General features: G+C 45.2%; 43 protein-coding genes and 1 riboswitch (1 of these 44 running past the window's edge). Of the genes, 30 read left to right on the top strand and 13 right to left on the bottom strand.

Annotated elements, in window-relative coordinates; genetic code table 11:
• Positions 1 to 257 precede the first annotated feature (257 nt).
• The 5 genes from AB4Z45_RS29240 (at position 258) to AB4Z45_RS29260 (ending at position 4,081) form a co-directional block, all read left to right on the top strand.
• Positions 258 to 1,010, top strand: a complete 753-nt coding sequence (locus AB4Z45_RS29240) for an ABC transporter ATP-binding protein (RefSeq protein ID WP_441912845.1) — start codon at positions 258 to 260, stop codon at positions 1,008 to 1,010.
• On the top strand, positions 998 to 1,759 hold the full coding sequence (locus AB4Z45_RS29245) for an ABC transporter permease (RefSeq protein WP_076267194.1): 762 nt from the start codon (positions 998 to 1,000) through the stop codon (positions 1,757 to 1,759). Before AB4Z45_RS29240 ends, AB4Z45_RS29245 begins: the two co-directional genes overlap by 13 nt.
• On the top strand, positions 1,759 to 2,610 hold the full coding sequence (locus AB4Z45_RS29250) for an MBL fold metallo-hydrolase (RefSeq protein ID WP_441912876.1): 852 nt from the start codon (positions 1,759 to 1,761) through the stop codon (positions 2,608 to 2,610). The genes AB4Z45_RS29245 and AB4Z45_RS29250 overlap by 1 nt, the downstream gene beginning before the upstream one ends.
• A 54-nt stretch (positions 2,611 to 2,664) precedes the next feature.
• Positions 2,665 to 3,129: a divergent PAP2 family protein gene (locus tag AB4Z45_RS29255; RefSeq protein ID WP_441912846.1), complete on the top strand. Its 465-nt coding sequence runs from the start codon at positions 2,665 to 2,667 to the stop codon at positions 3,127 to 3,129.
• 178 nt (positions 3,130 to 3,307) lie between these two features.
• Positions 3,308 to 4,081 carry an alpha/beta hydrolase gene (locus AB4Z45_RS29260; RefSeq protein ID WP_441912877.1) on the top strand — a complete coding sequence of 258 codons (774 nt, stop codon included), beginning with the start codon at positions 3,308 to 3,310 and terminating at the stop codon, positions 4,079 to 4,081.
• Between the two features lie 13 nt (positions 4,082 to 4,094).
• Here the strand turns inward: AB4Z45_RS29260 and AB4Z45_RS29265 are convergent, their stop codons facing one another.
• A complete protein-coding gene (locus tag AB4Z45_RS29265) occupies positions 4,095 to 5,042 on the bottom strand; it encodes a TRM11 family SAM-dependent methyltransferase (protein ID WP_441912847.1) in 948 nt (315 codons plus the stop codon).
• A gap of 86 nt (positions 5,043 to 5,128) precedes the next feature.
• Positions 5,129 to 6,217, bottom strand: a complete 1,089-nt coding sequence (locus AB4Z45_RS29270; protein ID WP_441912848.1) for a glycosyltransferase family 2 protein — start codon at positions 6,215 to 6,217, stop codon at positions 5,129 to 5,131.
• 154 nt (positions 6,218 to 6,371) lie between these two features.
• On the opposite strand from AB4Z45_RS29270, the gene AB4Z45_RS29275 reads away from it, so the two are divergent.
• The 4 genes from AB4Z45_RS29275 to AB4Z45_RS29290 are packed head-to-tail and all read left to right on the top strand — an operon-like array spanning position 6,372 to position 11,317.
• A complete protein-coding gene (locus AB4Z45_RS29275; protein ID WP_441912849.1) occupies positions 6,372 to 7,193 on the top strand; it encodes a hypothetical protein in 822 nt (273 codons plus the stop codon).
• Entirely contained in the window at positions 7,190 to 7,765 is a 576-nt protein-coding gene (locus AB4Z45_RS29280) for a hypothetical protein (protein WP_441912850.1), read from the top strand. The genes AB4Z45_RS29275 and AB4Z45_RS29280 overlap by 4 nt, the downstream gene beginning before the upstream one ends.
• 17 nt (positions 7,766 to 7,782) lie before the next feature.
• Positions 7,783 to 9,525: an ABC transporter ATP-binding protein gene (locus AB4Z45_RS29285; RefSeq protein ID WP_441912851.1), complete on the top strand. Its 1,743-nt coding sequence runs from the start codon at positions 7,783 to 7,785 to the stop codon at positions 9,523 to 9,525.
• Positions 9,526 to 9,535: 10 nt separating this feature from the next.
• The gene (locus tag AB4Z45_RS29290) at positions 9,536 to 11,317 is read left to right on the top strand and encodes an ABC transporter ATP-binding protein (protein WP_441912852.1); all 1,782 of its coding nucleotides are present in this window, start codon (positions 9,536 to 9,538) and stop codon (positions 11,315 to 11,317) included.
• Between the two features lie 156 nt (positions 11,318 to 11,473).
• Here AB4Z45_RS29290 and AB4Z45_RS29295 read toward each other — a convergent pair whose 3' ends face one another.
• Positions 11,474 to 11,977 carry a DinB family protein gene (locus AB4Z45_RS29295; protein ID WP_441912853.1) on the bottom strand — a complete coding sequence of 168 codons (504 nt, stop codon included), beginning with the start codon at positions 11,975 to 11,977 and terminating at the stop codon, positions 11,474 to 11,476.
• Between the two features lie 81 nt (positions 11,978 to 12,058).
• On the bottom strand, positions 12,059 to 12,994 hold the full coding sequence (locus AB4Z45_RS29300) for a helix-turn-helix transcriptional regulator (protein WP_441912854.1): 936 nt from the start codon (positions 12,992 to 12,994) through the stop codon (positions 12,059 to 12,061).
• A 952-nt stretch (positions 12,995 to 13,946) separates the two neighbouring features.
• Between AB4Z45_RS29300 and AB4Z45_RS29305 the strand changes: the two genes are divergently transcribed.
• Together AB4Z45_RS29305 and AB4Z45_RS29310 are read left to right on the top strand one after the other, a co-directional pair.
• The gene (locus tag AB4Z45_RS29305; RefSeq protein WP_441912855.1) at positions 13,947 to 21,230 is read left to right on the top strand and encodes a 5'-nucleotidase C-terminal domain-containing protein; all 7,284 of its coding nucleotides are present in this window, start codon (positions 13,947 to 13,949) and stop codon (positions 21,228 to 21,230) included.
• A gap of 171 nt (positions 21,231 to 21,401) precedes the next feature.
• Positions 21,402 to 22,358 carry a sugar-binding transcriptional regulator gene (locus AB4Z45_RS29310; RefSeq protein WP_076267183.1) on the top strand — a complete coding sequence of 319 codons (957 nt, stop codon included), beginning with the start codon at positions 21,402 to 21,404 and terminating at the stop codon, positions 22,356 to 22,358.
• 77 nt (positions 22,359 to 22,435) lie between these two features.
• Here the strand turns inward: AB4Z45_RS29310 and AB4Z45_RS29315 are convergent, their stop codons facing one another.
• Entirely contained in the window at positions 22,436 to 23,281 is an 846-nt protein-coding gene (locus AB4Z45_RS29315; RefSeq protein WP_441912856.1) for a bifunctional 5,10-methylenetetrahydrofolate dehydrogenase/5,10-methenyltetrahydrofolate cyclohydrolase, read from the bottom strand.
• 65 nt (positions 23,282 to 23,346) lie between these two features.
• Positions 23,347 to 23,425, bottom strand: a riboswitch (ZMP/ZTP riboswitch).
• A 182-nt stretch (positions 23,426 to 23,607) separates the two neighbouring features.
• On the opposite strand from AB4Z45_RS29315, the gene AB4Z45_RS29320 reads away from it, so the two are divergent.
• From AB4Z45_RS29320 to AB4Z45_RS29335, 4 genes are all read left to right on the top strand, one after another.
• Positions 23,608 to 25,332 (top strand): ABC transporter ATP-binding protein, encoded by a 1,725-nt coding sequence (locus tag AB4Z45_RS29320; RefSeq protein ID WP_441912857.1) that lies wholly within the window; start codon positions 23,608 to 23,610, stop codon positions 25,330 to 25,332.
• 3 nt (positions 25,333 to 25,335) lie between these two features.
• The gene (locus tag AB4Z45_RS29325; RefSeq protein WP_441912858.1) at positions 25,336 to 27,075 is read left to right on the top strand and encodes an ABC transporter ATP-binding protein; all 1,740 of its coding nucleotides are present in this window, start codon (positions 25,336 to 25,338) and stop codon (positions 27,073 to 27,075) included.
• A gap of 72 nt (positions 27,076 to 27,147) precedes the next feature.
• On the top strand, positions 27,148 to 27,426 hold the full coding sequence (locus AB4Z45_RS29330; RefSeq protein ID WP_076267180.1) for a hypothetical protein: 279 nt from the start codon (positions 27,148 to 27,150) through the stop codon (positions 27,424 to 27,426).
• Positions 27,427 to 27,680: 254 nt separating this feature from the next.
• The gene (locus tag AB4Z45_RS29335; RefSeq protein WP_441912859.1) at positions 27,681 to 28,547 is read left to right on the top strand and encodes a YitT family protein; all 867 of its coding nucleotides are present in this window, start codon (positions 27,681 to 27,683) and stop codon (positions 28,545 to 28,547) included.
• A gap of 57 nt (positions 28,548 to 28,604) precedes the next feature.
• Here the strand turns inward: AB4Z45_RS29335 and AB4Z45_RS29340 are convergent, their stop codons facing one another.
• The 3 genes from AB4Z45_RS29340 to AB4Z45_RS29350 all read right to left on the bottom strand — a co-directional run bounded on the left by AB4Z45_RS29340 (position 28,605) and on the right by AB4Z45_RS29350 (position 31,606).
• The gene (locus AB4Z45_RS29340) at positions 28,605 to 29,807 is read right to left on the bottom strand and encodes an SLC45 family MFS transporter (protein WP_441912860.1); all 1,203 of its coding nucleotides are present in this window, start codon (positions 29,805 to 29,807) and stop codon (positions 28,605 to 28,607) included.
• Between the two features lie 5 nt (positions 29,808 to 29,812).
• Entirely contained in the window at positions 29,813 to 30,550 is a 738-nt protein-coding gene (locus tag AB4Z45_RS29345) for a glycerophosphodiester phosphodiesterase (protein WP_441912878.1), read from the bottom strand.
• A gap of 111 nt (positions 30,551 to 30,661) precedes the next feature.
• Entirely contained in the window at positions 30,662 to 31,606 is a 945-nt protein-coding gene (locus AB4Z45_RS29350) for a hypothetical protein (protein ID WP_441912861.1), read from the bottom strand.
• A 184-nt stretch (positions 31,607 to 31,790) separates the two neighbouring features.
• Between AB4Z45_RS29350 and AB4Z45_RS29355 the strand changes: the two genes are divergently transcribed.
• Both AB4Z45_RS29355 and AB4Z45_RS29360 read left to right on the top strand, forming a co-directional pair.
• On the top strand, positions 31,791 to 32,144 hold the full coding sequence (locus AB4Z45_RS29355) for a metal-sensitive transcriptional regulator (protein WP_441912862.1): 354 nt from the start codon (positions 31,791 to 31,793) through the stop codon (positions 32,142 to 32,144).
• A 23-nt stretch (positions 32,145 to 32,167) separates the two neighbouring features.
• Positions 32,168 to 32,368, top strand: coding sequence for a copper ion binding protein (locus AB4Z45_RS29360; protein ID WP_441912879.1), 201 nt, complete (start codon positions 32,168 to 32,170; stop codon positions 32,366 to 32,368).
• A gap of 88 nt (positions 32,369 to 32,456) precedes the next feature.
• Here AB4Z45_RS29360 and AB4Z45_RS29365 read toward each other — a convergent pair whose 3' ends face one another.
• Positions 32,457 to 32,954, bottom strand: coding sequence for a DinB family protein (locus tag AB4Z45_RS29365; protein ID WP_441912863.1), 498 nt, complete (start codon positions 32,952 to 32,954; stop codon positions 32,457 to 32,459).
• Positions 32,955 to 33,143: 189 nt separating this feature from the next.
• Here AB4Z45_RS29365 and AB4Z45_RS29370 point away from each other — a divergent pair, with 189 nt between their 5' ends.
• The 11 genes from AB4Z45_RS29370 to AB4Z45_RS29420 all read left to right on the top strand — a co-directional run bounded on the left by AB4Z45_RS29370 (position 33,144) and on the right by AB4Z45_RS29420 (position 50,519).
• Complete coding sequence (locus AB4Z45_RS29370) at positions 33,144 to 34,082, top strand: hypothetical protein (protein ID WP_441912864.1); 939 nt, start codon at positions 33,144 to 33,146, stop codon at positions 34,080 to 34,082.
• Positions 34,083 to 34,734: 652 nt separating this feature from the next.
• Positions 34,735 to 36,156, top strand: coding sequence for an ABC transporter substrate-binding protein (locus tag AB4Z45_RS29375; RefSeq protein ID WP_441912865.1), 1,422 nt, complete (start codon positions 34,735 to 34,737; stop codon positions 36,154 to 36,156).
• A 159-nt stretch (positions 36,157 to 36,315) separates the two neighbouring features.
• A complete protein-coding gene (locus AB4Z45_RS29380) occupies positions 36,316 to 39,321 on the top strand; it encodes an extracellular solute-binding protein (RefSeq protein ID WP_441912866.1) in 3,006 nt (1,001 codons plus the stop codon).
• Positions 39,322 to 39,323: 2 nt separating this feature from the next.
• Positions 39,324 to 40,283, top strand: coding sequence for a carbohydrate ABC transporter permease (locus AB4Z45_RS29385; protein WP_076267399.1), 960 nt, complete (start codon positions 39,324 to 39,326; stop codon positions 40,281 to 40,283).
• Between the two features lie 6 nt (positions 40,284 to 40,289).
• Positions 40,290 to 41,150: a carbohydrate ABC transporter permease gene (locus AB4Z45_RS29390; protein ID WP_256710834.1), complete on the top strand. Its 861-nt coding sequence runs from the start codon at positions 40,290 to 40,292 to the stop codon at positions 41,148 to 41,150.
• A gap of 13 nt (positions 41,151 to 41,163) precedes the next feature.
• Positions 41,164 to 42,663 carry a hypothetical protein gene (locus AB4Z45_RS29395; RefSeq protein WP_441912867.1) on the top strand — a complete coding sequence of 500 codons (1,500 nt, stop codon included), beginning with the start codon at positions 41,164 to 41,166 and terminating at the stop codon, positions 42,661 to 42,663.
• On the top strand, positions 42,647 to 43,264 hold the full coding sequence (locus tag AB4Z45_RS29400) for a YIP1 family protein (protein WP_076267169.1): 618 nt from the start codon (positions 42,647 to 42,649) through the stop codon (positions 43,262 to 43,264). Before AB4Z45_RS29395 ends, AB4Z45_RS29400 begins: the two co-directional genes overlap by 17 nt.
• Positions 43,265 to 43,273: 9 nt before the next feature.
• Positions 43,274 to 45,652, top strand: a complete 2,379-nt coding sequence (locus tag AB4Z45_RS29405) for a DUF5696 domain-containing protein (protein ID WP_441912868.1) — start codon at positions 43,274 to 43,276, stop codon at positions 45,650 to 45,652.
• A gap of 2 nt (positions 45,653 to 45,654) precedes the next feature.
• Positions 45,655 to 46,533, top strand: coding sequence for a carbohydrate ABC transporter permease (locus tag AB4Z45_RS29410; RefSeq protein ID WP_076267167.1), 879 nt, complete (start codon positions 45,655 to 45,657; stop codon positions 46,531 to 46,533).
• A 5-nt stretch (positions 46,534 to 46,538) separates the two neighbouring features.
• Positions 46,539 to 47,519, top strand: a complete 981-nt coding sequence (locus AB4Z45_RS29415; protein ID WP_441912869.1) for a carbohydrate ABC transporter permease — start codon at positions 46,539 to 46,541, stop codon at positions 47,517 to 47,519.
• Between the two features lie 15 nt (positions 47,520 to 47,534).
• Positions 47,535 to 50,519 carry a LamG-like jellyroll fold domain-containing protein gene (locus tag AB4Z45_RS29420; protein WP_441912870.1) on the top strand — a complete coding sequence of 995 codons (2,985 nt, stop codon included), beginning with the start codon at positions 47,535 to 47,537 and terminating at the stop codon, positions 50,517 to 50,519.
• A gap of 38 nt (positions 50,520 to 50,557) precedes the next feature.
• On the opposite strand, the gene AB4Z45_RS29425 is transcribed toward AB4Z45_RS29420, so the two are convergent.
• Positions 50,558 to 51,472, bottom strand: coding sequence for an ArsR/SmtB family transcription factor (locus tag AB4Z45_RS29425; protein WP_441882668.1), 915 nt, complete (start codon positions 51,470 to 51,472; stop codon positions 50,558 to 50,560).
• Positions 51,473 to 51,706: 234 nt separating this feature from the next.
• On the opposite strand from AB4Z45_RS29425, the gene AB4Z45_RS29430 reads away from it, so the two are divergent.
• Positions 51,707 to 52,675, top strand: coding sequence for a glycoside hydrolase family 43 protein (locus AB4Z45_RS29430; protein ID WP_441912871.1), 969 nt, complete (start codon positions 51,707 to 51,709; stop codon positions 52,673 to 52,675).
• Positions 52,676 to 52,772: 97 nt separating this feature from the next.
• Here AB4Z45_RS29430 and AB4Z45_RS29435 read toward each other — a convergent pair whose 3' ends face one another.
• Together AB4Z45_RS29435 and AB4Z45_RS29440 are read right to left on the bottom strand one after the other, a co-directional pair.
• Positions 52,773 to 54,101, bottom strand: a complete 1,329-nt coding sequence (locus AB4Z45_RS29435; protein ID WP_441912880.1) for an FAD-dependent oxidoreductase — start codon at positions 54,099 to 54,101, stop codon at positions 52,773 to 52,775.
• Between the two features lie 315 nt (positions 54,102 to 54,416).
• Complete coding sequence (locus AB4Z45_RS29440; RefSeq protein WP_441912872.1) at positions 54,417 to 55,100, bottom strand: HAD family hydrolase; 684 nt, start codon at positions 55,098 to 55,100, stop codon at positions 54,417 to 54,419.
• A 162-nt stretch (positions 55,101 to 55,262) separates the two neighbouring features.
• Here AB4Z45_RS29440 and AB4Z45_RS29445 point away from each other — a divergent pair, with 162 nt between their 5' ends.
• Positions 55,263 to 56,015, top strand: a complete 753-nt coding sequence (locus AB4Z45_RS29445) for an SDR family NAD(P)-dependent oxidoreductase (RefSeq protein WP_441912873.1) — start codon at positions 55,263 to 55,265, stop codon at positions 56,013 to 56,015.
• Between the two features lie 1,019 nt (positions 56,016 to 57,034).
• Here the strand turns inward: AB4Z45_RS29445 and AB4Z45_RS29450 are convergent.
• Positions 57,035 to 57,671, bottom strand: partial view of an RICIN domain-containing protein gene (locus AB4Z45_RS29450; protein ID WP_441912874.1) — the 3' portion only. 1,409 nt of this gene lie beyond the right edge of the window; only the last 637 of its 2,046 coding nucleotides appear in the window; the start codon falls outside the window, past its right edge; the stop codon is at positions 57,035 to 57,037.

Below are 57,671 nucleotides of genomic sequence, written 5' to 3' on the forward strand. Positions count from 1 at the left end.
GCCATAAAGCCAAGCTCGCCACTTTTGATCTCTTCGATAATGGTACGTTTCTCTGATGCGGAATATTTAATTTTAGACATGAAAATGCTCCCCTCATAGCAACAGGTTTTTTATTATTTCACCTGTCTACTATTTGGGGAGCATATCAAGTCATCAGCCTTTTTTTGCATACGAGCTGGTCTATGGCTTATTAAATTTACTTTTTCGAGCCAAGCATTACAGCTATAATGTAAGGGAAGCCGAAGGGAGGAACGTTTGTGGCTAGTGTTTTGGAACTTCAGAGTATTAGGAAAAACCGCAGTGGTGATGGGGATGTTCAGCTGTTCGCAAATGTTACTGCAACGATTGCTGATCCGGCTATTATTTCTATATTAGGTGTATCTGGACAAGGCAAAAGCACGCTGCTTCGTTTGCTTGCAGGTCTGGATAACGCCGATGAGGGTGATATCCGTTTACATAATGTTTCACAGCGAGAACTAGATCCAAGGGTTTGGAGAATGAAGGTATGTTACGTTGCTCAGCAGTCCGTTATGCTGAATGGGAGCATTGAGCAAAATTTGAGAACTGTGAGTATGCTGCATCGCATGCCATATGACGAGAAGCTCGTACGCCACATGCTGCCAAGGCTAGGGCTGGATCATCTTGATATGGGCAAAAGCGCCGAACAGCTGTCAGGAGGAGAGAAACAGCGAATATCGCTGCTCCGTTCTTTGCTTCTTCATCCTACCGTGCTTCTTCTTGATGAGATTACCGCGTCGCTTGACCGAGGCAGCAAGGAAATGGTGGAGGAAGTGCTGCGAGAGTGGCATCATCAAGAAGGGGCAACGATGCTTTGGGTTACACATGATTTGGAGCAGGCCCAGCAGATGAGCAGCTCGATATGGTTCATGGGGGAAGGAACGCTGCTGGAGAATAGCGACACGGCTGCTTTTTTTGAACATCCAACATCTGAGCTCGCACAAAATTATATAAAAGCGCCGATACAAAAGGAGCAGCCATGTCTATCGTAGCACTTAGCTTTACCTTGTTGTTTGTGATGATTACGATGCTTATCTCCGTATGGCAGAAGCTTGGGCTTGAGCGAGACATCGCGATTGGCACCATTCGTTCTGCGGTACAGCTGCTGCTTGTCGGCTATGTGCTGCAATTTATTTTTAATACGAGCAACCCGCTGTTTATTACAATGATCCTTGTACTTATGATTAGTGTAGCGTCTTATCATGCTGGTAAAAGAGGAGCTGGACTAAAGGGCATCATTTGGAAAATCGCGATTGCAATCACATCGACAGAGCTGCTTATGATGGGACTGCTGCTCGGCTTTCGAATTATAGAAGCGACACCGCAATACATTATTCCGATTAGCGGCATGACAATCGGCAATGCGATGGTCGTTTCGGGTTTACTGCTCAATCAAATGAGAAGAGAGGTCGAATCCTCAAAAGGCGAGATGGAGACGCTGCTGTCACTTGGAGCGACAGCAAGGCAAGCGATTCAAGACGTAATGAAGCGATCGGTTAAATCGAGCATGATTCCGACAATAGACGGAATGAAGACAGTAGGTCTAGTTCAGCTTCCCGGTATGATGACAGGGATGATTATCGCTGGCGCGAATCCGATCGAAGCGGTTCGGTACCAAATATTAATTGTGTTTGCGTTCGCAAGCTCAGCTGCGGTTACGAGCATTATTTTAAGTTTATTAAGCTATAAGCTATGGTTTACGAAAGACCTTCGCATTCAAAATATGGAGCAAAAAGGGTGATGACCGTCGTGAACGTTTATAACAGTGGGAAAAATTTAGTAAAGCAAATAGCTGGAACTGAACTTCCAGATCAAGCTTTGGCGCTTTGGGCGCTTGGACAAGAGGGCTTTCTCGTCAAATGGAACAAAAAAACAATTTTATTTGATCCGTATCTGACGAACTGGGTGTATGAGATGGCAGGACCGCCGTGGTCAAGAGCCTTCGAATCGCCGCTGTCGCCTTCAGATTGCCTCGATGTCGATTATGTCGTTTGCTCCCACCACCATGAGGATCATATGGACAAGCAGACGCTGCAAGTTATTCAGCAATCACCCAAAACACGATTTATCGTGCCGAGAGCTCATCTTCCGCTATTGAAGGAATGGGGTTTCCGTGATGAGCAGCTGATTGGCATCTCTCATGGACAATCGATTGAGCTTGCAGACGGCATAAGGCTCGATGCATTCGCTGCCAAGCATGAACAGTTCGAACAGGATGAAGCAGGTGAACATAAGTTTCTAGGTTATGTTGCGAATTTTAATGGCATTCATCTTTATCACTCTGGCGATACCGTTGGTTTCCCAGAGCTTGTCACTTGGCTGCAAAGCAGGCAAATCGATATTGCATTATTGCCGATCAATGGAAGAGATTTTGTTCGCAATGAACAGGGGATCGTCGGCAATTGCAATTATCGTGAGGCTGTTGAGATTGCGGTACAAATTCATGCTGATTTATTGATTCCAATGCATTATGGCTTATTTCCACACAATGATGAGAACCCGGCTTATTTCGTCGATTATATCCAGCGTCATTATCCAGCCCAGAAGTTCCATATGTTCGCCCCCGGTGAGCGATTTATTTATATGAAATAATTTACGCTAAGCAGGGCAAAATGAGATGGGAATAAGGACTGGAGGTTGACGGATATGTCAAACAGAGGACTTGTGACAGCGTTGACGGCTGTTGGGGCAGCCCAATTGCTTAAGCTGCCTGTACATTTTGCGAGAAGCGGCAAATGGGATGTGCGGAAAATTATTGGTTCAGGTGGAATGCCGAGCTCACATTCAAGCGGCGTCTCCGCGCTAGCTGCATACACGGCGACCAAATATGGCGTAAAGACGCCGGAATTTGCCATATCCGCGATGCTTGGCATTATTGTGATGTACGATGCGATGAATATTCGCAGGCATACAGGTGAAATTGCTGTGCAGGTAAATGATTTGGACGAGGATGTGGAAAAGCTGGCTGGCGAGCATCCAGGATTGTATCATGCGCGCAGGCGTGAACGGCTTAAGGAAAGTCTCGGTCATCAGCCTATTGAAGTTTTAGCCGGCTCACTGCTCGGAGCATTTATCGGTTTCGTTGGAGCTTTGACGATTAACAAGAAATAAGGCAAGCAGCAATTGTAAAATGAATAGACAGGCTTAGGCGCTTTTTTGGCTTAAGCCTGCTTTTATTTGAATACATACTTTTGCAGATGACTGGCCGAACCGTTAGTTATATAATGGTAAAGATTTCAATTCTTATGCAGCATAAGGGGGAAGTAAGGTGGCAGATCAATTATTGTGGATGCACGGAGCGCCGTATGCACTGGGAAATGCAGACGAGGATTGTCCAGCCATAACGCCATATCTTGTAGATGGCGAGGACAGACCAGCTGTTATCGTATGTCCAGGCGGAGGATATGGCGGGCGAGCGCACCATGAGGGAGAACCAATTGCACAGTGGCTGAACAGTTTAGGCATTTCTGCGTTCGTTTTGCGATATCGGGTGGCGCCTTATCAATATCCTTGCGCACTGCTGGATGTTCAACGGGCGATACGTACCGTCCGTTTCAAATCGGAAATGTATCGAATTAATCCGAATAAAATAGGCATTCTTGGATTTTCAGCAGGCGGGCATTTAGTTTCGAACGCGGGGACAAGCTATGACCAAGGGAATGAAAATGCAGAGGATGTTGTTGAACGACAGTCCTGCCGTCCGGATTTACTCGTTTTATGTTATCCTGTCATCACACTCAAAGACCCTTTCACGCATGAGGGCTCAAGAGAAAATTTGCTTGGCAAAGAAGCGAAGCTGGATCAAATCGAACAGCTCAGCAATGAAACGCAGGTAACGCCTGATACACCGCCAACTTTTTTATGGCATACAGCAGATGATGGCGCCGTTCCTGTCGAGAACAGCCTTTTATTCGCATCCGCGCTGAGCAAGCACCAGGTTCCTTTTGATCTTCACGTGTATACGAAAGGACGTCATGGGCTTGGCTTAGCCGAGGATGAGGAGCATACAAAAGAATGGACGGCTGCTTGCGCATCGTGGCTAGCATTTAATGGGTACAAATAATAGCTGTAATCTACTATTCACAGACGATTATTTGTCTGACGAAGCTGCCTTTTCGAGTTGTACAGCGATCTAAGATAGTAAGGCCTGCGTTTGCAATTAGCTCGTCCATTGGATCAGCAGTCACAATGACTGCTTTGTTAGCGATTCGGCGAGTATGCTGCAGCAAGGAGAATTGTGCCTCGGGTGTCGTATTAGAGAAATGATTGTAAGGCATATCTACAATGGCTACATCATAATGGTCAGAGATATCAGCAATATCACCGCAAACGGCATCTGTTTCATATTCGAAATGAGCCAGGTTTTCACGTGTCCCGCGAATGATAAAATGGTTGATATCTCGGCCGACGATGTTCATGCCCATAGACAGCGCCTCTACCAGTACCGTCCCAATGCCGCAGCAAGGGTCGATCGCTTTAATCCCGACTGGATTCGGGATAGCGATATTGGCTATAGCGCGCGCAACTCGCGTGCTGAGTGCAATGGAATAGCTGCGCGGTTTTTGCATGTGTGCAAGCCAGACAGCTTTGCTTTTTATATAATTGCCAAAGTACCAGCGACCGCCCCAAGTTAAAATGCCAAAAACGCAATCAGGTTTGCGTACATCAGCCTCGCCTTCGATATAAACGCCAAGTTCACGTTCAATTGCGCGTTGTCCTTCAAAATCGATTTTGTTTTCCGCCGTCAGGTCATTCATTTTTAGGAAAATCACCTTAAATGTAGCCTCTTCTAATTGAATTTGCTTCACCTGCTCCAAAATATCCTCAAGCCGTTCGCCTTGATATAAAACTTCAAGCCGCTCTCTCATAAAAGGACTGCGGTCGGGATGTACGTCTATTTCGCTAAACAAAAGATCAGTTTCTGATTGTTTTCCAAATAAAGAACGCATCTCCAAGCGGCATAAATCAGCCTCTTCAATGCGATAGCCATAGGTATATACGAATAGATTGTTTCTATTTTCCAAGTTGTTGTCGCATCCTTTGTATAATTGAATTGAAGCCTCTAGTATACATGAAAAGGAGGGGCGGACAAAGGAATGGCGATGTGCGATTAACGCTTAGTATAGCGAATCAGTCGGTTATGAACGGTTTTTTTTCTACCAAAAAGCTTGAGAAACAGCAATGGCGATTGGCGCGGCAAGCGGAATTCAAAGTGATATAGCCATGCAGCAAGCTTGAATTTAAGCGTTAAATAATAAAGAAAAGACTTGATGTTGCTGTAATTGTGAAGCCAGCCAAGCTCCTTCGTACTGTCTGTCATCATTTTAAGGTTGACGATTCTAGCCATATCTTTTTTTGCAGGAGCGACAGGATTGTTTTTGAAATTGTTGATCAGCATCGAAAGGATCGTTTGGATGTGGTAGGACGCCATATCCTTTCTATAATGGGCATGCGCTAATAAACCGAATCTCTCGGATAAGCTCTTCCGCAGCTGGTACTGCAGAACAAGGCTTTCTTCAAGATAATGTTTATAGGGAGAACGAATAAGGCTGTTCAGATTGTTAACCGTGTTGTGATAATACAAAGGGTCCGGAATCGCGCAGACACGATCAGAGGCCAGCAAGGCTTCCAAATGGAAAATGGTATCTTCTCCTACCGTTAATCCCTCGTTGTACAGAATCCCGTTTTTTTCAAGCGATGCGCGAAGAAATAGACTGCGCCAAGTAAAACACAGGTCATTATTCGAATGAACAGCTGCGGCGCTTAGTATTAAATCTTTGCCGTTCATAACGGTATGCAGCCGAAAGCAGGGCGATACGTTCTGTTTGGTTGGAATTGTTGCGTAACCTCCAATCAACACTTCGCAAGCATGCTCTTCTGCCATGGCGTATAGCTTTACGAAAAAAAGCGGATCGATTTCATCGTCAGCATCAAGAAAGGCGACGTATTTGCCGCTTGCCGCTTGTAAACCGGCATTTTTGGCGCTGCTTGCACCGCCATTAGGCTTGTGAATCACTTTAACTCTATTGTCTGTTATAGTGAATTCTTCGCATATCGCGCCGCTGAGATCAGTGGAACCGTCATTGACGAGCAGCACCTCAATATTTCGAAAAGGCTGATTAAGAATGCTTTTCAAACAGGGACGCAGCCAATTTTCGGCATTAAATATAGGTACAATCGCACTTATCGCGTAATTCATAGGCTACACCTCTGACGTGTTCGATCGTTTAAATTTCATAAAGCGATGTTCAAAATAATCATATCATATTCGTTATAAAGAACAACCACTTATTTTAAAACCAATTATTATCTCTAGCACAAATAAGTGGTAATATGAACAGATGAGGAGAGGGGTGACAGGACTGAAAATTAAAATAAGATGGTATGTCGTCGTGTTTCTCATAACGGGAAGCTGGCTAGGAAACCTTTGGTATTTTCAGAGCATGCAGCTGAAGGAGGCGCTGTTTCTAAAGCATGACAGCACCATAAATGGGAGCACTGGTGAAATACTTGATTTTACATTTTTTGAAAATAAACAAGCAACTAATAAAGTAAGCAGCATTCAAATAGAAGAACTGCCGGAATTCCGATTTCAAATTTATAAAAGCAACATACATACTCATCAATCTGAGATGCGAGCTTCTGGACAATTGATGCCAGATGTTATCAATGAGGATAGGAAAATACCGTTCACAATAAGAGAGATTACGGTGTATTACGAGAAAGGGCAGTCTAGAAAAGTTCCGATTGGTGAGATTAATGTCGAGTGGAATAAACGAGAAGGCATACTAGACTTTGCTTCGGGTGGCTCGTCCTCAAATGGCTCTGGAAGCTATAAGGTTTATGTAAGGAAAGCGGCTGTTTTGGAGAAGATTGAATATACGTTCAGCGATAAAGTGAAGCCATGGTTCAAGCTTGATCTATTAGGGAAGCCGCTTGAGTCGGTTGAATTCCCAATGAAGCTGTCGCAAAATGACTCGTTAGCATTTACATATCAATGGTCTATTCCGGAAAATGAGCCCGAAGCCTTCACGATGTTTAAGTCCAAAATCATTCTTCACTTCAAGCTGGAAGATGGACAGGAAATGATTGAGGATATTCCGATTAATCATAACCTTAATTTTAGTGAGCGGCAGCTGAAGCGTTTAGTCCGTTCGGGAGGTGAAATGCATTGAGCACCCCTTTCAGACGCGAGCTAAGGAGACTTGGCTGGGGCCTTGTTATTGCAATGATAGATATAAGGATTGGATACTTTGATTTGCTGCCTGACATTATAGGTTACTTGATGGTTTTGTCAGCCCTGCAGCATCTGGGCTCCATACACCCGGCATATAAAAAAGCGAAGTACATTTCTATTGTTCTGATCATTCTTACTATTCCAGTTCTGTTTATCCAAACAAATGTAACGATTACGGAATTTTCGTCTATACCGCTGGCCGTCCATCTCTATTCGCAACTGCTGTTTATTCTTCACATTTTGATGGCGTATTGGATTTTTAATGGGCTTATTGAAATGCTGAAACAGGATGGGGCTTTTCAGTTGTTGGATACTGCGATTAGCCGCAGAAATACTTATTTGGTGTTCAACCTTTTAATGGTTATAATATATCCGTTCTTGTTGAATGTAGAAGATAGCTGGGTCATGCTGTTAATCGCTTTTGGAATATTGTTATTCATTATGGAGCTGCTATTTCTTCGATTGCCATTTCGAGTCTCAAATGTTAGAGAGAAAAGGTCGTTGAATTAGCGGAAAAGGGGGATCTCATGTCTTTTGTAAAACGGTTGCGATGGTTTTTTAAGGATAGATGGGGCAGCTATGCGCTTGCCATAGGCATTATGGCGTTAGTCAGCCTGCTCTCCACAATACCGCCTAATCTAATTGGACGAACGGTTGACAACATCCGCGATGGACAGTTGACTTCAGCTGGTTTAACGCAGACGGTGTTGACACTAGTTCTGCTTGCGTTATTTCTTTACGTCATGGTCTATATATGGATTACGACGCTGTTTGGCAATTCGGCGCTTATCGAGAAGGTGCTGAGAGGGAAGCTGCTCGCAAATTTAACAAGGATGACGCCTGCTTTCTTTCAGCGCAACAGCACGGGACAGCTGATGGCGCTCGCGACAAATGATGTACTCGCAATTGGCCAGACAGCGGGATACGGTGTAATGACGCTCGTCAATACGCTGGTAGGGGCATCGGTAGTCATCATTATGATGATTTCATTAGTCAGCTTTAAATTAATGATCGCAGCACTTATTCCGCTTCCGTTGCTGGCAGTCGTGATTAGCAAGCTGGGCAAAAAAGTAAGAACCCGCTTTCTGGACGCGCAGGCTTCCTTTGGGAAAATGAATGAACATGCGCTGGAATCGATTTCGGGCATACGCGTTATTCGCTCGTACGTGCAGGAAAACAATGATCTTGTTGCATTTGATCATGTGACCTCAGAGGTTATGAACAAAAATAAACGGGTTTCGATTCTGAATGCGATGTTCCAGCCGATTATCTCGTTAATTGTAGGTGTCAGTTATTCCATTGGAATAGGTTATGGCTCATATCTCGTATTCCAAGATGAGATTTCACTTGGTCAGCTCATTTCATTTAATATCTATTTGGGCATGCTCATTTGGCCAATGATTTCGTTTGGCGAGTTTATTAATGTGCTGCAGCGCGGCAGTGCTTCTGCTGATCGATTGGATTCGGCGTTAACGCAAAAGCCGGATCTTCAAGATTCAGATAAGCCTGTTACTATTAAGGTACCTACGCGCATTGAGATGAAGCAGCTCACCTTTACTTATCCTACGGCTAGCCAGCCTAGCTTGAACAATGTATCCTTTCAGCTTGAACGAGGCCAGACACTTGGAATCGTAGGGAAGACGGGGAGTGGAAAGAGTACGCTGCTTAAGCAGCTGCTGCGTCAATATCCGCTTGAAGCGGATCGTTTAATGATAGCGGGAGTTCCAGTTGAGCAAATTGAGATAGACCGGATGAGACGCTGGATTGCCTATGTGCCTCAGGAGCATCTGCTTCTCTCCAAGACCATTCGAGAAAATATTGCGCTAGGCAAGCCGAACGCAACGCTAGATGAAATCGCTCGAGCGGTTCAAATGGCTTCTTTTACAGAAGATATTGCACAAATGCCAGAAGGACTTGAAACGGTCGTTGGGGAAAATGGCGTTATGCTCTCCGGCGGGCAAAAGCAGCGTTTGGCGATTGCGCGGGCATTGCTCGTTGATTCCGAAATATTGCTGCTCGATGATTCACTTTCGGCTGTTGATGCACGGACGGAAAGTCGAATTCTTCACCATATCCGTTTGGAGCGTGAAGGAAAGACGACATTTATTACGACTCATCGCCTATCAGCGGTTAGCCACGCGGACTGGATACTTGTGCTGAATGAGGGCCGAATCATCGAAGAAGGCACTCATGAAGAGCTGATGCTGTTTGGCGGCTGGTACAAGGAACAATGGGAACGGCAGCAAATGGAAGCTAGCTTGGAAGAATAGGAGGCTTAGAATGCCAAAACAATCAACGGCGAGAAGACTATTCGCATATGCTCTCGTCTATAAGTTTAGAATTATCGGAGCCCTGCTTATTCTGTGCTGCGCAGTAGGTGCTGAGCTCGGCGGACCTTTTATTATAAAAACGATAATCGACAAGCATTTATCCGTCGGCGGTAATGATATCATGCCAGTTCTCGGGCTGCTGGGCGTCTATATGGGGCTGCTGCTTGTTGCAAGCATTAGCAATTTCTCGCAATCCTATATTTTGCAGACGACGGCGCTTCGCATTATCAAAAATATGCGTATGGATTTAATGAGTCATATTCAGCGAATTCCGCTGCGCTACTTCGATAATACGCCGATCGGGCAAATTGTATCGAGAATTGCGAACGACACAGAGGCGGTCAGGGATTTATTCATGAGCTTCATGGCGACCTTTGTTGTCAGCTTCGTACAGCTGCTCGGTATTTTTACTGCTTTGTTTATTTTGGATGTGCGGCTAGCGATGTTTTGCTTGTTATTGCCGCCGCTCTTCGCGATCATTATGGTCATTCATTTAAAATACTCAAAGAAATACATTACAATTATGCGCGCACGTCTCAGCGACATGAATGCGATGATCAACGAATCGATTGTCGTTATGCCGATTATTCAAGCCTTTCGCCGCGAGAAGGTGACGCTCGAAGAGTTTGAGGTGCTGAACGAGGATCGTTACATTAACCAGATCAAACAGTTTAGAGTTTTCTCTTTGTCTTCAAGAAACATTGTGGGCACCATTGGGAGCTTGGTAACAGCGATGGTTATTTGGTACTTTGGGCGTGCTTCACTGGAAACAGCAATTCTTTACGGCGTGTTTTATGCTTTTATTGATTATTTGGGTCGTATTTTTCAGCCGATTATCGGTATCTTCGATCAATTGACGAATGCACAGCGTGCATTTGTTTCTGCGGAGAAGGTATTTGCGATATTGGACATGGAAGGCATGGAGGTCGAAGAGGTAGCTCAGGTGAAACGTCCGGATGGTGTCGTGAAATTCGATAACATTACGTTTGCATATAAAGAGGGCGAAAACGTTCTGAAGCAAATTTCATTCGAAGCGCGCAGAGGAGAGACGGTTGCATTAGTCGGTCATACCGGTTCGGGCAAAAGCTCGATCATGAATCTGCTGCTTGGCTTTTATGAGCCTGATCAAGGGAACATTACGATTGATGGACGTAATATAGCGACGTATTCGAAGCAGGAGCTGCGCAAGCATATGGGCATTGTGCTGCAAGATCCGTACTTGTTCGCAGGCGACATTAAATTCAACGTCAGCCTGTACAACAAGGACATCACAATAGATCGCGTGAAAAGCGTGCTAAAGGATGTTGGGGCGGCAACTTTTGTAGAGCAGCTGCCTGGCGGTTATGATGAGCCAGTGGTTGAGCGCGGCAGTACGTTGTCTTCGGGACAGCGGCAGCTTATCTCTTTCGCTAGAGCTTTAGCCTTCGATCCTTCTATTCTAATATTGGATGAGGCGACAGCCAGCATCGACAGTGAGACGGAGGGGCTGATTCAGCAAGCCTTGAAGGTGGTCAGTGAAGGCAGGACAACACTAATTATCGCACATCGCTTGTCCACCATTCGAGAGGCGAATCAGATTCTCGTCTTGCATCGCGGTGAAATCGTGGAGCGCGGCAATCATGATGCTTTAATGGCGCTGCGAGGCAGATATTATAAAATGTATCAACTGCAGAAAGGCGAGAAGGTATCGACTGAGCCGTCCGCTGTTACGATGGAAACACAAGGACGATAGAAGTTTACTTTTAACGCTTAGAATAGGAATGAGAATAGCGGCAGCCATGGAATTATTCCGAGGCTGCCGCTGCTATGTTATGACCTTATAGAGTCATACAATTTAAAGCGTGTGCTGATTTAGTTGAACTCGGCTTCATTTATGCGAACTCTTGTATCACTTCTTAGACTGCGGCTGAAGTAGAAACTCTTCTACTTGTTTGCGATGATGCTCGTCATGCTGGATAAAATCAAAAATTAAATATCCGATTGAATAGGGAGCTTTCGTTTGTGGACAATGTGTATTTCCGTGTACAGTGATAGGATGAAAAAATTGCTGCTCAGTCATTTCGGTTAATTTTTGCACGAGCTTTTGTCTTGTCTCAATCGCTTGATTTAAAATTTCAGATGGCAATAAGCCGGATAATGCGTAAGCCGAGGAGGCAGCATTATATTCATTGTAGTTCGGGAATTCAACATTGCTGTTTTTTTCAGCTTCGAGCAGTACGCTTGTTATGAAATATTGATCCCATCTGTCTAAATGGGCAATGATTTCTGCGGCGGACCATTTGCCCTCCTTGATCGGATTAAGCCATGCCGGTTCAGGTGTGATATGGGATAAGGATGAATACCACGGCGCCAAGCTGCCAAACTGTTGAATAAGTTCATTTTGTTTAATCATATAATCCTCCTACAATCAGATATAACTGAATTGTAGAACATAAACCACGACAACTGCCTGTCATCGTTTCGTCCCTTTTTTTTAGCTGTAAAGCCGCCATATATTTTTCGCTCTATCTCGGATGATATCCCTCACATATATCGGCTCAATTACTTCCACGGTATCCCCGTAGCTCAAAATCATGCCATATACCCATTCATCCTCAGGATAAACGATTTCAACAAACATTGTACCGTCGTTCTCGCAGCGAATGATTCCTTCTTGAAAAGAATCTTCGACTCTCACCTTAACGCTAGGTTGAAAACGCATCACCAAATGCACCGTCTTCGTATTCATTTTCCATTCGGCTTCAATGGCTGCAGCGTCATAAGCGGCGATTTCTCGGTCAAAGATTTTAGATATGGCAGCTAGTTTTCGCATTCTCGATAGTCGATAAAGCTTTGTTATATTTTTGTCTCTGCAATAGCCATACAAATACCAATGGAACCCTTTATGAACGACGGAAGCCGGCTCCACGACAGCTTTAGCTGAGCAGCCTTGTGAGTTGGTGTAGTCAAAGGTTACGACCATTTTCTTCTGAATGGCCTGTCGAAGGAGAGTTGTTTTTTTCTTCTCCTCCTCATTGCAGCCCCATGAGGACAAATCAATAATCCATTGTTCCAGTGCTTTATCCGTATAATGAATATCGCTTTTTTTCAATAGGGCTCGCATCTTCTCCAGCGTGCGGGCAACATCAAGATCATCCGAATGGCTTTGCAGCCCTTTTAGTCCCGTCATTACGGAAACGAGCTCATCTCTAGTGAGAACCTGATGGCTTAGGCGGTAGCCCTCCATAATTTCAAAACCTCCGAGCAGCCCCGGAAATGAAAGGATGGGGATGCCTGCCATATTAATGGCTTCCATATCTCTCTGAATCGTTCGGTTTGAGACTTCAAACTTTTGGGACAAAACCGATGCGCTTGTTCTGCCGTGGTTCAATAAATATATGATAACAGCGAGCAATCGTTCTATTTTCAAAGTAATCACCTGTGTTTGTGGATTTATTGTAGAGAGTGGTGCTTGTTGGGGTTTGGGGCGGCTGGCTTTGATGAATATAGGAGCAACGAGCAGTTTCTGAATGCTATTGGATCCAGAAGCAACGAGCGTAAACTGAATTCTAACGAACCTATATGCTGCTATTTGCAATATCAGGTCCAAAATAAATTCTAACGAACTCAGAAAACCTTATATGCGTAAAAAAGAGCTCATTTACATCAATTGAGGTCTAATAAGGCTCCCTAGGTTCGTTAGAACTAAAAAGGTAGCATTTTAAAGCAAATAAGGTGTTTGGTGTTCGTTAGTTTTCAGTTGCAATGATCAATTGCTCATCCTTGCATTTCCCGCTTGTTTGATAAGTCCTGACTTTTCTTTTGAGTCCTATGAATATCGTATCTTTCGACACATTAATGGGAGTTTCGTAGAGAAATTAGAAGGGCAACACATCTCTAGGCACGCTTAAGTATTTGAAAATATTGTAACATTAAGCATGAATATACGGAAAGAACCACTTAGGCATTTATAAAATAGACAAAACGAACCATTAAAGTTACATATCAAGTTATGTATATGGTACTTAAAACACAATTTCACTCTATTTAAAACAAATCCTTCTACCAATTGACAGAAAAAATGTTCCGTTGTATACTCTCCATAAAGTATTGTGTTAGTTTACATCACATTAATAAGTAGATGGTTTATAAACTTTGGGCCCGAAGTTAAATTCCCCTTCCTTCATCAATGCAAATAGTCTGTTCACGGATGTTATGCATGTTTTTGGAGTAAGGGGATTTTTTATTGCCAGCTATGAACAAATGTGCATGTTTACGAGAACTTAATTTCATTTTGATGTTGTGATTACACTTTGTAGCTAATCTAATTGTTGGGTAAACTATTTTATTCATTAATGGTTGTGGAGAGGGGAAAATGTAGGATGCACAAATTGGTCATACGAATACAAAGAAAAGCTTGCATGCTGTTAGCGGCTCTTCTTTTGGTTGGAGGTACGCTCGGCAGCTTAGGTGCGCCGGTTCAGGCGTCGCCTGCAGGAGATAATATCGTTATTTCACAAGTGTATGGCGGTGGGGGAAACGGAACTGGCTCGACGTTTAAGCAGGATTTTATTGAGCTTTACAATCCAACGAATCATGACATTTCATTGGATGGAATGAAATTGTTTTACGGATCGGCATCTTCGAAAGTGGGGGTATGGCCGGATAGTTTCATGCAATTAAAAGATATTAAGGTTGGAGCTGGAAAATATTATCTAGTTCAACAGTCTGCGGGTACAGATGTTAATGCCCCTAACCTGCCTAGTCCGGATGATACTGGCACCCTTGCCTTGGGAGCAGCGGGAGGAAAGGTAAAGCTAGTAGATAGTAAAAATAATATCATCGATTTGGTTGGTTATGGTACCAGCGTTGAATTTGAAGGCGCAGGTCCTGCTGGTACTTCACTTACTAATGTTACAGCAGTGATTCGTAAAGGTAATCGCGCTCAGGACACTGATAACAATAAAGCGGATTTCGAAGTGGGCACTCCTGACCCGCGCAACTCCACATACGGTGTTGTCGCTGTTGATGTTGAAGCAGTAACGCCAGACGTGAACGAAGGAGCTGTACTTCCGGGTACAATCATTAAGCTCTCGACGCCAACAGTTGGCGCCAGCGTTTACTACAGTGTATATGGAGCAGGTGATGCACAAGTCGCTCCAGAGGACTTTACATGGTATCAACCGAATGTAACAGAAATCAAAATTAATGCGCCTACAACGGTTCATACTTATGCCAAAAAAGAAGGTTTTCCAAATAGTGCTTTGCGTGAATATTCTTATACGATCTCTACACTAGTGACTATCGCACAAGCACGTGCGGCTGCACTTGGTACAAGCGTAACTCTTAGTGGTGTTGTAACACACCGAGCGGATTCAGGCGCTTTTGTAAATCTTTTCGTACAGGATCAAAACGGAGGCATTATTGTTAGAGTTCCAAGCAGCGTCTCGGCACAGCCGGGGGACGTCATTGAGGCTTTCGGCAAGCTGACTGAATTTTCGGGATTGCTTCAATTGGAGGCATCTGCTGAAAATGCAAAAGTAACGGGTTCTGCTCCTATTCCAGATCAGATCGTTGTTGATTCTTCGAGCTTTGGCAAAACCACTGAAAATCGCAACAAATTCGAAGGTCGTTTGGTTCAAGTCAAAAATATTAAAGTTGAAAGTGTTGCCAGCGGCGTTGTTACAGCTACCGATGCTGTGAATGGCGGCAAAGTTATTATTTATTCTTCCGATGCTTCGTTCGTGGCAGGTAAAACTTTCGAGCAGGTTACTGGCGTTATGACGTTCCATTCCAGTGTAGGATTGGAATTATTGCCGCGTTATACACTAGACATTGTTGAGAAACGGTTGGCTGTTCAAGCGAGCATTCCGTCAGGCGGCATTAACGCTGGAGGAGCTGTATCGCTAAGCTCACTAGTTCCGGGTGGTGTGATTCGTTACACGACAGACGGAACAGTTCCTACAGCTACAACAGGAACGCTTTATACAAAAGCCATTGTCGTAAATGCGGATATGGTCATTAAAGCAGTCGTAACAGCTGGTGGAGTGACAAGTGATGTATCGACGTTTACGTATAAAGTATTAGAAAATACGAATGGTATTGCCATTCATACAATTCAAGGTGAGACGCATAAATCGATCTATACCAATGTAAAGGTTTCGAATGTTACTGGTATTATTACTTCGGTCAGTGCGAATTCCTTCTACATGCAGGCACCTGATGGGGAGCAGGATGAGAATCCGAATACGTCTGAGGCTATTCAGGTGTACAAGCCAGCACATGGTCTAGCTGTTAAGGATGGAGTATCAGTCACAGGTACTGTAGAGGAATTTGGAAACAGTCCATCTTTGACTGTAACGCAAATCAATGCAGCAACAATCACTAAGGTATCGAGCAATAACCAGCTTCCTACAGCTACATTGGTAGGAACAGGCGGCAGAATCATTCCTAACCTGATCGATACCGACAGCTTTAGCAAGTTCAACCCAGAGAACGATGCAATTGATTTCTTCGAGAGTTTGGAGAGCATGCTCGTTGAAGTGAAAAATCCAACGATTACTGGACCTTACGCGAATGCGGTAACTCCAATTACGTTTGATAATGGTGCCAACAATCCAGTGAAAACCGCTGTAGGCGGAATTGTATTGCAAGGAAATGGTTTGTCTGCTATTGATAGCAGCTTGAACCCGCAGAAGCTGTATGTTGGCGGATCAAAGCCAGCTGGTGCAGAAATTAAAACTGGAGATGCTTTTAATGGCAATATCGTTGGCGTAATTCAATACGCTGGTGATCTGTATAAGCTGATGCCTACACAAGCTTTGCCAACTATCGTACGCAGCGCAAACGTCCAGAAGGTAACGAATATTGTACCTAACCCGGACAAGCTGACGATTGCTACATTTAATGTGGAAAACTTCAGCGCAGATCAAACCGCTAAAGCTGCAAAAATTGCTTCAATTATTGTAACGAATATGAAGCAGCCAGACATTATCGGTTTAATGGAAGTACAAGACAACGACGGTGAAAAGGATACCGAAAATACGGATGCTGACCAAAGCTTCAAAACGCTGATTGATGCGATTAAAGCAAAAGGCGGACCTACGTATTCTTATACAGACATCGCTCCTGAGAGAAATAAAGATGGCGGCGCTCCTGGCGGTAATATCCGAGTAGGCTTCTTATATCAAGCCGAACGTGTAACACTTGCTCAAGGAACGAAAGGCGATTACAAATCAACAATTAAAGTAAACGGAATTGGCGGCTTAACGCAAAATCCTGGTCGTATTGGCTCTGATGACGCTTCAACATTTGCTTCATCTCGTAAACCGCTTGTAGCAGAATTTATGTTCCAAGGAAAACGAGTTGTTGCGATTGCGAACCATCTGAATTCAAAAGGTGGAGACGGCAAGCCTTGGGGTGATGTTCAGCCGGTTGTTCGCAGCAGCGAAGTGCAGCGCGCGAAGCAAGCGGAAGCTGTTAATAGCTTCGTGAAGGAATTGACAACGAAAGACCCTGAAGCAAGTGTAGTCGTGTTAGGCGACTTTAACGATTTCCAATTCTCAGGCACATTGAACAAAATTAAAGGCAATGAATTAACAAATCTTGTTGATACGCTGCCAGTTTCAGAGCGTTACTCGTATATCTATGACGGTAATTCACAAACGCTTGATCACATCCTCGTGGATAAAGCGAATGGGACAACAGCAGAAATCGACGTGGTTCACGTCAATGCAGATTTCTCTACAGAACAGGGCAGAGTAAGCGATCATGATCCGCTTCTTGCGCAGCTGGATCTGTCTTCTAAAAAAGCGGCTGAGTTTGCGATGACGCTCATGCATACGAATGATACACATGCGAATTTGGCGAATGTTGCAAAGAGAGTTACTGCAGTTCAGCAGGTTCGAAATGAAACAGTTAATTCACTCCTTCTTGATGCTGGCGATGTATTCTCGGGCACTTTGTATTTTAATAAATACTTAGGCCAGGCAGATTTAACGTTTATGAATTTGATGAAATACAATGCTATGGTTTTCGGTAATCATGAGTTTGACAAAGAATTATCGGTGCTGGCAGATTTTGTGAAAAAAGCAAAATTCCCATTTGTTAGCTCCAACATTGATTTCAGCAAGGAGCCTGCACTTAACGGATTATTATCCGAGCAAGCGGCTGGTGAAGCGGCTCAGGATGGAAAGATTTATAATTCACTTATTCTTGAAGTAGGCGAGGACAAGACGAAAGTCGGCGTAATTGGCTTAACTACAGAGGATACGAAGTTTCTTGCGTCTCCGGGACCAAATATCATATTTAATGATTATATCGCTAAAGCGAAAGAAACCGTCAAAATGCTGCAAGATCAAGGCATCAACAAAATCATTGCTTTGACTCATCTTGGTCATGCATTCGATCTTCAATTGGCTGAGCAAGTAGCTGGAATTGATGTTATCGTAGGAGGTCACAGCCATACGAAAGTAGACGCTCCTAAGGTAGTCAAGACACATGGAGAGCCAACGCTAGTTGTACAGGCGGAGGAGTATAACAAATATTTGGGACGCTTGGATCTCAAATTCAATCAAGCAGGCGTACTGACTAAATGGGATGGCAAACTGCTCGATATTGCAACATTTGCTCCAGATCCGGTAGCGTCTGAATTGCTTGATCCATACACAAAGGGTATTGAAGCTATTAAACAACAGGTTATTGGTAAAACGAATGTATTTTTAGATGGTGGCAACCCTTCTGGTCGTGTTGCGGAAGTCAATCTTGGAAACATAATGACAGATGGAATGGTTTCTAAAGTGAAAAGCTTTGTTGACAGCAATCCTGATTTAAAGAAATTGGATGTAAAAGGATTCGTGGGGATTCAAAATGGTGGCGGAATTCGTAAACCTATTCCGCTGAAAGCTATAGGCAAAGCGGATGGTGACATTACACTAGGTGAGCTTTTGGAAGTTATGCCATTCGGCAATAATCTTACATCACTTCGTATGACGGGTCAGGAAATTGTGGATGCGTTAGAGAATGGTGTAAGCGGCATTGAAACGGTTCAAGGTCGATTCCCACAAGTATCTGGCATGCGTTACTACTATGATTCCAAGAAGCAGCCGGAAGTACTAGATGCGAATGGACAGCTTGTAACTGCGGGTAAGCGTATAGCAAAGGTAGAAATTAAGAACGCTGACGGCAGCTACAGTGCTATTGATCTGAATGCTTATTATTTTGTAGCAACAAATTCTTTTATGGCTAATGGCGGAGACTTCTACCGCTCCATGAAGAAAGCGAAAGATGATGGTCGTCAGTATGAGATGAACATCGTTGACTACGAGGTGTTTATCGAATACCTTACGAAAATAGGCACTATCAATATGGGGTTAGAAGGCCGTATTACAGATCTAAAAGGCGAGCCGCTTCCAGGTGACAACGATCCATTTAAGCTAACGATTATGCATGTGAACGACACGCATGCTCACCTTGATTCGATTGCAAAACGTTTTACAGCGATTAAAGAAATTCGTGCAGAAGTAAAAGACTCTATCTTGCTAGATGCAGGTGATGTGTTCTCAGGTACGCTGTTCTTCAACAAATATCTTGGTCAAGCGGACTTGGCGTTTATGAATAAGATTGGTTATGACGCGATGGTATTCGGAAACCACGAATTCGATAAAGGTCCATCCGTACTTGCTGATTTTATTAAAAAAGCGGAGTTCCCGTTTGTAAGCTCAAATATCGACTTCAGCAAGGAACCTGCAATGAACGGACTTGTGTCTGAGCAGGCAATCGGTAAACCAGCTGCGAAAGGTAAAATTTATGACGCGATCATATTGGATGAAGGCGGGCAAAAGATCGGCGTATTCGGCTTAACAACGGAGGACACAAAATTCCTTGCATCGCCAGGAGATAATATTGTGTTCGAGGATTATATTAAGAAAGCTGAAGAAACGGTCAAAATGCTCGAAAAAGAAGGCATCAATAAGATTGTGGCATTGACGCATCTAGGAAATGAATTTGATAAAGTATTGGCTGAGAAGGTTACGGGCATCGACGTTATCGTCGGTGGACATAGCCACACGAAGGTTGACGCACCGCTTGTATATCATGCTACGGGAGAACCGACACTCGTTGTACAGGCAGAACAATATGGCAATTATTTGGGCCGTTTGGACCTCGAATTCAATAACAAAGGGATATTGACCGCATGGAATGGCAAGCTGCTTACAGTTAGCGGTTATGCAGCGGACCCGGAAGCTGTTGAAATGTTGAAGCCATACAGTGCGGGTGTTGCCGATATTCAGAAGCAAGTCATCGGTAAAACAAATGTGTTCCTGGATGGTGATCGTAATTCTGTACGGTCAAAAGAAACCAACTTAGGAAACTTGATCACAGACGGTATGGTCTCCAAAGTAAAAAGCTTCGTAAACAGCAACGAGGCATTAAAGCAATTGGATGTAAAAGGTTATGTTGGCATTCAGAATGGCGGAGGTATTCGCGAATCAATTAAGAAAACCGCTGAGGGTAAAGTAGATGGAGACATCTCGATGGGCGAATTACTTACGGTGATGCCTTTCGGAAACAACCTTACGGCGCTTCGTATGACAGGCCAAGAAATTATTGCTGCGCTTGAGAACGGTGTAAGTGGAATCAAAACCGGAGAAGGCCGCTTCCCGCAAGTATCGGGCATGCGCTTCTACTACGATTCTAATAAGAACCCTGAAATATTGGATGCAGACGGAAAGCTTAAGCAGGCTGGCGAACGCATTACGAAGGTTGAAATTAAAAACGCAGACGGCAGCTACAGCGCAATTGATTTGAATGCTTATTATTTTGTAGCAACAAACTCATTTATGGCTAATGGCGGCGATTTCTATCGCTCGATGAAGCAAGCCAAAGATGCTGGACGTCAGCACGAAATGAACATTGTTGACTACGAGGTATTCTTGGAGTATATCAATCAACTAGGTACGATTAATGCAACGACAGAAGGACGCATTGTTGATGTGAATGTTGTAGTTCCGACACCTACTCCAACACCAACAACACCGCCGGTGACAACACCGACGCCGACACCAACGCCAACACCGACGACACCGCCGGTGACGACACCAACGCCGACACCATCCATCACATTTAGTGATGTACGCGGCCACTGGGCGGCAGATGCTATTGCGAAGGCAGTGGAAATTGGGTTTGTTAATGGGTATGGAGACGGCACGTTCCACCCTGGAGACACAGCAACAAGAGCACAATTTATTACAATGGTAGGCAGGGCGCTGAAGCTTGAATCGTCGACAAGCAAGCTGGACTTTGCAGATGCAGATAAAGTTCCTGCATGGGCACGCTCCTTCTTTGCACAGCTTATTGAAGATAAGGTCATTGCAGGCTACGAGGATAATACGCTTCGACCATCAAGTGAATTAACAAGAACGGAAATGACCGTAATTCTTGTTCGCGCACTAGGCATTAAAGTTGATCCGAAGGCGAAGCCGACGTTTGCTGATTTGAGTGACATCCCTGTATGGGCACGTCCTTATATCGCTGCGGCACAAGCCGAAGGACTAGTAGCAGGCATGGGCGGCAATAAATTTGCACCTAAGAAAAATGCAACAAGAGCAGATGTGGTTACACTGATTTTGTCCGCACTAGAGTATGAAGGAAGAAACGGAATTTAATTAAGCAAAAGCGTCCCATTCCACTTGTTAAGAGTGGGGTGGGACGTTTTTTTTAGTAAGATTTGTTGTTTTCATACAAAGAAGGCGACACTTCATTTGAAACCTATGTTAAATTAGAGGGAGTAGATACCGTTTGCATTTCTAGACATAAATAGAAAGAGTGAAACTTGGATGGCTGATGATCGACTGGATGATAAGCTTAGCAAAATGATTGATGTAGCAAGGCTGTATTATGAACTAGATTATAATCAGGAAGAAATCGCTCAGAAGCTGGGGGTATCGCGCCCTACGATATCAAGATTTTTACAGCAGGCGAAAGATGAGGGGTACGTTCAAATAAAAATCGTACACCCGAACGAAAACAATTTTGTTCTGGCGAATCGTTTGGAAGCGAAGTTTGGGCTGAAAAAAGCGGTTATCGTTTCTGTGCCGCAGTATGAGGACAGCATCGTAAAAAGGTATATTGGCGAAGCGGCAGCGAACTATTTATACGATACGGTAAAAGATGGCGATATCATTGCGACAACGTGGGGAACGACGCTCTTTCAAATGGCTTCTCAGCTTAAGGATAAGCCGGTTCGCGACGTTAAGGTCGTGCAGCTCAACGGAGGGGTTAGCCATTCAGAGACCAATACATACGCTTATGAAATTGTTCATTTATTCGGCAAGGCTTTCCATACGATACCTTACTTTATTCCGTTGCCGGCGCTTGTTGATCATGAGGTTGTCAAGCGGACGATTGAATCGGATCGCCATATCCGCAATATTTTGGAGCTAGGGAAGCTCTCTAATATTGCCGTTGTAACCGTGGGAGCCCCTACGGATGATTCTGTATTAATTAGAGCCAATTATTTCACAGATTCCGATCTGGAAATTATTCGCGAGAAGGCAGCTGGGGATATATGCTCACGCTATATCGATATAACAGGCAATATTTGTTCAACACTCATGAACCAGCGCACGATTGGAATCAGTCTCGATGAACTGAAGCGCAAGGACCAGTCGATACTTGTGGCAGGCGGAGCGAAGAAGGTAGATGGCATTTATGGCGCGCTGCGCGGCGGCTACACGAATGTACTCATTACCGATCAGTTTACAGCGAGGTATCTATTAGAACGGGATGTGTAGACGTCCTATAGAACGAACGAGGGGATCTTAGCTGCAAGGCAGCAAATAAGATCCTCTCGTTTTTCTTCCTATCTCTCTTAATGAAGTGCAAATCGCTCAGCGGAGTCAACCGTATGCTTCAGAAGCGTGGCGATCGTAACAGGACCTACGCCTGCAGGCACAGGGGTGATCGCACTTGCTTTTGCTAGGCACGCCTCGTAATCAACGTCCCCAATATTCCCTTTATTGTACCCTGCATCTAGCACTACAGCGCCATCGCGAATCCATTCGCCTTGAATAAAGCTTGGTTTGCCGACTGCAGCAACGACGATATCGGCAAGACGCAATAGCTCCGCTACATTTTCCGTTTTGGAATGACAGGTTGTTACGGTTGCATTGCGGTTCAGCAGCATCTGAGAAACGGGTTTGCCGAGAATCGGGCTTCGTCCAACGACGACGGCATGTTTGCCTTCAACCTTGATGTTATAGTAATCAAGAATAGCCATAATAGCAGCAGGGGTACATGACGGATACTGGGCATAACCAAATGCATTTTGAGCAAAACCTAGCGCGGTTACACCATCAACATCCTTATGGATACTAATCGCTTCAAAGGCAGCACGCTCATCAATTTGATGCGGTACGGGGTGCTGCAAGAGGATGCCGTGAATAAGCGGGTCTTCATTAAGCTGCAAAATAACGTCAATCAAATCATCCGTTGAAATGTTTTTGTTCAAATGAATACGTTTGGAATCAATGCCAAGCCTCTTGCATGCATTGCCCTTCATTCGAACGTAGGTTTCAGACGCAGGGTCATCGCCCACCAGTATCGTCGCTAAGCATGGAATGATTCCCCGCTTGCTTAGAGTCTCAACTCTTTCTTTCAATTGCTCTTTAATCGCATCGGCCACAATGGCTCCATCCAAAATCAGTTTCTCCGTCATCTTCTACCTCAGCCCCTTATAAATAGATGTTAAAAAAACATAAAAAGGCAAGGGGTATGTCCCCTTACCTTTGCCCAGGCGTACGGCTAATGATCTGTGCGCTTCCTCATGGCTATCCATGTTCCGCCAGTTACGCACAGCTTTTTATTGGTATTTTGATTTTAACAGGTGGAAAGTTCAAAAGCGAGCCATCAACGTTATTTTATGATTATTTAGGTGTAGAAACAAGAGAATGGGTGCTATAATTACTATACCAAGAGGGAGCGGGTCGCGCTGCCCTCTTTATTTGCAGTTTGCGCAAAATGATGGGAGATTGAGGTGGTAAGTTGTTAAAGCTCACTAGATTTTTGAGGAAATATTGGCTGAGCGCTGTGCTGGCACCGTTGTTTATGCTGCTAGAGGTGTTCATGGATTTGCTGCAGCCGCGGTTCATGGCGAGCATTGTGAATGAGGGCATTATAGCAGGTGATCTCACAGCAATCGCGAGCACCGCTCCCAAAATGCTGATCGCCGCATTAATCGGACTAATAGCAGGTGTCGGCTGTACGGTGTTCTCGACGATAGCGTCGCAAAACTTTGGGGCTGATCTGAGGCAGGAGCTGTTTCAAAAAATCCAGTCGCTGTCGCTTCGATCGCTTGACCGTTTTGGTTCAGGCTCGATCGTGACGAGACTGACGGGCGATGTCACACAAATTCAGAACTTAGTATTGCTGCTGCTTCGCGTATTTGCACGAAGTTCATTCATTATTATCGGCAGTCTGGTCATGGCTTTTGTAATAAGCCCGCGCCTATCTATTATTTTGCTCGCAATGATACCCTTATTAGCTCTCTTCCTCATCATTACAACTCGGATTACCGTTCCTTTGTTTTCAATGATGCAGCACCGGCTCGATCAAGTGAATACCGTTATGCAAGAAAATTTGTCCGGTATCCGTGTTGTGAAAGCATTTGTACGGTCCGATTACGAGGAAGAACGTTTTAATGAAACAAACTCAAATCTACTGCATGCCAGTCTAAAAGCAGCTAAGATCGTTGCGCTTAATACGCCGCTTGTGTCGATCATTCTTAATTTTAGCATTGTAGCTGCATTATGGTATGGGGGAATGCTTTCTGAGCACGGGGCGCTGTCAGTGGGCAGTCTCGCCGCCTTTTTAACTTATATTACACAGCTTCTCTTTTCTACTCTAGGACTTGGAAATCAATTGATTGCAATCTCTCGGGCCAAGGCTTCTGCTGACCGAATTAACGAGATATTGGAGGTGCCGGCAGATAAATGGACAGCTGAACGAAAAGCTAACGAGCAGTCCAAGAAAATACAGGCTGGCAGAATTACGTTTGACCATGTGAGCTTCAGCTATGAAGGCTCGGAGAAAAATATACTTCACGACATAGATCTGGATATAGAGCCGGGCGAGACGATTGGGATCGTAGGGGTGAACGGCTCAGGAAAATCAACGCTGGTCAGCCTCATTCCAAGGTTTTATGAAGCGACAGAGGGGATGATTCGCATTGATTCCCATCCAATTAACGAGATTGCTTCTGCAGAGCTGCATAGCCATATCGGTATGGTGCTTCAGCAGGCGCATCTGTTCAGTGGAACCATTCGTGACAATATCAGCTATGGCAAACCGGATGCGAGTCAGGATGAAATAGAGGCAGCAGCCAAGGCAGCTGAGGCTCATGCCTTCATTATGGAGCTGGAGAATGGCTACGATACGCTGCTTGGCCAGCGCGGGGTCAATCTGTCCGGCGGTCAAAAGCAGCGTTTGTCCATTGCCCGGACGCTGCTGCTGAAACCCAAAATTGTCATCCTTGATGATTGTACAAGCGCGGTTGATCTGAGAACGGATTTACTCATACGCAAATCATTGCAAGAGATTATGAAGAGCAGCACTTGTCTTATCATTGGCCAGCGAATTGCATCCGTACAGCAGGCAAATCGGATTATCGTGCTTGAGGATGGTCGAATTACAGCCATTGGCACGCATCAGGAGCTTCTTGAACAAAGCAAGCTATACCAGAAAATGGCCTTTTCCCAGCAAGGAGCTTGATAGATGAATCATACGCTAACGACATTAAGAAGAATTGGAACTTATTTGCTTCATGGCCGCGCTAGACTGCTGGCGGTTATTGCACTAACGATAGTTGCCGCAGGGCTTACGCTCGCTGGTCCTTATTTTTTGGGCAAAGCTTTGGATGATTATATTATTGCGAAGCGATACGATGGGCTGCTTTCTATTTGTTTGCTTATGTTTGGCCTATACGCGGCTGGCAGCTTAGTCAGCTGGCTTCAAGCCCTATATTTAGCTGATGTGTCGCAGCGGACCGTATGGAGCCTTCGCAAGGAATTATTTAATCATTTGCAAAAGCTGCCTATCCCGTTTTTTGCGAGTAAAAATCACGGAGAGCTCATGAGCCGCACGACAAATGACATCGACAATGTTACGAATACGCTGAATCAAAGCTTAATTCAGATCATCTCAAGCGTCATCATGCTCATAGGCTCGTTCGCGATGATGCTTTTCTTAAACGTGTGGCTCACGCTTGTAGCACTTATCGTTATTCCGCTCATTGTTATAGTTACCAAACGAATTGCGAAGATAACCCAGCGTCAGTTCAAAGGACAGCAGCAGGAGCTTGGCGGGCTTAACGGGTTTATTGAGGAGACGGTATCGGGGCACAAGGTCGTAGCCCTGTTTCATCAAGAGGAGCGCATGGCTGAGAAGTTCAGCGCCGCTAATGCCAAGCTGAAGAGAGTCGGAACAAAAGCCCAAATTTATTCAGGTACGATGGGCCCGTTCATGAACATGTTTGGTCATATCAGCTATTTGATCATTGCAGGTGTCGGCGGCTGGCTGGCAATTCATGACCATGCAACAGTGGGCGTCATCATAAGCTTTCTCGGTTATTCAAAGCAATTCTCTGGCCCTCTAAATGAGGTTGCCAATCAATATAACATGATTCAGTCAGGGGTAGCAGGCGCGGAGCGGGTATTTGAGATGATGGATATTCCATCAGAATATGAAGAACCCGAGTCCGTGAAAGAGATGGAATCGATTGGCGGCAAGGTAGAGTTTCGCGATGTGCGGTTTGAATATAACGACGGAACCGCAGCGCTTAATAACATCTCCTTTATTGCGAAGCCGGGAGAAACCGTTGCGCTAGTGGGTCCAACTGGAGCGGGCAAGACTACGATCATTAATCTGATTGGGCGATTCTATGAGATCAAGGACGGTCAAATACTGATTGATGACGAAGACATTTGCACGATAGACAAAAACAGCTTGCGCAAACAGCTAGGAATCGTGCTGCAGGATGCCCATTTGTTCTCGGGTACGATTCGTGAGAATATCCGCTACGGCAAGCTGGATGCTACCGATGAAGAGGTGGAAGCGGCGGCTGTTCAAGCGAATGCGAATAGCTTCATCACGAAGCTGCCGCTAGGCTATGAGACCGAATTGACAGCGGAAGGCGGGAACATAAGCCACGGGCAGCGCCAGCTTATCACGATTGCTCGTGCCATTCTTGGAGACCCTGCGCTGCTTATACTCGATGAAGCAACGAGCAGTGTAGATACGCTGGCTGAGCTCCAAATTCAAGAAGCGATGAAGAAGCTGCTTAGCGGCAGAACGAGCTTCGTTATTGCTCATCGTCTCAGCACGATACGAAATGCGGATACCATTTTATTTATTAAAGATGGTGAAATCGCGGAGCGCGGTACACATGACGAGCTTCTCGCCAAAAAAGGGTTGTATGATCAACTGCATGGCAGTCAATTTTTACAACAAGTATAGACGTACTGTCTCATAAAGGTTATATGAATGTGGTACAATGAGACGAGCGATACAATTAGGAGATGACTAACGATGACAGAACAACTGAACGAGCAAGAACTTTTGCAGTATATAGCAAACGAAACAAACGCGGATGAGAAGCTGATTAAGCTTGTATTAAAGCATGAGCAAGCGTTCATCGGCAGCGCGAAGGAAGATAAAAATGGCGAGGTAGATATCGACGGCGACGAGCTCGTAGATTATGTACTGAGCCGTCCTGATGTAAAGTCCAATGAGCTGGTTGTGGAATCAATCTTGGACGCAGAAATGGATTATTTGATGGACAAAGGCCTTGCAGGTTACGTAGACTAATTTGTGAGCATAAAGGTAAGTTTATGAGGAACTGCTTCCAAGCGCATGTTGGCTGAGGCAGTTCTTCTTTTGTTGAAAAGCTTATAATATTTTTGTAAACACTAGCTGAAAATAGATGTTTTGCACGGTTATTGCGACGGAATAAGGACAGGATAGTACAGCATATGTTCTAAACGAGGTACATGCGTTTTTGAAAAAAATGCTTTTTTATGCTAAAGTTATAGGATGAAATCGGGAAAACGGAGGATGGGCAGTTGGCAAAAACGCATAAAGGGTTATCATCTTTAGAAATTTTTAAGCGATTTATTTTTATTACGATTGGTTCGATTTTAATGGGCGTCGCACTCGAATTGTTCCTCGTTCCGAATAATGTAATCGATGGTGGCATTGCCGGCATATCGATTATGTTGGCGCACCTCACCTCGCTTCCACTCGGCGTGTTCTTGTTCGCAGTGAACGTACCATTCCTAATTCTTGGTTACAAACAAATTGGGAAAACGTTTGCGATCTCGACCCTTTATGGCATTATCGTCATGTCGGTCACGACATCATTGCTCCATCACGTTGAAGCATTTACAGAAGAAAAACTGCTCGCTGTATTGTTCGGTGGTCTTATTCTCGGTGCAGGTGTGGGTCTTGCGATACGTTTCGGCGGGTCGCTGGACGGCGTAGAAATTGTATCGATCCTGATTTCGAAGAAAATGCGTATGCCAGTTGGACAAATTATCATGATTTTTAACGTTATCATTTTTGTAATTGCGGGTTTTGTGTTTGAATGGGATTCAGCCATGTACTCGATGTTTACATATTATATAGCGATTAAATTAATTGATATCGTTGTGGAAGGTCTCGATGAGTCGAAATCGGTAACGATTATTTCCTCTGAATATGATGAAGTATCGCAAGCGATTATTGACCGTTTAGGCCGTACAACGACTTTGATCCAAGCGCGCGGCGGCTATTCGAAGGATGAAACGCAAATGATCTATTGCGTCGTATCCCGTCTTGAGCTTGCGAAGCTCAAAGCTATCGTGCAATCCATCGATGAGAATGCCTTTATTGCTATCGAGCATGTATCCGACGTCATGGGCGGCGGATTCAGCAAAGGCAGCATCCACTAAGGTATAACAATAAAATCCGGCTGCGGCGTCAGAAGACGCGCAGCCGGATTTTTTATATTATAGGCTTGATGGAATAGCTGAATCACTCACAGGTCTAGCGAGACCTTTGTCTTTTACACATAGCAGGAACAAGAGCGCAATAACCATGCCTCCTGATGAGAAGTAGAACAGTACGGAATATCCAAGCAGATCAATCAAGCCGCCCATGAGCGGCGGTGAAGCGATAGCAGCAAGTGAAGAGATTAAGTAATAGATGCCTGTCCGTGTACCGATGCTTTGCTCTTTGCCGAGAGAAACGATAAACGGATAGGAATTGATATTGATCATCGCCCAGCAAATGCCTCCGATAATAAGCAAGGTACGAAGCGGGAGCAGCGCGTCTGCGAAAGAGATTGCAGCAAAAATAACGATGAGGCCAATAACCCCTGACGTGATAATAAGCTTTTTGCCGAAGCGGTTGCCAAGCAGTCCGCTTGGAATGGCGGCTGCTACAAAAGCGAGTGAGAAGAAGGCGAGCGAGAATGATGATTGGCCTTCGGTCAGCTGTAAGTGCTTTGTGCCGTACAGAGTAAAGAAGGCTTCAACGCCTTGATAGGAAAGAAACCAGAAGAAAATTGCGCCAAGCAAAAAGATCGTAGGACGGTTCCATTGTTCTTTAAACGATATTTTTGTTTTCTCCTCAGCAGGCGAGTAAGAGAGCGCATCACGTTTTTCTTTTATGTTATTCAAGAGAATGACTAAACAAATGAGCGTTAAAATGGATGCAACTAGAAAAGGGAGCGAGTGATGTTTCTCATATAGAAACGAGCCTCCTGCGAAAGCGATAATGGAGCCGATGCCGCCCATGAAGTTAATAATGCCATTTGCTTTTGTACGCTTGCTGTCATGAGTGATGTCGGGCATAAGCGCTACTGTCGGGGAGCGGTACAAGCTCATCGACAGATTCATAAGCACCATAAACAATACGAGCGTGAGCAAGCTTGTGTGCCAAGGGATGAGCGCACCGAACAAGGCTGCAAGCGGCATGCCGATGAGCAAATAGGGCATTCTTCGGCCAAGGCGCGTGTTTGTGCGATCACTGCGGCTTCCAATCCATGGCTGCAAAAAAAGAGCAAAGTAATTATCGATCGTCATCATGAATCCAATCAGCGCTGTACTCGTCAAAAACTTATCGAGAAAAAAGGGGACGAATGCGTTGTAAAGCGCCCATGTAATGCTGATGCTAAAAAAACCGAACCCGAGCAGCCATGTTTTTTTCATACCGCTTATGCCCCTCTCCTTAACAGCACCTCAGCCAATCGATCAGGATAATCCGTAATGATTCCGTCTACACCTGCGTTAAGGAGTCGCTCCATCTCTTCCGCATCATTAACCGTAAACGGATGGTAGGCAATGCCATGTGCAGCGGCGGAAGCTGTCCATTCTGGCGTTACAGCGTATTTGAAAGGATGCAGTGCATCAGCCTGAAGCGTCGCAGCATATTCCCAAGGACGATAAAGCCCTTCCATATATAGAACACCGGTACGAATTTCAGGCGCCAGCTGCTTGCAGAGCAAGAGCGAATAATGATTGAAGCTGGATAAGATGATGCGATCAGCCATTCCAAAGGCACGAACTATGTCAATTACCTTTTGCTCCAAACCTGGATACTGGATGATACCGTTTTTAAGCTCGATATTTAAAATGATATCCGAATGACGGAGAAGCTCAAGAAGCTGCTCTAAAAGTGGAACTCGTTCGGCTTGGAACGCGGGGTCAAACCAGCTGCCGGCATCGAGTGACATAAGCTCCTCGTATGCTGTATCTTTTACAAGCCTGTTCAAGCCGGTTGTCCGCATTAGTGATTCATCATGAATGATAACGATTTGATCGTCCTTCGTTAGTTGAACATCAATTTCGATGCCAGTAGCACCTAGCTCAATGGCTTTCTTGAATGCAGCGAGCGTGTTTTCGGGACAATAGCCGCTTGCTCCGCGATGGGCGAAATTAATAATAGTTTTAATAACGATTCATCCTTTCTGCACAATAGAGTCTATTACTAACTATATAGAAGTAATATTATGGCTGTGTCAAACACGAAAAAAAAGTGGGCTCCGGAATGATTCCAATAAGAGTTAAGCGAAGCGATAATACAGGAGGAGGTAGGTAGCTAGTACGAAAATAAAATTAAGCGGAACAAACACCATTTGCGTGAACGTCGTGCGATAAACGGAGAGCGGTTTCTTATAGATGCAAGCGCCTTCGATAATAAACAAAAGCAGTACGATGTGAATCATAAAATGACCAATCAGCTCTTTCATGCCAAAAAGCATCGTTGCGGAGATGAAAATGAAGGTTAGCACCACAGACAACATTCGGTTTAAAATACCGATTACGAGTAAATAACCGACCACAAACTCAATAAAACCAGCCATGACGATAAATAGTGAGTTGTCAAAACCAAACGTGGGTACGTGATGTTTAATAATAATGTCCTCTGCCATTGTCGGGTAAATCCATTTTTCTACGGCGACCCAGCAAAGCGATAAGCCTGTTCCCAAATAGAGAAGGGGGAATCCCCATTCAGATAGTTTGGTTTTCTCGAGCAGCAGGGCGCCGATAATGGCCAAATAAAAACCATAATCAAGCATATGAAATATTCCGGCTTCAATGCCTGTTTCAATGAACAGAAAGAGCAGCACAAGCGCACCAATTTTTGTTGCATAATGCCGCGGAATAAGCAGTAATATGATTGCAGCCCACATTAGGATCGTATGCCAGCCGTCTGTAAGCTTAAATTCCAGTGCGAAGCGTGTTCCAGAAGCTGCTTGAATGAGAAGAGCAGCAGCTGTGCCGTACTTTAGGATGGGTAAGGAATATCGCCGGAGCTTAACGAGCTGACGATCCACTTTTGTAGACAAATTTGAGCTCGATAACTCAGGAAGGAACTTGGTTAGCACGGCGAGCAAAACGGTGACGATGATTGCCAGCTTCATGAAAAAAGGAGAAAGAATGGCGGCAAGCGGTTGTTTCTCCGCGATGATGTCTGTAAACCATTTGACATGTGCATAATAATCCATTAACTGATATTCCTCCGATTCGATGTGGTTTAGGATGAACACGAGGATGATCGTAGCATAATAGAGAAAAGAATAAAAGTGTAATATAAGGGATAAATTTACATTATTAATAAGAGTATTTACATACCCCTTAGGGGTATGGTATTATAAATTTATCAAGTAATACCCCATGGAGGTATGCGAAATGGACAATGATGCAATAATCGATGGGAGTCATGAGCATTCCCATCCACCGGATGACTGCTGCGACCCAAATGGTCCGCGGAAGAGTCATCACTCCTCACAAATGAAGGACAATTTAACAAAGCGCTTGAACCGAATTGAAGGACAAATTAGAGGCATTAAGGCGATGATAGAGAAGGATACGTATTGTGATGACGTGCTTAATCAGATTGCCGCAGCACAATCCGCTCTGAACAGTGTCGGCAAGCTGCTGCTTGAAGGACATATGCGAAGCTGCGTAATTGAACGTATTCAAGCAGGCGAAAGTGAAGTTATCGATGAATTGCTAATAACCGTTAACAAACTAATGAAATAATAGACGGAGAGGGGATTTTAATGATGGCAAACGCAGTATTGAAGGTAGAGGGCATGACATGCGGTCATTGTGTCAGTTCGGTTGAGAAGGCCGTTGCAAATGTAGGAGCGGTAGGCAAGGTAGATTTGGCAAACAAGAAAGTAACTGTCGATTTCGATGATTCGAAGGTTACGATAGAGGCAGTAAAAGCAGCGATTGAGGATCAAGGCTACGACATCGTATAAAATAAAGCAGGTAGGGGGCTGAATGCAGCCCCTCTTTTTTTTGGTTCTGATTTCGTTTATTATGAAAGCAATAGATGTAATGTTTATATTAAAGAAGTGCTTTTAAATCTTTAATTTGCTCTGTATGCCGCTGCTCGTGCAAATATAGCAGTTCGATCCATTGATCTAATGGCAAGTTGCCAAACCTCGGGTGATTCACTGCTATTTCCTCCACAATAGATTTATCCTCAATCTTAACAAGAACATCCATTAATTTAATTCTTGATTCGCTTAATAATTGAATGATCTGTGATACTTGAAATGGTCCTGAATCAGGTTCTGAAATTTGGGGAGCTTGATACTTCACCGACTTATCCAACACAATTTCAATAGGCTGACGTTCGGCTTTGGATAAAATCTTTTGCTTAAGCCCGAACAAAATGGCCTTTCTAAACAAATTTTCCGTTTTCAATAAATGATGGCAAACCTGAGCTATGCTCCACATTGAAGTTTCAAATGTACGATTGAATTCATCGTCATCTAGGCATGATATTTCATTTAACAATTTCTCTCTAGTTGTAGATAAATACTCATTAAAATCATCCATCTGATCCTCTCCTTAAGCGGATGGTAATATCTACTATAATCATATAACAAGGTACTATGACTTGGTACTATTTATTACAATATTCTAAGCACTGGGATAACGCATACTATCGTCCGTTAGCAGGATTGAGGCTGAAGTCGATGGGCAATAATGGATGAGATTAGATTTTAACGCATGAGGTGAATGGTTATGAATAAATCGGCTTTGCATACAAAAAAGTATCGGAAGCGGACAGTAACTGCGGGAATCATAATTCTTGGCTTGCTTGGAGCGGGCTGCGGAAGCCCGGCAGGGAGTGACCATTCCCAGCATGCTATGAGCAATGTTGCTGTCACTGATGAGCATCGTGGTCATACGGCTAATGCACAAGGCGATGAAATGGAACATGATTCTTCGGAAAATCATAGCGGCCACAACGGCTTAGAACAAATGTCAGCGGCCGATATTAAGCTGGAATGGCGCTATTCGCCGGTGCGTCCTGATCCTGGGAAAGAAACAAATATCGAGCTGTTTCTTTATGATCATGCGGGAAAGGCGATTGAAAAATATGATGTCAATCATGAGAAGCTCATGCATCTCATTCTCGTAAGCGAGGATTTGAAGGACTTCATGCATATTCATCCTGAGTATAAAGGGAAAGGTAAGTTCGAGGCAGCTGCATCCTTCAACAAGAGTGGAAACTATAAGCTATTCGCAGATTTTATACCGACAGGTTCTCCGCAGATGACGGTTACGTCCCTTCTACAGGTGTCAGGAGCAAAGCAAGCTCAGGAGCCGCTGAAGAAGGATAAAAACCTAACAAAAATCGTTGATGGTATTGCTGTTTCCTTGAATATTTCCTCATTCAAAGCCGATCAAGAGACAGATTTGATATTCACGTTAAGCGACGAAAAAACGAAAGAACCGATTAGTGATTTACAGCCTTACTTAGGGGCTATCGGACATGTTGTTATTTTGAGCGAGGATAGGAGCCGTTACCTGCATGTCCATCCGAATGATGACAACAGAAATGGGCCGACCGCTGAATTCTCGACTCGTTTCCCTGAACCGGGTTTATATAAAATGTGGGGGCAATTTCAGCGTGGAGGAAAAACGTTTATTGTTCCGTTTACGATTGAAGCAGAGTAAAGAAATGATCAACATTAAATATTTATATAAATGCTAATCACTCAGAAATGGGTGATTTTTTTGTGCTTAAACATGAAAAACGAGGCAATCCAGCGGGTGTTAAGCAGATTGTAAATAAAAATGTGATTCAGCATTGGAAATAGTTGAACGAAAATTTTGCTTGAATCGAATTTTAGTACTTGAAAACGTAAAAATACGTGTTAAACTAAATCATGTAACATAATCATTAATCGATTAACATAATGGTTATTTCTCATGGAGGTGAAGCTTGAGCTGAATATGTTTACGTATGTTTTAATGCAATAATGTAGGTTCGCGCTATACGGTTAATAAATTAACTAGAATATAAGCAAACTGGGCTGTTAAGTCAAGAGCTGCTTATGTTTGATTCAAAACAGAAGCCGAGCAGTGAGAGCAAGCTGGAGTTGTTTAAGTTTTTACAATGCTGATAACTAGAGGGAGTCATAGCAGCAAGAGAAACAAAAGATAGAAATCGTTTTTGATGCCTGCGAAAAAATGTTTCTGATTAACAAATATGTTAAACGCTGTTTACTCAGCTATGAACCATAATCAAGCAAGGCATTAATGACTATATCGTTTAAGGGTTAAAATGTAAACGCTTTATTCAAAATTACGAAGGAGGCTTTTTTAGATGAAAAAGTTAACAAGCACTTTCATTTTTATGTTGGCTCTTATTATGCTCGTAACGGCGTGCTCCAGCGGTGCAGGTAAAAACACCGTTAATAATGGTAAAGAAAATACGCCTGCGAATACGGAAGGCAATAAGGAAGCGTCTACAAATGAGCCGGCCGCTAATAATTCTGAGCCTGATGGCGGGGCTGCCAAGTCCTCCATTGATCCGTCGATTGCAGGTGAAGTAACGTTCTGGACGTTCCTTGACAACAAAGAGAAGGATGCTGCGCTTCAAAAGGCGTTTAATGAAGTTTATCCGAATATCAAGCTGAAAACGATTTTTGTACCTTTCGGAGATTTGCATGATAAGCTGCAAACGACTTTGGCAGCTGGCAAAGGAGCACCGGATGTAGCACTTGTTGAGCAAGGCCAATTTACACGCTATAGCACAGGAAATGTGCTGGAGGATTTGCTTCAACCGCAATATGATGCTGGCAAATATCAAAGCCTAGTATCGGAGTATAACTGGAACCGCTGGTCGTCCATTGACGGCAGCAAATTGTTAGGTATGCCGTGGGATGTTACACCTGCTGTAACTTACTACCGTGCAGACATCTTTGAAGAGCTGGGCTTGCCATCTGATCCAGCCGAGCTTGGCGAATACATTCAGGATCCAGACAACTTCTTCACATTAGCTCAAACGTTGAAAGCAAACGGTAAGTATTCCATGGAATGGCGTGATTCACCGGTTCACTGGTTAGGCGATTCACTTGGATACTACGACAGCGAAATGAACTGGGTTCGCAACACGGATGAGTTCGTAAAATTCCTCGATATTTCAAAACAAGTAAACCAATTGAAAATTGCTCCGCATGACGGCATCTACAGTGATAAAGGCAAGCAGCGCGTGAAAAAAGGCGAGTCCCCGATGTACGTAGCGGGAACTTACGGCGCACGTGATCTAGAAATCAACTTCCCGGATCAAAAAGGCAAATGGAAAGCTACAACAATGCCTTTTGGACTTAACGTTGGTATGGGCGGATCGACATTCGTCATTCCTTCACAAAGCAGCAATAAAGATGCAGCATGGGCATTCGTAGAATTTATTACAACGTCCGAAGCAGCTTGGAAACTATGGATTGAACAATCGGTTCAACCGGATTACAAGCATATTACAAGCCAAGAATGGTACCTGTCACATACAAATCCTTACCTCGGCGACCAAGAGGATTACAAGTTCTACAATGAGCTTGCCAGCCTCATTCCAATTAGACGTTTTACTCGTCTTGACGGTTTAGCATGGCCTTTATGGGTTGAAGGTGTATTAGCCGCACTTGATAAAAACGTTGATTCAAAAACAGCCATTCAGCAAACGCAAGAAAACATTGAGAACAAGCTGAAGGCCGAAAAGGAAAAACTGATTAAAGAGCTCGCCCAATAATTTTGCTTTCTTTATCAGGAAACCGAATCATCCTTCATTGAAGGATGATTCGGCATGATAACACAACGATACGTTTTAACATTTATCGCGAAACGATAGCTGCGCCGCCTTAAAATGACGCAAGCCGTTTACGCTAGTATGGCAAGGGGGTGCTCCTTGGTGATTCATTGGCTAAGCAAGTATAAGGTAACATTGGTTGTCATTGCCGCATTAGTCTGCTTCTTTTTATGGTGGAATAATTCAAGAGGCTACAACGATGATGCGATGGCTGGAATTGCGCTGGATGCTGGAATCGATCAATCGTCAATTTTGGAAGGTGAAGACGCCAGCAGCAAGCTGGAGCCGTCTTTTAATAAATATGTAGACAGCTGGAGTGAACAAGGAGCGTCAGATACGACAGATTTCAGCATCACGCTGTCTTCTACAGATTATGAGGGAATCAGCGAGACAGGAACACAAATCGTTTCGGGCTTAGGTGACCAGTCAGGTCAAGCCTTGGCTCTTATAGATGAGGACAGCTGGGCGGATTATTCCTTTGAAGTGCCGCAGGATGGCTATTATCAAATGGGAATGAGCTATTACGCGATGGAGGGCAAGCGCTCATCCGTCGTTCGCAGCTTACAAATTGACGGAAAATATCCGTTTTTCCAAGCGAAGAAGCTGGAATTCCAAAGGATGTGGAAGGAAGCCGGAAAAACATGGTTTGACAATCAGAATAATGAATTCAATCCGCGCAGGGAAGAGACATTCGGTTGGCAATACCGGGAGTTCCGTGATGCAGAAGGCAAAACGTACGAGCCGTTTCGTTTCTATCTGACAAAGGGAAAGCATACGCTGCGCCTTCAGGCGGTTAGGGAGCCTGCGGCAATTGGGAAAATTGACATTTACTCGCCGGTAAAGGTACCAACTTACGCCGAGGTTGCCAGCACATATGAACAGAAGGGCTACAAGAAAACGGCAGGGCAGCTTATTAAGGCACAGGCCGAGCTGTCGACCTTAAAATCCGATCCGACGCTGAAGCGCATCGAGGATCGCGAGCCGTTAACAGAACCATTCAAAAAAGATTCTATTGTACTTAACACGTTTGGCGGCGCTAGCTGGCGAACGGGCGGACAGTGGGCGGAATGGGAAATTGAGGTGCCTGAAAGCGGACTGTACGAAATCGGAGCACGTTATGGGCAATGGTTTCTTAACGGAATGCCAACACAGCGGACGGTAACGATTGATGGCAAGCTGCCATTTAAAGAAATGAATGAAATTTCTTTTCCTTATAAGGCTGAGTTCCAAGTTGCTAAGTTTGGCGGCGACAGCGAGAGCAATGAGCCCTATCTCTATTATCTAGAAAAGGGCAAGCATACGATTCGAATGGAGGTTCAGGTTGGTGCGCTCGGGCGTATGCTCGAGACGGTTACAGATACGACACGCAAAATGTCACTGCTCGGCCGTGAGGTTATTCAAGTTACGGGTACGAACCCCGATCCGAATGGCGACTGGCGCTTGGAGCAAAATATCGCGAACCTCGTACAACGCCTGCAGCTTATGGCCAAGAGCTTCGACGATACGATCAAAGGTCTTTATGAGCTGGGCGTTGACAAGGGCAGCTCTGAAGTAAGCCCGCTTTACGAAGCGCGCGACGTGCTACTCAGCATGTCTAACGATACAACCTCCATTCCAGGGCGCATGCTGCAATTCAATGATTTGCAGGCATCGCTTGGGACATGGGTGAATGGTCTGAGCAAGCAGAGCTTGCTGCTTGATTATCTCATCATTAAATCGCCAGATACGGCATGGCCGAAGCCTGATGCAGGCTGGCTGGCTAGAACGGGTACGATGATTTACGACTTTACGAGCTCGTTCACGAAAAACTACGGCGGTATCGGCAACGTGTATGAAGACGAGAAGGTGCTGGACGTTTGGGTAGCGAGAGGGCGCGACTGGGTCGACATTATTAAGCAAATGATTGATGAGGATTTCACCACAGAAACAGGCATCAAAGTAAATGTCAACGTGATTCCGGCTCAGCAGATGCAGGTGCTCTTGCTGGCAAGCACGGCGGGTTTAGCGCCAGATGTTGCGCTTGGCGTAGAGGGTGAAATTCCAATTGATTATGCTGTGCGCAATGGATTGGTCAACTTGGAGGAATACGACGATTACGATGAAGTGGCCGCTCGATTCAGGCCAGGTGCACTTATTCCTTACAAATATAATAACGGAAGCTACGCGTTGCCAGAAAATCAAAACTTCAACATGCTGTTCTATCGCAAAGATATTATGCAGCAGCTGGGCATCTCCGAGTCTGAAATTCCAGACACTTGGCAGGAGGTTATGGATCTTATTCCGATCCTGCAGCAAAACGGAATGGACTTTTTCTACCCGCATGCTCCGAATAATCCGGCGCTTGCGATTAATGAGTTTGCGCCGTTCCTGTTCCAGCAAAACAGCGAGTTTTACCGTGAAGACGGTAAATATTCGAACCTTGATTCGCCAGAGGCGATGAAGGCATTCAAGCTTTGGACAGGATTGTTCACGAACTTTAAAATTTCGAAGCAAGCCGATTTCTATAACCGTTTCCGTTCCGGCGAAATGCCAATCGGGGTGGCGGACTATTCCACTTACGTGCTGCTATCTACTGCAGCGCCGGAGCTTACAGGCTGGTGGGGCATGAAGCCGATGCCGGGCATCGAGCAGGAGGACGGGCAAATTAACCGTTCAACCGGCGGCCTCGCGCAAACGGGCATGATTTTCAAAGATACCGACATGAAAGAACAATCATGGGAATTTCTGAAGTGGTGGACGAGTGCAGATACGCAGGAAAGATTCGGCTCCGAGCTTGAAGCGCTGCTTGGCGTAGAAGCAAGATGGAATACCGCTAATATCGAGGCGCTTAAGCGGATGCCTTGGCAATCCTCTGATATTAACGCGATTCTCGAGCAGTGGGAATGGTTCAAGGAGCGCGAGGTTGTCATTGGCGGTTACTATACGACCAGACATATCGCGAATATTTGGAACCAAATCGTATTGAACGGCAAAATACCGCGTGAAGCGGTGGAGGAAGGCGTTAAGGAAATCGATAAGGAATTGCGCAAGAAGCGCGAGGAATTTGGTTTAAATGATGCGCCTGCATCTTCCAGTCAAGCAACTTCCAAAGGAGGCGACAGCCCGTGAAAATGAACACAGATTCAGCGGCAACCGTGGTCACTCCGGCAGCGGAACGCCTCCGCAAACCGAGCAAATTGTCCTTGCTGTGGCATGAAATGAAGAGAAACAGGGTTTCCTACCTGTTTCTCGCTCCATTTCTTATCCTGTTCACCTTGTTTACGATCGTACCGGTCGTCACTTCGGTTGTACTCAGCTTTACCTATTACAACATTCTGGAGGCGCCAAAGTTTATTGGTCTCTCCAATTACAAGCTGTTGTTTGTCGACGACGATATTTTCCTTAAGGCGATTGGCATTACGTTGAAATTTGCGTTCATTACAGGGCCGGTCGGCTATGTAATGGCGTTCTTGCTGGCTTGGCTCATTAGCCAAATTCCGCAAAAATACCGCTTCTTCTATACGCTTTGTTATTACACGCCGTCCATTACGAGCGCTACGGCGATGTCGGTCGTATGGCTCTACCTGTTTGCGGGCGACCGCAAAGGCTTGCTTAACTATTTTGCATCGAAGCTGGGCATTATCGACGAGCCTTATCTATTTTTGCAAAACATTAATTCGATTGTACCCGTGATCATCATTGTCTCGCTATGGATGTCGATGGGGGTAGGGTTCTTGGCTTTCCTAGCCGGCCTTCAGAACGTACCGAAGGATCTTTATGAGGCTGGGGAAATCGACGGAATTAAGTATAGATGGCAGCAGCTCATTTATATTACAGTTCCATCCGTAAAGCCGCAATTGCTGTTCGGCGCAGTGCTTCAGGTTGTTAGCTCACTGACCGTGTTTGATGTGAGCGTGCAACTCGTCGGATTGCCGAGTCCGCTTTATGCAGGCCATACGATTTTGACACATTTATTCGATTATGCCTTTATCAAGTTTGAGATGGGTTACGCTGCGGCGATCGCGGTTGTGCTGTTCGTCATGATGATCGGACTAAACCGTCTCATATTCAAATGGCTAGGAAAGGACTGAACCGATATGACTGGCGCAGTGAAAGGCAGGAAGGATTGGGGAGGGTTTTTCCTTTATCTATTTCTAACGTTGTTCGGTCTCTTGATGCTTGCCCCTCTGGTTTATATGGTATCTACAGCCTTTAAACCAACAAGCGAGCTGTTCTTGTTTCCACCGCGATTTTTCGTGAACAATCCGACATTAGTCAATTTTCGCGATCTATTGCTCATAACGGGAACGACAAGCGTTCCGTTCTCCAGGTTTATTTTTAACAGCTTGCTGATCAGCTCCTGTATTGTTGGGTTTGGCATTCTCGTATCGGCTATGGCAGCGTATCCGCTGGCGAAGCACAATATGCCGTTTCGCAGCGCTATATTCAACATGGTCGTGCTTGCTATTATGTTCTCGCCGATGGTCGTGCAAATTCCGCAATATTTGCTCATTAGCAAAATCGGTTTGATCAATACGTATTGGGCGATGATTTTGCCGTATTTGGCGGCTCCGATAGGGATGTTTCTCATGACGCAGTTTTTGCGCCAAATCCCGGATGCCTTGCTGGAGGCAGCACGCATGGACGGCGCATCCGAGTGGAAGGTGTTCTGGGTTGTCGTCATGCCGATGCTGAAGCCAGCCATCGCGACCTTTGCATTATTCAGCTTCATATCAGCCTGGAATGATCCATACCCAGCAATGGTTTATACGACCGATCAGGATATGAAGTCGCTGCCGCTGGCAATCCAGACGTTAAGCGGTGGATACGGCGTGGTTGCGCGTGTCGGCACGCTTGCCGCGGCAAGTTTATTGATGATTGTGCCGACGATAATCGTCTTTATCGTAACGCAGCGCTTAGTGCTGCAAACGATGGCGCATTCAGGTCTGAAAGAGTAGGAGGACAACCGGGATGAAGCAGGCTACGATATTCCGATTCGTTGTCAGTACAGCTATCGCTTTACTGATGCTAGTTACAGCTCTACCTGTTCAAACGTTCGCGGCCTCTCCTTATGAAGGGTATACGAGAAATAAGCTGGGCCAAGATGTTCACTCGATCAACGGGTACATGTATGAGAGCTCAATTGATGGTTTTAACCTATCATCTGGACCATTTAGCTCGCCAGAAGATATTTTCCTTGCTGACGATGGAACGATCTATATCGTAGATACAGGAAATAGCCGGGTCGTCCATTTGGATGGGAAGCATGAGGTGCTGAACATTATCGGCGACGAAGAAGGCGACGGCAAGCTGAACGAGCCAAAAGGCGTTTACGTGAAGCAGGATGGAACCATCTATGTAGCGGATACCAAAAACCAACGAATCGCTATTTTTGATAAAAACGGGAAATTCCAGAAGCAGTTCGGCAAGCCTGAAAGTCCGCTGCTCGGAGCAACCTTCTCTTATTCTCCATCAAAGCTGCTCGTGGATAAGCGGAATTACATGTTTGTCGTGAGTGACGGAAACACACAGGGCCTCATTCAAATTGATCCGAACGGGCAATTTAAAGGGTTTTATGGTGCGAATCATGTAGGCTTCAGCTGGAGCAGATTGTTCGTTAAGCTCGTTGCAACGGAGGAGCAGAAGGCAAAATTGTCGGTCGTTAAGCCGCTCGAGTTCTCCAATGCGGTGCAGGATGAGGAAGGTTTCGTTTACACGTCCACACTTGGAACAGAAATGAACCAATTGAAGCGTTTATCGCCTGTTGGTGTGGATACGCTCAATATTGTTCCTAAAAGGTACGGTGGACGTTTTGATGCTGGCCCTTTCGAAGTACCGTCGTTTCTTGATCTGGCTGTAGATAAGGACGGTGTTATCACCGCACTTGACCTTCAGTCCAGCAAAGTTTATCAGTACGATAAGCTCGGAAATTTCTTGTTCGTGTTCGGAGGGCTCGGCGATCAGAACGGCTTGTTTATCACGCCATCAAGCCTTGATCAGTCAGCAGACGGCACGGTGTATGTGGTCGATAAAGGACGCAATCGCATCGATTTGTTCCGTACGACGCCATTTGCAGATCTGGTGCATGACGCATCGCGGTTATTCGTTGATGGACGATACAAAGAGTCGGAGGGAATGTGGAACGAGGTTTTGCATTTGAATGCAAACTTTGATCTAGCCTATCTCGCAATCGGCAAGTCTCTCTATAAAGCGGAAAATTATAAGGGAGCTATGGAGTATTTTGAGCTGGCAAGATCGCGTTACGATTACTCGGTCGCTTTCAAGGAATATCGAAAGGAATATATTAGAGAGCATTTTGCATGGATATGTTTAGCCATTATCGTGTTAATCGTGCTTTTGCGCTACATCATACCTTTTGTTTGGCGCAGAGCTTCTGCGATGCTGAAAGACCGCAAGTCGGCTAAAGTGGTTCAGGTGAAGGGAGGAGTGCCTTATGATCGCAACGTTTAAAATGATGCGGCAGGTGCTCGTGCACCCGATCGATTTTTACCACGATATTCAGGAGCCGGGCCGCATTAAATGGGGGCAAGCGTTGTTCATCGTCGCACTGGCTTATATCGCGAGGATGGTTGCCATTCTAATTACGGGGTATGCGTTCGAGACGAGAGAAACGTATGAGATCTCGTTTGTGCATGAGCTGATATGGATCGTTGTGCCATGGGTAACGTGGACGATATCGAACTGGGGCGTCAGTGCGATTCTTGAAGGGGAAGGGAAATTTAAGGAAGTGTTTGTCGGCAGTGCATTTGCGCTGGTTCCTTATGCGATCTTTATTATCCCAATCACGCTGCTAACGAATATTTTGGCGCTGGATGAAAGCTCTATTTATTCGTTTTTAATCAATCTTACTCTTTACTGGGTAGGGTGGCTGCTCTTGCTTAAGGTAAGAATCGTTCATGATTTTGAGCTTGGCAAAATGATCTGGATTACGGTGCTGAGCATCGTCGGCATATTAATTATTTGGTTTATTGGCATTCTGATGTTTGGCTTAATCAATCAACTCCTTAACTTTATAATCGACATGTTCAAAGAAATAAACTTCCGAAGGTAGGTGGACGAGATGAGGAAACAACGAAAATGGCTTATTATCGTGGCATTGCTGCTCGTTGTCAGCATATTCCCTCACTTCGGGAGCGTGGAAGGCGAAACCCGTGTTCAAGCAGAGGAAGATGCGGGCAAGAGTGCAACTGCGACTGCGTCGGAGACGACCACGGATGAAGATGCCGCAGCGGCTTCGGATTCGACTGCAGCTTCGGAGGCTCCAGCAGAAGAGTCTGCTGCAGAGACCACTGCAGAGACCGCGGAACCTGCTGACCAAGGCGAAGTGAAGCTGTATCCTGTATCTGCTACGAAGCAGATTGCGGAGAATGACAGCTACAAGATGTACATTGACGATAAAACAGGCAATGTTCGCCTCGTTGACAAGCGAACCAAGAAAGAATGGCTGGGTACGCCGCAGCTTCCTAGAACGACGATGCCTAATAATAAGAAGTTTATGGATGCGGCCGTTCATGTGAAGTATACAGAGGGCTCGGATACTGTACAAACGTATTTGGCAAAGGAAAAGGAAAACAAGCTGAAGATCGAGACGATTGATGGCGGGGCGAAAGTAACCTTCCAATTCGTGAAGGAAAAGCTGGAGTTTGCGCTTGAATATCGTTTAAATGAGAAAGGCTTCGAGCTGTCGATTCCGGAAGCATCCATTAAGGAAGCGGGCAAAGCAAAGTTTGTAAGTATTGAGCCGCTGCCATTCTGGAACGCTGCTGCGGATACGGAGGAAGGAGCGATTTTCCTGCCGGACGGCTCCGGCGCGCTTATGAAATACAGCGCGAAGCATCCGCAGTATTTTGCGGGCTACTCCGAAATGATCTATGGCGCCGACCCGGCTTACGTTACGCAATCACATACGGATATTGATCAAATGTGGCGGCAAAAGCTTGCTCCAAAAGAAATGGTTGCGCTGCCGGTATTCGGCAATTACCGCGACGATGTAGGTTCGCTCGGTATCGTAACGAAAGGTCAATACGATGCGAAGATTAATGGAACGCCGTCAGGCATCCGCGCGATCTCCTATTACCGGACGTCGGCGGAATTCGTGTACCGCTGGAGCGATGTTATTTTCATCGGGACATCGGGTGAAATCCCATTTTTCCAAGGCAACTGGATCAAAGGCGATCGGCAGCTGCGTTACGTACTGCTTCAAGACAAGGAAGCTGATTACGTCGGGATGGCACAGGCATACGGCAAATTTCTGAAAGAAGAGCAAGGAGTTAAGCCTTTGGAGCAAACGGCAGTTCCCTTTAAGGTGAAGCTGCTTGGCGGTATTTTGCGTGATGAGGTGCTTGGCAATACGTTCATTTCGATGACGACATTCGATCAAGCGCGAGAAATTATTGATGCTTTTCAGAAAAAAGGAATCGCGAATTTAGAGCTTACGTTTTCCGGATGGTCTGATGATGGTTTATATGGCGATCAGCCGGATCACTTTCCAGTGGAGAAGAAGCTGGGCGGAGCAAAGGATTTGAAGGATCTTGCCGCCTATGCCGCTAATAAAGGGGTTTCGCTTTATTTGGAAGCAAACTATGCTCGCGCAATCGCGGATAGCGACGGCATGAAGAAGTCAAAGGACGCCATTCGCGGCATGGATCGTGAAGTAGCGCCAAGTACTGATTATTTTATTGGCAGCAGATGGAATGACGACAGCAGACTCTACTATTGGATGAAGCCAGAGCGTGTCATCAGCAAACATTTGAACAAAGAGCTGAAGGATTATTCGAAGCTTGGCATCTCTGGTGTCCATCTTAGCTTTTGGGGAAATACATTGTACTCCGATATCGATTCGAAGTCGCTGACAACGCGCGGCGAGACAGCATCAGCTTGGGTGAAAGCAACGGATGCCATTCGGGAGACTACTGGCGGAGCGTCAGTCGATTATGGATTTGCTTATATGCTTGGACATATTGATGGGATTAGCGGTGCACCGCTTGATTCCAGCCATTTTATTTACAATGACGAGACGGTTCCTTTCTATCAGATTGCGGTACGAGGGCTGGTGCCTTACTCGGCTAATCCGATCAATTTGCGAAATGATGCCCAGAACGAGCTGCTTCGGATGGTAGAGTATGGTGCGCTGCCTAGTCTAGAGCTGACTTATGAGCCCACAACGAAGCTTCAAAGAACGCTGGAGGATCGGTTATGGAGCTCTGAATACAAGACATGGATTGATGATGCCGTTCAGCAATATAACGAGCTTGAGTCTATTTACAAAGCGATAGCTAATCAGACGATTGCTGATCATGAGAAGCTGAGCAATAACGTATATCAAACAACGTATGCGAATGGAACAAAGGTTATTGTCAATTATGGCAGTGCTTCAGTGACGGTTGACGGCTTATCTATTCCTGCGGCAGGATATCTCATGCGAAACGGAGGGAAATGAGCATGGGCAAAAAATTTGGACTCTCGATGAGAGGCCGCCACATCTTTGAGGGATACTCGTTCATTTCCATATGGGTTGTCGGTTTCTTACTGTTCATGGTCATTCCGCTTGGCAAATCACTTTATTATTCGCTTAACAATTTGGAGGTTACGAAGGCAGGGCTAAAGGCATCTTACACTGGCTTGACCCATTACCGTGCCGCCTTTACGACAGACATCGATTTTGTGCCGCTGCTGCAAGCAACGCTGACAACGATGCTGACGCAGGTACCGCTTATTCTAATTTTTGCGATGTTTAGTGCATTGCTGCTTAATCGTCCGTTTCGCGGTCGTACGTTGTTCCGCGGCATATTCTTTCTGCCGGTTATTATCGCTTCCGGCGCCATCTTGAGGGAGCTCCTGGAGCAGGGTGCTGCTCAGCTCCCGATCTTCTATCAATACGATCTTTACAGCAAGCTAAATGCATTTATACCGGACAGCATCTTGGACCCGCTGCTTCAATATGCAGATTCTTTAACCCTCGTCATGTGGGATTCGGGCGTGCAAATATTGATTTTCATCGCGGGTTTGCAGACGATCTCGCCAGCGTTATATGAAGCAGCCAAATGTGATGGCGCAACAAAATGGGAAAGCTTCTGGAAGATTACGTTTCCGATGATTATGCCGATGCTGTTCGTCAACACGCTTTACAGCGTCGTCAACTCATTCACCAAAACAGATAACCAAATTATGAATCACATTATGAACAATGTGTTCAAAACGAATAATTACGCTTATGGCTCGGCAATGGGCTGGATTTACTTTATTGTGATTTCGGTTGTGCTAGCGGTCGTATTCTTCATCTTCCGCAAAAGCTTGTCAGCAACCGAAGGTAGGGGGTAGAGGGCATGAATTCACCTAGCATGACCGAAAAATATGCCGACCTTCAAGGCAAAGCGGAAGAGGTCTGGAAGATTACTTGGATAAAGCGCGGACGCGGCGTAATCGGAACGATTTTCTATTATGTCGTTATTCTCAGCTTGGCGTTTGTTTTCGTTTATCCGCTGCTTTATATGGTATCAAAATCGCTGATGCGGCCGGAGGATGTGGCGGATGCTACGATTCAGTGGATTCCGAAGCAGTTTAATCTAACGAATTATTCGATCGCAATGGAGGAAATTAACTTCTGGCCGGGACTGCTGAACAGCTCCATCATTTCATTTGGCAGCGCGATGCTTCAAGTCGTAAGCTGTTCAATTGTAGGATACGGCTTCGCACGTTACCGATTTCCCGGTCAAGCGTTGTTTCTGGCGATGGTTGTATTTACATTTCTTGTGCCGCCGCAGACGATCGTTGTGCCGTTGTTTACCTTTTTCCTCGACTTGGGCTGGGTAAATACGCATCTGCCGTTCGTTGTGCCGGCGCTGCTTGGACACGGACTGAAAGGCTCTTTGTTCGTCCTTATCTTTATTCAATTTTACCGAACGCTGCCGAATGTGCTGGAGGAAGCGGCAAGAATCGATGGCGCGGGTGCGTTCCGGACGTACTGGATGATTATGTTCCCGCTCGCGAAACCCGCCATGCTGGTTGTCTTCCTGTTCTCGGTCGTGTGGCACTGGAATGACCTGTTTGAGCCGAATATGTATTTACTCGTTCCAGAGTATTTCAATCTGGCGCAAAATATGGCTTTCTTCAACGGCAATGCGAATCTGGATCTTCAGCAGGCATCCAGCTCGGTATCCTCAGGTACGCTCGGCATGGCGCCGACGCTGCAAAACCAAGTGATGGCTGGGGTTATGCTAACGATCCTGCCGGTGCTTATTTTGTACATGTTCACGCAGCGTTATTTCGTCGAGAGCGTCGAACGTTCCGGTATCGCAGGTGAATAGTAGGAGAGATGCAGCTTGATTGACATACGTCTGAAGAAGCTGACTGCCATATTGCTGCTGGTATTGGTGGCAGCTGTTATCTGGATTGTCTTCAGCCAGGGGCAGGAGCCTAAGATAAAGGAAACAGCCCAGCGAGATGAGCAGCAGACTTATCAAAATTGTTTGCTGCTGCGCTACACTTTCGATCATGCGGAGAAGTCGGAGCTGAGCGCTTCACCGAATGAATTGCTGGACGCATCAGGTCATGATAATACTGGGATGCTGAGCGGCGGCGTTCTGCAGAAAGAGGGCAAGTTCGGAAGCAGCTTGCAGCTGGACGGATCAAGCGCCTATGCGGAGATGCCTACGGCAATTTTGAATGGTTTGGAAGAGCTGACGATATCCGCATGGGTTAATATTAACGATCTGCGAATGTGGCAGCGAATCTTCGATTTCGGCAATGGAGTGGATCGTTATTTGTTTCTCACCCCGATGTCAGAAACAGGCAAGATGAAGCTTGCGATCAAGAATGGCGGCGGCGAGCAAATGATCAGCACCGAAACGGAGTTTCCGGCGGACAGCTGGACGCATGTTGCCTTCACTTGGTCTGGCAGCACGGGCATTCTTTATTTGAATGGGCATGAAATCGCCCGCAATGATGATCTATCGATCAAGCCGAGTGATATGGCGGGCACGACAGGCAACTATATCGGAAAATCGCAGTTTGACGTCGACCCGTATTTATCCGGCCAAGTAGACGAGGTGCGGATTTATAGCGAAGCTCTATCCGTTGATGAAATTGCTGATCAACTGACTGAAGGGATGAACGATCAGGATACCGTTGCTTTTGCGGTAGAGTGGTTATCTCTTCCAAGCAGCAGCCGTGTTATGGAATCTTTAGAGCTGCCGCGCAGTGGACCGGGTGGCACAAGCATTGTCTGGTCCTCTGATCATGAAGAAACAGTTGCCCCAGATGGCACAGTTACTAGACCGGCAAGCGGACATGGAGATGTTGAAGCAACGTTAACGGCAATGGTCAACAAAGGAAAAGCAGCGGGGGAGAAAAAAATACCGCTTCGCATATGGGAGGAAGAGGCAGCGGATTACGCGATTTCCATTCAAGCGGATCAGACGGGCGCTCCTGTAAGTGATACCTTATATGGGATTTTCTTTGAGGATATCAATTTTGCCGGTGATGGCGGCGTGTATGCAGAATTGATTGAAAATCGCTCCTTCGAATTCGGCAATTCATTCTGGAACTGGGCGATAAGAAAAGCTGGATCTGGAGACGGAGCAGTAGAAGTTGCGGATAAAGCGCCGCTGAACGCAAACAATCCACATTATTTATCGATGCAGGTGAGGGCCCCAGCCAAAGAGGATGAGTTTGCAATTGTAAATAGCGGCTTTGGCGGAATCGCTTTGCAGCAAGGTGAGAAATATGATTTCTCGATGTATGCAAGAAGCAGCAACCATGCAGCGCTTAAGCTTACTGCTTATCTAGAAGACGATAGCGGCAAAAGGCTAGGCGAAACGGTAATCACAGACGAAAAAATGGGAGCGGAATGGACGAAGCTGAAGGGGACAATAACGGCTTCTGAAGCAGCTCTGAACGGAAGACTGGTACTGGGCGCGAATGGTAACGGTCAAATCGACGTTGATATGATCTCGTTATTCCCGCAATCCACATGGAAGAATAGGCCAGGCGGCTTGCGTTCAGACCTTGTCCGCATGCTGGCTGATTTGAAGCCGTCATTTGTAAGGTTCCCCGGAGGCAGCATCGTTGGCGGAGATGGGATAGGCAATCGCTACAATTGGAAGGACTCCATTGGAGATCCGTCCGAACGAAAGCAAAATACGAATATGTGGGGCGGCGCCTTAACGGCACCTTATTATCAAAGCTACGGGCTTGGCTTCCATGAGTATTTCCAGCTAAGCGAAGATCTTGGAGCAGAACCGCTGCCTGTCGTAAATGCAGGAATGGGCGATCAATTCCGTCAGTCAGACGTAGCGCAGATAGAGGAGCTTGCTTCTTATATCCAAGATGCGCTTGATCTGATCGAATATGCAAATGGTTCTTCAACGAGCAAATGGGGAGCGAAGCGGGCGAAGAATGGACACCCTGAGCCGTTTGGGCTTCATTACCTTGCGATTGGCAACGAGCATTGGGGTACGGATTATTTTATAAGATACGAAATGTTTGCAGCTGCGATTAAAGAGAAGTATCCCAATATTCAACTTATTGCGTCCGCAGGTCCTTCGCCTTCTGGTCCTATATTTGATGATGCTTGGCGGTGGCAGAAGGATAAGCCGACAGATATCGTTGATGAGCATTATTATATGAATCCTGATTGGTTTATAGCGAATTCGAATCGATATGATACGTATGATCGGAACGGGCCGAGAGTGTTCGTAGGCGAATATGCAGCACATAACGGCAAACGCAGCAACAGCTTCGGTTCAGCGCTGGCTGAAGCGGCGTTCATGGTCGGGTTGGAACGGAATTCTGATGTTGTAGCTATGGCTTCCTATGCACCATTGTTCGGTAAGGAAGGGTATACACAGTGGTCGCCGGATCTAATTTGGTTCAATAATGCTGAAGTATACGGGACTCCGAACTATTATGTGCAGCAAATGTTCAGCAATCATGTTGCGAGCTCGGTACTGCCAGCTTCAATTCGCATGCGCAGCGGCGAAACGTACGAGGCTGGACGTGGCGGTATACAAGGTGAGGAGCCGTTTTATTTCATAGCGGGCAGAGATGAGAAGACGGATGAGATCATTCTGAAAATCGTAAATGCCAATGACTATGTAGTGAATGCGTCTATTGAAGTAAAGGGGAAAACGATAGCCCCGCAAGGAACGAAGCTGTCGCTCCAAGCGGATATGGGTGTGGAGAATTCGTTTGCGAAGCCTGCGGCCGTGCTGCCTAAGGAGCAGGCTGTTGATGGGTTGTCTAACACATTTACGCTGGAGCTTGCGAAACAATCCATTACGATCTTTAGGCTGAAAAATTTACCGTAAAAAGGGGATGAAGAGCTAGCAGCTCGCGCCGCTAGCTCTTATTCGTTCCTTTCATAATAAAGCTTAAAGACGATGTCTTGATTGTAATTGCCAAACCCAGAGCCGAATAACGTAACGCCGCCGACATTTTCGGCGTCCTTCTCCACAGCTATGCGGAATTTCCATTGCTTGCTTAATATGTTGACATCATCAAGAGTAACATCGGATATTTGCTGACCGTCGATGAAGGTTCCGGCTTGTGTAATCTTCAGCACCTTCAACAGGCCGTATTGATTAATTTCATCCCACCACCAATCGGGGGTATACTTTCCGCGTTTGCCGCCGAAGTCGCCAGGACTCGTCCATAGGCCGATTTTGGTGTCATTTAAGTAAAAGGAAATGTCGGAGGGCCAATTGTCATTGGCAAAAGGAGCCTCGGAGGAAATTTCAAACGAAATTTCGAGCTCAGTAGGCTTCTCGCTTTTCAATAAGAAGTTGGCTGTTTTGTATTCAATAAAGCCGCTGCTAAACCATAAGATTCTGGCATTGATGCGATCAGGATCAAGAAAAAAACGAGGCTCATCGAACATGCCAATGACTTTAGCAGTCGTAGCGAGGCCGCAGGTAGGCTCCACTTCAAAGTCGGTGTAGTGGCCGATGGAAATGATGGACTCATGATAAGTGCGAAGCGCTGGGCGCCGTGTTGACGGGAAATCTATCTCAATGCTATCTGTGATAAGTTTGCACATTTTTTTGGTTCCGCCACTGCTGGAAACCATCTCGGAGCTGATTAAACCAGCTTTTTCGAGCTTTTTCACATGCATCGTCATAATGGGGCTGCTCAGCTCGAGCGCTTGTGCGAGATCCTTGATGTTCATCTCCTGCAGAGCAAGCAGCTGTATGATTTTAAGCCTTACATCGCTGGCTAATGCTTCATAGATGGGTAAATGAGTATCTGAAATATCAATTTTCATACATTCACTCCGCTCAATTTTTTAACATTGGATTTGCCTTACAGCTTGTGATTGAAAATATGAAGTCGAATTCGTTAATGAAAATGTTATTCTGATATATCTTATCTATTTTATATGCAAAGAGAAACCTTGACAATTTATATTTAGACCGGTGCAACCCTTCGTATTTATAGTAATGAATCAATGAAGTTATTTTATAAAAATAGAAATATTAGCTGGAGGACTGAGAGAAACATGAGCACACAAGCATCTGAACAGTCGCAGAAGCAGCTGCGAAATCCGTTAATCGAGCAACGAGCAGATCCGTGGGTAGTGAAGCATACAGACGGGTATTATTATTTCACAGGTTCTGTGCCTGAGTATGATCGGATTGAGCTGCGAAGAGCACAAACGCTGGAAGGACTTACCGATGCTGAGCAGGTTGTGGTATGGGAAAAACACGATTCGGGACCAATGAGCCACAATATTTGGGCACCTGAGCTGCATTTTATCGCTGGAAAATGGTATGTATATTTCGCTGCCGCAAGGGCAGATGCGCCATTCAGGCATCGCATGTATGTTATTGAAAATGATTCGGCTAACCCGCTTGAGGGCGAGTGGACGGAGAGGGGCCAGATCATTACGGATTGGGATTCTTTCTCGCTTGATGCGACAAGCTTCCTGCATAATGACGAGCAATATTTAGTATGGGCGCAGCAAGACCCAGCCATTCAAGGCAATACAAATTTGTATATCGCTTCGATGAGCAATCCTTGGACGCTGAAGAGCAAGCAGGTATTGATTACGAAGCCGGAGCTCGACTGGGAAGTCATTGGTTTCATGGTAAATGAGGGAGCGGCTGTCCTGAAGCGGGGCGGGAAAATATTTATGACCTACTCCGGCAGCGCCACCAATCATAACTATGCGATGGGTTTGTTGACTGCTGAGGAGAACAGTGATCTGCTTGATCCGCGCTCATGGGTGAAGACGCAGACGCCAGTGTTTACAAGCTGCCCTGAAAATAGTCAATATGGGCCAGGGCACAATAGCTTCACCGTGTCTGAGGATGGGGAACAGGATATTTTGATCTATCATGCTCGCAGCTACAAGGACATTGAAGGCGATCCGTTATTTGATCCCAATCGTCACGCCCGCGCCAAGGTATTTACGTGGAACGCCGATGGAACCCCTCATTTCGGAAAGCCGCCGGCTGATAATTTGTAGTGAATAGGCAAGAGCCGCATGTTAAAGGGAGGCTTTTGTTATTTTAATCAAAAAGCTGCAAGGATGGCGGAGTGCCATCCTTGCAGCTTTTATAAAATTATACAGCTTGCAAGCCAGCTTGGTTAAGCATGTTCCATGGCTTATTGTAATGCGGTTGGAAGAAGAAATCGACGTAGCTTAATTCCTCCATCGTCATTCCGTTTTGGATGCATACCGACAACGTATTAATCGACTGGGTGAGATCAACCTTCGATAACACCTGTGCGCCAACGATTCTGCCGTTATCCGCTTCATATACGACCTTTAAAGTCACTTGCTCAAAGGTAGGCATGAACTCAAGTCGGTAGCTATCAATGATTGTGACATTTTTCACATTCATTCCCGCAGCAAGTGCGCCTGTTTCCGTTAGACCAGTCGATGCAATGTTATAATCGTAAATTTTAATGCCCGACGTGCCTTGTGTTCCGAGATATCTGACCGTTGGTTTCATCAGGTTTTTGGCTACGAGCGTTCCCATGCGGACAGCGTTTGTGGCTAAAGGAATATAAGCGTTTTGCCCTGTTGGATTATAGTGGATGGCGCAGCTGTCGCCAGCAGCAAATACATCAGCTTTGCTCGTTCTCATATAATCATCCACAATAATTGCGCCGTTTGGAAGCATGTCAACTTGGCCTTTCAGCAGCTCAGTGTTAGGACGGAAACCGATGCAAAGCACGACGAGATCTGCTTCATATTCTCCAGCTGTCGTGATGACCGTCTTTACATGACCCTCACTGCCCTTGAACGAAGTAACCGTCTGACCAGTTGCGATGGTTATCCCTTTATCAACCAACGCTTGCTCTGTAACATCTGTAAATTCACGATCCAAGTATTTATATAAAATGCGTTCCATATTGTCGATTAAGGTTACCTGTTTGCCAAGCTGTTCAAATGCTTCTACGAGCTCAATACCGATGTAGCCGGCTCCGATAACTGCAATGCGGTTCGCTGTTTTTGCTTTCTCGATGATTTCTTTCGAATGGTTGTAGTTTTTGCAAAGAACGATATTTTCAAGCCCGATGCCGTCCATTTGCGGAATAATCGGCCACGAGCCTGTTGTAACGACGAGCTTATCGTAGCTTTCAGTAAATTCGTCGCCCGTTACAAGATTTCGGACCTTAATTTGTTTAGCATCCGTATCTACTGCAAGCACATCATGTCGCATATGCGTCTTCACGCCAAGCTCAGCGAGCTGCTCGGGCGAAGCATAAAATAGCTGCTCAGCATTTTTAACTACACCGCCAACATGCAGTGCGATGCCGCACGATAGAAACGAGATATTGTCATTCCGTTCATAAACGGTAATGTTGGCCTCCGGGTAAAGTGCAGCCATTTGTTTAATTGCAGCAGTTCCTGCATGTGTACAGCCAATAACAGCAATGTTCATCGTCATAAAAAACGCCTCCTATGGGATGTGTAGAGGGTAGTCTGCTATGGCAGCCGCCCTTACAACGTGAATTAATTCACAATATGCTATACAGTGTGAAAAGATTCACAACCTTTGATTGCTTTTATCATATTCGCTTTTGAGAAAATTGACAAGGGGTGTTCAAGCTGTTTTTACAATATTAATTAAATTTTCAGATTATTTGACACGTTTTGTCCACAACTTCCACAGTAACCTTTTATCCATACGATTGGATGAAATAAACTCAGAGCAGTAGCTGTGAGTCATCAAAGTATCTATTTTGCTTCTATTTTATTATGGCAAATGAGATATTAAATGATCAGGATGGAGCAGCTTCGTGTAACGGCTTGTTATATAGGTATTAAACCAAAAGGCATGGAAAACTTTTAAGCCAGCGTTGCATGCGCCATCCAGCTCATTAGAACCGCCATCGCCTACAAATGCCGCATTTTCGGGTGATACGTTTAACCGCTCACAGGCTAATTGATATATACGAATGTCTGGTTTGGCTAAGCCAACTTCATATGAGAAGAGGGCATCATCAAAGTAGGGAGCGAGCTGGCTAGCTTTCCACTGGCGAATTTCTTCTTCTGTACAATTGCTAATAAGCCCTATTTTTATGTACTTGCTTTGCAGCTCTTTCAGCATGGCAAGAACAGCTGGCTGAATCGTTAAAAATGGAGCCTGCTTTTCGTCGATTCTTGTTCGATACAAGTGCTCCACTATTTGTTCGTTGTAAGGTAAATTCTGCTTCTCCAAAATGTCTCTCATCACTTCAATGAAGTTAACATATTGTCCGGTCATTCTTGCTTCTTGGCGTTTGCGCCAATCTTTCTTGAAATCGCCATGATTTATGCCGAGAAGTGCAGCATCGTCCGTGGATCTATTGATGGTGCGCTTGCCATCCGTAAATTCAGTTATCAACGTTTCAAATAAATCGAAAAAGACAGCTTTAGTGTTCAGGTGGATCAGCTCCATTTTTCAGATTTTCTAAAGAATCCTGCCGTTGTTCCGTTGACTATTATTTCGTGAAGCTGCTGTATTTGTCCTCTTGATGGAGGTAAGCGGTTTGGATTTTCATTTTGCTTCGATTTGCTTTAAACTCTTTAGGTAAAAGGGCACGTTAAGGAGGCATCCAAAATGAAAGCAGCATACGAGGATAAGGTTGTACTAATAACAGGCGCTGGGGCTGGTATTGGACGAGCGCTTGCACTAGCTTATGCGCAGCAAGGAGCACTGCCTGTATTAGTGGATAAAAACGAAGAAGGTCTGGAGCAGACTGGCTTGCTGCTGCAAGAGGCAGGTTATGATTCTTTATCCCTTTCTGCCGATATGAGCAACCCTGATGACATTATTAAAATGCTGCGTGATTTGGAAACGATTGTCGGGAGATTAGACATCGTCATAAACAACGCGGGGTTTGGCATATGGAAGTCGCCATACGACCTATCCATTGATGAGTGGGATAGCGTTGTGAATACGAACCTGCGCGGGACGTTTGTCTGCTCGCGTGAGGCTGCCAAGTTGATGCGGACAACCGGCGGTGGAGCTATCGTAAACATTTCTTCAACGAGAGCAATGATGTCGGAACCGAATTCAGAAGCCTATGCGGCATCCAAAGGTGGGATTCTCTCGCTAACCCACGCGATGGCGGTTTCGCTCGGCCCAGATCATATTACGGTTAACGCAATATGTCCAGGTTGGATCGAAACGGGAGATTACAGCAAGCTGCGCCCAGAGGATCATGAGCAGCATCCGTCTAAGCGGGTAGGCAAACCGGAGGATATTGCACGGGCATGTCTGTATTTAACAGACCCTCAAAATGATTTTGTAACCGGAACTCACATCACTATTGATGGCGGTATGACGAGAAAAATGATTTATGAGGAGTAGTTTGACGGGAGATATAGAGTGAGTGTAATGGCATGGAGTATGGGAATGGTGCTGATCACGTAGTGAGTCAGCTCCATAAGGAGCATATTTGTTTAACAAAAAGAGGCAGTCTCAAAGGCAGTTTATCTGCTTTTGAGACTGCCATTGCTTTATTTAAAGCAGTTATTATCATAAAATCAGCCTGGCTAAGAGAGAGCTAAAATAAGACTGTTTCCTAGATCTATTTTGGTGAGAAGGGCTCGTTTGATGAAAATAGGACTATATTTTAGTCTTATTTTTGCTGAATTGGCTCATATTGAGCATTATTGAGGCTGATGAGAGAAAATAAGACTATTTTCTAGCTCTATTTTGGTGAGAAGGCACGTTTGATGAAAATAGGACTATATTTTAGACTTATTTTTGCTGAATTGGCTCATATTGAGCAGTATCGAGGCTGATGAGCGAAAATAAGGCTATTTTCTAGCTCTATTCTGGTAAAAAGGGCGCATTAAATGAAAATAGGACTATATTTTAGCCTTATTTTTGCTGAATTGGCTCATATTGAGCAGTATCGAGGCTGATGAGAGAAAATAAGGCTATTTTCTAGATCAATTTTTACAAAGGTGCGAAGTCCATGCTTATTTGTGAAACGCCATCTTTAACTGTTACGCCTGCGTCCCGAGACTCTTCGATAATCAGCTGGATGCATCATTGGTGACCTAAACTTAGTGTAAACTGAAATGGAGCCATGAATAAATACTCCTCTCTAGAATGGTTTAGGCAGCTTCTGCGAGATGAGTATTTACTTCATGGCTTACTTTTTATGCAATCCTTCATATTACACAATTAGATAGGACTCCACTTCCAAACGCTTCGTGGATAGAAAGGTGACCTATTTTAGACTATTTGTTGCCGGAAAGAGCACAAAAGAAACGATGTGTTAATACAGTGATGAAATGTCCGATAAGCTTTTTACCTTCTTGGCCAACCAACCCATGTATTGAATTCTTTTTTATGCTAAAAAAACAGGGGTTGCCCCATCAGCTAACGCGAACAAGCTTCCATCTTTGGGCGCCGTTTCCGAGATCATCCCAGATTTGAACGTTTGAACCGTTGGCTGTGCCAGAAGCAGCGACATCCAGCGCCCTATTGCTGAGTGAGTGGATAAGCTTGAAGTAACCGCTCCCTGTGTCGATGATCTTCCAATGCAGATTATCTGAGTTCGCATAATCCCAGATTTGAACATTGGTGCCGTTAGCTGTTCCTGCCCCGCTGACATCAAGCGCTTTGCCGCTGTTCGTGTTAATGAGCTTGTATGCTCCGCCCCCGACATGCGTAATTTGCCAGAGCTGATTTGCCTGATTCGCACCCTCCGTCCAGATTTGCACATTGGAGCCATTCGTTGTTCCCCAAGCATCCACCTCAAGCGCTTTGCCGCTATTTGTATTGATAAGTTTGTATACACCACCTGAAACGACACCATTGTAAACATCGTTTCGAGTAAACTCAACCCAGTCAATATCGACCCATTGGCTCGCTTGGCTGTTTGATGTGAAAAAGCCAATGGTTGCCTGGCCGTTTACAACTGCGATGTTCGAGAGTGTAACCGGCGTCCAAGCTGTGGTTACGGGGCAATTGGTTTGCCGCGACGTTCCGCCAAAATCTTTTACTTCCATT

This window comes from Paenibacillus sp. MCAF9 (assembly GCF_052114265.1).
Lineage (GTDB): Bacteria > Bacillota > Bacilli > Paenibacillales > Paenibacillaceae > Pristimantibacillus.

Excerpts from the sequence above, each read along its gene's own strand:
- AB4Z45_RS29360 (WP_441912879.1), top strand. The coding sequence starts at position 32,168 with ATGGCAAACGCAGTATTGAAGGTAGAGGGCATGACATGCGGTCATTGT.
- AB4Z45_RS29255 (WP_441912846.1), top strand. The coding sequence starts at position 2,665 with ATGTCAAACAGAGGACTTGTGACAGCGTTGACGGCTGTTGGGGCAGCC.
- AB4Z45_RS29445 (WP_441912873.1), top strand. The coding sequence starts at position 55,263 with ATGAAAGCAGCATACGAGGATAAGGTTGTACTAATAACAGGCGCTGGG.
- AB4Z45_RS29355 (WP_441912862.1), top strand. The coding sequence starts at position 31,791 with ATGGACAATGATGCAATAATCGATGGGAGTCATGAGCATTCCCATCCA.
- AB4Z45_RS29410 (WP_076267167.1), top strand. The coding sequence starts at position 45,655 with ATGGGCAAAAAATTTGGACTCTCGATGAGAGGCCGCCACATCTTTGAG.
- AB4Z45_RS29245 (WP_076267194.1), top strand. The coding sequence starts at position 998 with ATGTCTATCGTAGCACTTAGCTTTACCTTGTTGTTTGTGATGATTACG.
- AB4Z45_RS29385 (WP_076267399.1), top strand. The coding sequence starts at position 39,324 with ATGAACACAGATTCAGCGGCAACCGTGGTCACTCCGGCAGCGGAACGC.
- AB4Z45_RS29310 (WP_076267183.1), top strand. The coding sequence starts at position 21,402 with ATGGCTGATGATCGACTGGATGATAAGCTTAGCAAAATGATTGATGTA.
- AB4Z45_RS29435 (WP_441912880.1), bottom strand. The coding sequence starts at position 54,101 with ATGAACATTGCTGTTATTGGCTGTACACATGCAGGAACTGCTGCAATT.
- AB4Z45_RS29250 (WP_441912876.1), top strand. The coding sequence starts at position 1,759 with ATGACCGTCGTGAACGTTTATAACAGTGGGAAAAATTTAGTAAAGCAA.
- AB4Z45_RS29375 (WP_441912865.1), top strand. The coding sequence starts at position 34,735 with ATGAAAAAGTTAACAAGCACTTTCATTTTTATGTTGGCTCTTATTATG.
- AB4Z45_RS29350 (WP_441912861.1), bottom strand. The coding sequence starts at position 31,606 with ATGGATTATTATGCACATGTCAAATGGTTTACAGACATCATCGCGGAG.
- AB4Z45_RS29400 (WP_076267169.1), top strand. The coding sequence starts at position 42,647 with ATGATCGCAACGTTTAAAATGATGCGGCAGGTGCTCGTGCACCCGATC.
- AB4Z45_RS29425 (WP_441882668.1), bottom strand. The coding sequence starts at position 51,472 with ATGAAAATTGATATTTCAGATACTCATTTACCCATCTATGAAGCATTA.
- AB4Z45_RS29325 (WP_441912858.1), top strand. The coding sequence starts at position 25,336 with ATGAATCATACGCTAACGACATTAAGAAGAATTGGAACTTATTTGCTT.
- AB4Z45_RS29285 (WP_441912851.1), top strand. The coding sequence starts at position 7,783 with ATGTCTTTTGTAAAACGGTTGCGATGGTTTTTTAAGGATAGATGGGGC.
- AB4Z45_RS29290 (WP_441912852.1), top strand. The coding sequence starts at position 9,536 with ATGCCAAAACAATCAACGGCGAGAAGACTATTCGCATATGCTCTCGTC.
- AB4Z45_RS29340 (WP_441912860.1), bottom strand. The coding sequence starts at position 29,807 with ATGAAAAAAACATGGCTGCTCGGGTTCGGTTTTTTTAGCATCAGCATT.
- AB4Z45_RS29440 (WP_441912872.1), bottom strand. The coding sequence starts at position 55,100 with ATGGAGCTGATCCACCTGAACACTAAAGCTGTCTTTTTCGATTTATTT.
- AB4Z45_RS29390 (WP_256710834.1), top strand. The coding sequence starts at position 40,290 with ATGACTGGCGCAGTGAAAGGCAGGAAGGATTGGGGAGGGTTTTTCCTT.
- AB4Z45_RS29365 (WP_441912863.1), bottom strand. The coding sequence starts at position 32,954 with ATGGATGATTTTAATGAGTATTTATCTACAACTAGAGAGAAATTGTTA.
- AB4Z45_RS29305 (WP_441912855.1), top strand. The coding sequence starts at position 13,947 with ATGCACAAATTGGTCATACGAATACAAAGAAAAGCTTGCATGCTGTTA.
- AB4Z45_RS29415 (WP_441912869.1), top strand. The coding sequence starts at position 46,539 with ATGAATTCACCTAGCATGACCGAAAAATATGCCGACCTTCAAGGCAAA.
- AB4Z45_RS29295 (WP_441912853.1), bottom strand. The coding sequence starts at position 11,977 with ATGATTAAACAAAATGAACTTATTCAACAGTTTGGCAGCTTGGCGCCG.
- AB4Z45_RS29430 (WP_441912871.1), top strand. The coding sequence starts at position 51,707 with ATGAGCACACAAGCATCTGAACAGTCGCAGAAGCAGCTGCGAAATCCG.
- AB4Z45_RS29270 (WP_441912848.1), bottom strand. The coding sequence starts at position 6,217 with ATGAATTACGCGATAAGTGCGATTGTACCTATATTTAATGCCGAAAAT.
- AB4Z45_RS29405 (WP_441912868.1), top strand. The coding sequence starts at position 43,274 with ATGAGGAAACAACGAAAATGGCTTATTATCGTGGCATTGCTGCTCGTT.
- AB4Z45_RS29330 (WP_076267180.1), top strand. The coding sequence starts at position 27,148 with ATGACAGAACAACTGAACGAGCAAGAACTTTTGCAGTATATAGCAAAC.
- AB4Z45_RS29260 (WP_441912877.1), top strand. The coding sequence starts at position 3,308 with ATGCACGGAGCGCCGTATGCACTGGGAAATGCAGACGAGGATTGTCCA.
- AB4Z45_RS29370 (WP_441912864.1), top strand. The coding sequence starts at position 33,144 with ATGAATAAATCGGCTTTGCATACAAAAAAGTATCGGAAGCGGACAGTA.
- AB4Z45_RS29395 (WP_441912867.1), top strand. The coding sequence starts at position 41,164 with ATGAAGCAGGCTACGATATTCCGATTCGTTGTCAGTACAGCTATCGCT.
- AB4Z45_RS29315 (WP_441912856.1), bottom strand. The coding sequence starts at position 23,281 with ATGACGGAGAAACTGATTTTGGATGGAGCCATTGTGGCCGATGCGATT.